Genomic DNA, 56,929 nt, shown 5'->3' with positions numbered 1-56,929 from the left:
GCCGCGCGGCATCACCGCCGAGCGCCGTTACGACGACGATTATTGGGCCAAGCTCGACGCGGCGCAGCGTGACCCGATGGTGGCGCTGAAGCACGGCTTCAAGACACAGCCTCACTTCGTCGCCTACCGGATCGACGACCTCCCCGCCCCGGCGCCATGGATTGCCCGCAATCTGTTCGGCTGCGCGCTGCTGGGCTGGACAGTGCGTACGCCCGAGCAGCGGGCGCGCGCCGACCGCTACGCCGACCAGATGATCTTCGAGGGCTTTGTTCCGCAATCGTGACCGAAGCCGGTCTTGAACGAGCCGCGACAAATGCCCAATCTCTACAAAATGACAGTCACGAGCGCTCTCTCGACCGGGCCGACGGCTTGACGACATCGTCCGACATCACGCTCGAAGCGGTGTCGTCGGTGGATGCAATTGCAGCCGCCGATTGGGACGCCTGCGCGGCATCCGGCGTCACCGTTTCCGATCACAGCCGCGACGCCGGTGGCGGCAGCGCCTGCACCGTCGCGAAGGCCGCCTACAATCCGTTTCTGAGCCACGCATTCTTCGCCGCACTCGAACAGTCGCGGTCCGCATGTCCCCGCACCGGCTGGGGGCCGCGGCATCTGATCGCCCGGCAGGATGGCGCGATCATCGGGATCGTGCCTTGCTATCTGAAATCGCATTCACAGGGCGAATACGTGTTCGACCGCGGCTGGGCCGATGCCTATGAGCGCGCCGGCGGCAGCTACTATCCCAAGCTGCAGGTCTCGGTGCCGTTCACGCCTGCGACCGGGCCGCGCCTGCTGATCCGCGATAGCGCGGATCCGGTGCGCATCGGCGGCGCGCTGACAAACGGGCTGATGGCGCTGTGCGATCTCAGCAAGGCGTCGTCGGTGCACATCACCTTTGCGCGCGAGAGCGAATGGCGCTTCCTGGCCGAGCGCGGCTTCCTGCAACGCACCGATCAACAGTTTCACTGGCACAATGCCGGCTATTCCAGCTTCGACGATTTCCTCGCGACGCTGAACTCGCGCCATCGCAAGGGCATCAAGCGCGAGCGGCGCGACGCGCTCGCGAACGGCATCACCATTCATCACCTCACCGGCACCGACATCACCGAGGATGCCTGGGACGCGTTCTTCGAATTCTACATCGAGACCGGCTCGCGCAAATGGGGACGGCCCTACCTGAACAGGGAATTCTATTCCCTGATCGGCCAGAGCATGAGCCGGGACGTTCTGCTGGTGATGGCGAAACGCGCCGGCCGCTGGATCGCCGGTGCGATCAATTTCATCGGCGGCGACACGCTGTTCGGCCGGCATTGGGGGGCGATCGAGCATCACCCGTTTCTGCATTTCGAGGTGTGCTACTATCAGGCGATCGAGTTTGCGATTGCCCGCGGCCTCGCCGTGGTCGAGGCCGGTGCTCAAGGCGAGCACAAGATCGCGCGTGGCTATCTGCCGCAGACCACCTACTCCGCACACTTCATCGCCGATCCGGCACTGCGCCGCGCAATCGCCGATTATCTGAAGCGCGAGCGAATGTATGTCGACGAGATGGGCCGCGAGCTGAGCGAAGCCGGCCCCTTCAAAAAAGGTAACATCGCCGATCCGGCTTGACCCGCCCTTGCACGGCGGGGACAATCGCGCCGCCAAGCCTGGAGCAGCCATGACCGCCTACGATCCCGAGAATATCTTCGCCAAGATACTGCGCGGCGAAATCCCGTGTCACAAAATCTATGAAGACGATCACGTCTTCGCCTTTCTCGACATCATGCCGCGTTCGACCGGCCACACGCTGGTGATCCCGAAAGCACCTGCGCGCAACATTCTCGACATCACGCCCGAGGATTTCGCCCATGTGGCGCGCGGCGCGCACAAGGTCGCGCACGCGGCGATGAAGGCGTTCAAGGCCGACGGCATCGTGGTGCAGCAGTTCAGCGAGCCGGCCGCCGGCCAAGTCGTCTACCATCTGCACATGCACGTCATGCCGCGCCACGACGGGGTGCCGCTGCTCCCGCCCGCGTCGCGCAAGGAAGAAACGAGCGTGCTGGAAGACCACGCCGCGAAACTGAAGGCGGCGCTGGCTCAGATCTGACGCCCGACCATCCGCCGGCGGCCATCGCTCGCTCCGTCGGCCGTCCCGCAACGATCGGTCATTCGCAGCGACTAAGCGCCAGCGGCCATCAGCATACGCGCCTGCCGGATGTCGCGGGCGGGCGGCGCCCCGAACATGCGGCCGTATTCGCGCGTGAACTGCGGCACGCTCTCATATCCGACGCCGTAGGCAGCATCGCTGATCGCCTCGCCCTGCGCGAGCATCCGTCGCCGCGCCTCGATGAGGCGCAGCTGCTTCTGAAATTGCAGCGGCGATAGCGACGTGATGCTGCGGAAGTGCACGTGGAAGGCCGACAGGCTCATGCCAGCAGCCTCCGCCAACGCCTCGACCTTGATCGGCTCGGCATAATGACGGCGAAGGATCGCGACGGCTCGTGCGACCCGCTGGGCATGGCTGTCGGTGACACCCAGCGCGCGAATGGCACCGCCATGTCGCCCGCTCAGCAACCAATAGTGCAACTCGCGACTGAGCTGCGGCCCCAGCACCGTCAGCGTCTCGGGGCGATCCGGCAACCGCAGCAGCCGCAACGCCGCATCGGCGACCTCCGCTTCGGTCGGATCGACACGGATCGGCTGATCCGCTTCGAACGGCACGGGGCCGATCTGGCCGACCAAGTCGGCGATGATGCTGGGCTCGAGTTCGAAAACCAGCGAATAATAAGGCAAGACCCTGCTGGCGGTCGTGATCTGGCTGACCGTGGGCACGTGGGTGGTGACGAGGAGGGATTCCCCGATGCCGAAGTCGAACGTGCGACTGCCCATGGTCACGCGCTTGCTGCCTTGCAGAACCAGCGCCACCAGCGGCTTCGACACGGCATATTGCAACGTCGTCGGTGCTGTTTCGCGCAGGATCGCCAAGCCGGCCACCGGCGTTGCCGCGACACCGGTGCGATCGACATGGGCGTCGGCATAGCGACGCGCATGGTCGAGAAGTTGATCGTTCATGCGATCATCATAGGGAAAGCGGGCGACCGCCACAACGCGCCGGGAGAATTAGGCAAGTTTCACGGACAATCGCGCAACCTCATCCGGTGGACGTGACGCATAAGGCGGCCACACCAACCCGGAGGCGTCCATGACCACCATCTCTCTCGTGACCGGCGGCAGCCGCGGCCTTGGCCGTAATACCGCGATCAGCATCGCCCGCCACGGCGGCGACGTGATCCTCACCTATCACAGCGGCAAGGACAACGCGGAGGCGACCGTTGCCGAGATCGCGGCGCTGGGTCGCAAAGCGGTCGCGTTGCAGCTCGACACAGGCGACGTCTCGGCCTTCCCCGCTTTCGTGGAAGCGCTGCTCGACGCTCTGGCCGCCACCTGGGGCCGGGATACGCTCGACCACCTCGTCAACAATGCCGGCCATGGCGAGATGGCGGATTTCGCCGCCACCACCGAGCAGCAGTTCGACAAGCTGTTCGCCGTCCACGTCAGGGGCGTGTTCTTCCTGACGCAGGCCCTGCTGCCGGTGCTGGCCGACGGCGGCCGCATCATCAACTTCTCGACGGGCCTGACCCGCGTGTCGTTCCCCGGCTTCTCGGCCTATTCCGCCGCGAAGGGTGCAGTGGAAATCCTCACTGTCTACATGGCGAAGGAGCTGGGTGCGCGCGGCATCACCGCCAACACCGTGGCGCCGGGAGCGATCGAGACCGACTTCCTGGGCGGCGCGGTCCGCGACACTCCCGATTACAACACGGCTTTCGCCGGCATGACCGCGCTCGGGCGCGTCGGCCTGCCCGACGATATCGGTCCGATGGTGGCAAGCCTGCTCGGCCCGGACAACCGCTGGGTCAATGGCCAGCGCATCGAGGTGTCCGGCGGCCAGACCCTTTAACTCACGGCGATGGCTGCGGTACCCTGACGGGACGCCGGTTTCTCCTGACGACGTCGCCGATGCGGCCCGCGGCGGCCACACCATCGCCCGCGCCGCACAACAGGCAATCACGCATGCCCGCGACCGGCGCGGGCATGCCGAGGTGTTACTTCACCATCGAGTGCACGCAGCGGTCCGGCTTCAGGTCGATCAGCGGCGTGCCGTCCAGGCAATCGAGGCCGCGCACCAGCACGGTCGCGCCCTCGATCCCGACCACGGACACCGCCGAGATACCAATCGGATTCGGCCGCAGCGGCGAGCGCAGCGCGAAGGTGCCGCGCGGTCCGTCGATCCCGTGGCCGCGCTGGATCACTAGATCGCGGCGCGACAGATGCAGCCAGTACACCACCTGCGCGTGAGCGAACTTGTCCAGCCCCTGCAGCGCCTGCGTCCACGGCTCGAAGATCTCGAGCCGGCAGACCGGGCCATCGGGATTGCCCTGTCGCGGCGTCTCGCCGCGCGAGGTCCAGGGCGTGCGGATGCGACCGATGAATACCAGACCGGCATCGGTCGGCGGCGGCGCCTCGACCACCACTTCGCCTTCGCGGATTTCACCTCTATCCATCGCCATTCGCCTTCTGCTGACAGCCCGGTGTAGCGCGAAACCAAGCCGGTTTCATCGCCACCAAAGTTGGCCGATCAGCAGCACCGCCTCGCCCGCGACCACACCGGCGAAGATCGAGCGGCGCGCGGCCAGAAACACCGCAAAGCCCGCCGCCACCGATCCGTAGCGCAGCAGCGGCGACACGCTTGCCAACGCGCCCGGCGGCAGGAACAGGATCTGGGCAATCACGCCAGCCAGGATCGCAGTCGCGACCGCGCGGACCCAAATCAAAAGCTCCGAGCCTTCGTCGATGCCGCCGCCGAGCCACAGCCCGAGCATCCGCCAGACTTCGTTCGGCAACACGCCGGCGAGCACCAGCACCATCAGCGCCTGCCAATTGCCGATGAAATCGCTCACGCCCGCCTCCGCCGCCGCATCCAGTGTACGCCGTAGGCGATCGTCCCGGCCGAGACGCCGCTGATCAGCACGTCGACGCCGGTATGCAACATCGCGACCAGCGGAAACAGCGCCAGCCCCAGCACCAGCGCGACGACGTCGGCGAGTTCGCGGCAGTTGCGCGCGGTCGACAGCAGAAACGCTAGCGGCGTCAGCAGCAGGATCGCGGCGCCGAACGATTGCGGCAGGTTCGCCGCGAGCAGAAAGCCGATCACGTTGGCAACGAGACACACCGCGATCAGTCCGGTGCCGAGCCCGTTGGCGAAGGCGATGCGCCGCTCGCGCGGCACCTGCGGCAGCAGTCGGAAGCACTCCACCCACATCGTCACGGCGACGAAATGCGCCGGCAGCACGAGGTGCCGCAGCTTCGTCGTCGGCGTCCTCAGCATCGGCAGCACCGACACCACCATCGGAAACAACCGGATTGCCGACACGGTGACGGCGATCGCCGCCTGCACTGGCGTCGCGCCGGAGCCGAGCGAGGAGATCAGGATGATCTGCGCCGGGCCGGCCCACACCAGCACCGTGCTCAGCAGCACCCAGCCGAGGCTGAAATGGCTGTCGTGGGCGAGTGCGCCGATACCGATGAAGGTCGCGAACAGCACCAGCGTCAGCACCGTCCGGCCGGCTGCCATCATGCCGCGGAGATAGGCACGCAACGGGGTTTGCCATTGCGGAGATTCGAGAGACGGCGGCACGGGAGATTCCGATCGGTCGATTGCGCTCGCATAACGGGCAGGAAATCGCAGGCGGTCAAGGCCGCGCACTGCGGCTCTGATCTGCTACACGCTATCCTGGCATCCCCCGATTGCGCAGCACCAGACAGGCCTGCCCGGTCCTGCGGATCTGCTTGCACAGGTCGTCGGCCTCGCCGCGTGTGTCGGCGCCGATCCGGACCTGATAGAACGGCCGCGTGCCGCGACTGCGGAACACTGCGCTCAGCAAGGTTGGATCGCGCTCGCCGATCACTGCGCTCAACCGTGACATCGCCCGCGCGTAGCTCGCCAGCGCCCGGTTGCGACTAAAGCCGGCGGCAAGCTGTACGCCCCACGGCCGATCGGCGCCGAGCTTCACGCGTTGTTCGAGCTCGGCAACGAACGGGTTCGGCGCCCGCTTCAGCAGCGCCATCAGGGTGCGGCAGTCGGTATCGGCCTTAGCCTCCGGCAGTTTCGCGGCGCGCCCCGCTTTGGCCCAGTCGTCGACCGAGCTGCCAGTGATCGCAAACACGTAGTCCCGCGTCTGCAGCGGCATGCCGCCGGTGCCGGCCAGCCATTCCTGCACCCGGCGCGGCCCGGCGTTGTAGGCCGCTGCCGCGAGGCCGAGATTGCCGAACTGCTCGCGCAGCTCCTTCAAGAACTCAGCCGACTTCGGCAGCGCCTGGACGGGATCGAACGGATCGAGCAGCCGGCGCTCGCTGGCGGTGCCGGGCATGAACTGCGCGATGCCTTGGGCACGCTTGCCGCTCCGCGTCACCGGCCCGACGGCATCGGGCTGAAACCTGCTCTCCTGCCAGATCACTCGGGCGAAAAACTCGAGTGGCAGATCGTGCGCCTTCGCGGCGGACTCGATCATCAGACAGATCGACTCGCGGGTATCGGCTTCTCCACCCTTCTCCGCAGCAACAGTCGGCTTGTCGCCGGGTTTGGCAGAACCGGGCGCAGCCGAAGGCTTGGCCGGTTCCGCGGCAGGCGGTGGCTTGGTGGTCTCGGTTGCGGCTGGCGGCGTCCCTTGTGGTTCTGGCGGGGGCGTCTCCTCCGCACGCGCCGTGGTGAACGCCAGCAAGGTGAACGCGACAGCGACTGCGCCGTGCCAACGCGGCCGGATCATGCGCGGTCCTCCTTCACAGCCGCATTCCTTGACTCGCTCGGACAATAAACCAGCAATTCCTGGCAACGATCGGGAGCGCATGATGGTCGAAACCGATCCGAATGCCAGGGGTGCGGCAGATCGCCCTCGGCGCTCCGCCGAACTGCCCAACATCGGCTGAAGACGGCGCAGCAATACCGCAAGCCTCGTTGTCGCCTCGTCTTTCCGGCAATTGCTTGCACGACCCATTGGACTACAACGTCGGTTCGAAACGCCACGCGCGGACCGCGGCAACGATACCGCTGGTTCGGACTCGCCAAGGGACGACGACCATCAAGCGCAAGCAACCCAAACAGCGCCGGCCGAAGAAGAAGCATCACGGCAGCCAGCCGCGCCCGTCCACCGTGGCGCAAGCGCTGCCGCCTGACGATCAGGCCTCCACTTCTCCGAGCGTCGATCCGGCTCCGCGGCCCGCCTCGCCAGCGTCAGTAAAGCCTCTGTCGGCGGCTGCAGAGCCGCGCCCGGCCTCGCCGCCTGCCAAACCGCAGCCGTCGCCCAAACCGCAGCCAGGCCCCAAACCGAAGCAGCCTCCGAGCAAGACCGCGAAGCCGATGCAGTCCGGGACTGCCGCCACGCCGGCCGCCGCGCCTGCTGCAGTCTCACAGCCGGCCCCGGCGCGCGCCGGCTTCCTCCCCCTCACTTTGTTGCTCGGCGCCTGCGACAGCCTTTTCGAGATGCTGCGCAGCCGTCCGCAGAGACTGCTGCTCTGGATCCTCGGCCTGTACGGCACGCTGTGGTTCGTCAGTGCCGTCAGCTTCCCTGGGCTGCCGGCGGTCGGCTACGAGATGGCGCTGTTCGGCAGCGAGTTCCAGGGCGGCTACTGGAAGTATCCGCCGCTGGCACCCTGGCTGACAGAGCTGGCCTCGCTCGCAACCGGACGGTGGACCGGCGCGCAGCTTCTGCTGGCGCTCGGCTCCGCGCTGACGACGCTGGCGCTGCTGTGGCGCCTCGGCGCCGCGATCGTCGGCGCCAGCGGCGCAACGCTGGCGGTGGCGCTGACGATCCTCATTGGCTGCTTCGGCCCGCAAGTCACCGCCTACGATCCGGCGATCGCCAGCCTGCCCTTCGCTGTCGCCGTCGTGCTGCTGTATCGCCGCGCCGTGCTCGGGGGCGCACGGTCGAGCTGGATCGGCCTCGGCATCGCCGCTGCGCTGCTGATCGCCACCAATCACGCCGGTGCCGCGCTCGTGCTCGTGCTGCTCGGACACCTCCTGCTGACCGCAGATGGCCGCCGCCGATTGGCGACCACCGGTCCGGCGGTCGCAGCGGTTGCCTGTTTCGTGGTGCTGTTGCCCCACCTGATGTGGCTCGCGCAGGCCCACGCCGCAGCGCTGGCGCCGGAAGACGGCACCACTGCGCTGTGGCCAAGGATCAGCACCGCATTCGCCTTCGTGTTCGGCCAAATCGGACTGAGCCTCGGATTGATCGTGGTCGCAGCGCTCGCCTTGATACCGCGCGTGCCGCTGCAGGGCGAAGCGGCGGAGCTCGCGCTCGGCGCCCCGACCGCGTTCGATCGCTCGCTGCTGGTCTCGGTCGCAGTGCTGCCGTCGATTCTCGTCGCGCTCGGAAGCGTATTCGACTGGTTCATGATCGGCGCCTACACCGGCAGTGCCCTGGTGGCGTTCTCCGGCTTGGCCCTGGTGGCACTTCTGCCGGCGCGGCTTTCGATCCGGGCGCCGCGTCTCGCGATCGCCGCGTGGCTGCTGGTGCTGTTCGGGGTGCCGATCGGCTACGCCACCTCGACCTATTCGCGCGCCTATGGCAGCGGCCCGGTGCCCACCGAACTGTATCCGGCCAAGGCGCTGTCGAATGCGATGCAGTCGGTGTGGAGAAGCCGGACAGCGCGCCCGCTCGACATCGTCACCGGAAGCGCCCGCGAGGCCGGGTTTGTGGCGGCCTACGCGTCGCCGCGACCATCGGTGTTCATCGATGCCGATTTCACCAAGAGCCCCTGGATCACGGCCGACCGGCTGAAGCGCTCCGGCACCCTGGTGGTGTGGAGCACCGACGAATTCAAACGCACCGGCGAGCTGCCGGCACCGTATCGAAGTGCACTTGGCACTGCGTCCCCGGTGTTCGGCACCATGGTGCTGCCGCTCGGCGGCGGCAAGCTGAAGGCCTACGGTTGGGCGATGATCCCGCCCGACGGCGTGGTCCTGCCGCCTCCGGCCTCGGCGGTGCCGCTGGCACCAACCGTGACACCAGCGCCGACACCACCCTCGCCTGCTCCAGCGCCAATCCCACCCGGCCCGCCTGTTGCCGCTCCGGAGGCATCGCAGCCAGCTCCGCCCGAGGCCGCAAAGCCTGCCGCACCGGCCGCAACCTCGCCTGCGCAGCAGCCTGCTCTGGCTCCGGTAGCCGAGCCAGAGCAGGAAGCTCCCGCCCCGGCGCCCGTGGAGGAGCAGCCGTCTCCGGCCGGACCGTCGCCGACCCGGTCGCCGGATTAGCGCTTGATAGCTCGCCAAACGAAGAGGCCGGCGATCGCTCGCCGGCCTCGCTAATTGAGATCGTTGGTTTCAGATCAGGCCTTCTCGACCTGATCCTTGACCTTGGCCTTGCGCGACGCACCGCGCTTCTTGGCTCCGCCGGGCAGGTTCTCCGGCTTCGGAGTCACGGGACCGTCGAGGAATTCGAAGCTGATCTTCTCCAGCTCGACGCCGGCGACCGCCTCGTCCTTGACCAGCACGACCTTGACGTGGCCGCCGCCCTTGAGCTGACCGAACAGCACCTCGTCGGCCAGCGGCTTCTTGATGTGCTCCTGGATGACGCGGGCCATCGGCCGGGCGCCCATCTGTTCGTCGTAGCCGTGCTGCACCAGCCAGGCCTTGGCCTCGTCGGTCAGCTCGATGGTGACGTCGCGATCCGCAAGCTGAGCTTCGAGCTGCAGCACGAATTTCTCCACTACCATTCCGATGACGTCGGCATTGAGATGCGCGAACGACACGATCGCGTCGAGGCGGTTGCGGAATTCCGGCGCGAACTGCCGGTTGATCGCCTCGTGGTCATCGCCTTCCCGCTTGCTGCGGGTGAACCCAAACGCCTGGCGGGCCAGATCCGCGGCACCGGCGTTGGTGGTCATGATCAGGATCACGTTGCGGAAGTTGACCTGCTTGCCGTTGTGATCGGTGAGCCGGCCATGATCCATGATCTGCAGCAGCACGTTGTACAGATCCGGGTGGGCCTTCTCGATTTCGTCGAGCAGCACGACGCAATGCGGATGCTGATCGACGCCGTCGGTGAGCAGACCGCCCTGATCGAAGCCGACATAGCCGGGAGGCGCGCCGATCAGTCGCGAGACGGTGTGGCGCTCCATGTATTCCGACATGTCGAAGCGCAGCAGCTCCACACCGAGCGACGACGCGAGTTGCTTGGCGACCTCGGTCTTGCCGACGCCGGTCGGACCGGAGAACAAATAGCAGCCGATCGGCTTCTCGGGTTCGCGCAGGCCGGCACGCGCCAGCTTGATCGACGCCGACAACGATTCGATCGCCTTGTCCTGTCCGAACACCACGCGCTTCAGGGTCTGCTCGAGATGCTTCAGCACCTCGGCATCGTCCTTGGACACGCTCTTCGGCGGGATCCGCGCCATGGTCGCGACCGTGGCTTCGATCTCCTTGATGCCGATCGTCTTCTTGCGCTTGTTCTCCGACAGCAGCATCTGCGCCGCGCCGGATTCATCGATCACGTCGATCGCCTTGTCCGGCAGTTTCCGGTCATGGATGTAGCGCGACGACAGTTGAACCGCCGACTCGATCGCCTCGTTGGTGTACTTCAGCTTGTGGTAGTCCTCGAAGTAAGGCTTCAGCCCCTTCAGGATCGCGATCGCATCTTCGACCGTCGGTTCGTTGACGTCGATCTTCTGGAAGCGACGCACAAGGGCGCGGTCCTTCTCGAAGTGCTGGCGGTATTCCTTATAGGTCGTAGACCCCATGCAGCGAATGGTGCCCGAAGCCAAGGCAGGCTTGAGCAAATTCGAGGCATCCATCGCGCCGCCGGAAGTCGCACCGGCACCGATCACGGTGTGGATCTCGTCGATGAACAGGATGGCATTCGGGTGGGCTTCGAGCTCCTTCAAGACCTGCTTGAGGCGCTCTTCGAAGTCGCCGCGATAGCGCGTGCCGGCGAGCAGCGTACCCATGTCGAGCGAGAACACGGTGGCTGCGGACAGCACCTCCGGAACCTCTCCATCGACGATGCGCTTGGCGAGCCCTTCGGCGATCGCCGTCTTGCCGACGCCGGCTTCGCCGACGAACAACGGGTTGTTCTTCTGCCGGCGGCACAGCACCTGAATTGCGCGATTGATCTCGGAATTACGCCCGATCACCGGGTCGATCTTACCGTCTCGCGCCTTCTTGTTCAGATTGACGCAATAGGTTTCCAGCGCGTCGCCCTTCTTCTTGGCGTCGTCGCCGCCCTTGGTCTCGGTCTCTTCGTCGACACCGCGCACCGGACGGGCCTCCGACACGCCGGGGCGCTTGGCGATTCCGTGGCTGATGTAGTTGACCGCGTCGTAGCGCGTCATGTCCTGCTCCTGCAGGAAGTACGCGGCATGACTCTCGCGCTCGGCGAAGATCGCGACCAGCACATTGGCGCCGGTCACTTCTTCACGACCTGAGGATTGTACGTGGATCACGGCGCGCTGAATCACGCGCTGGAAGCCGGCCGTGGGCTTGGCGTCTTCGGAGCCGTCGGTGACGAGATTCTCGAACTCGGTTTCAAGATAGTTGACCAGACTGGTGCGCAGTTTGTCGAGATCGACGCTGCAGGCGCGCATGACGGCCGCAGCGTCCGAATCGTCCACCAGCGACAGCAACAGATGTTCGAGGGTTGCGTATTGGTGGTGCCGCTCGTTGGCGATGGCAAGCGCGCGATGGAGGGATTGCTCAAGGCTTTGCGAAAATGTCGGCATTGCGTCCTCTGTGTCCCCCGCTGATCATGATCGCCGCTGCTCCGTGACGCAACAACAACCTTTCCAGATATAGTGTCCAAACCTGATCACGGAAGACTGGTTCCGTATCAGCCCGTGCACCCAGCAGGTCCGGGAAAACCCGCCTCCCTTCTCCGATGCAAGACCCATTCCGACTTCAGCAGCGCGCTGCTATTTTTTCTCCATCACACATTGCAGAGGATGCTGATGCTTCCGGGCGAAATCCATCACCTGCGTCACTTTGGTCTCGGCGATCTCGTAAGTGAAAACCCCACACTCCCCGATGCCGTGATGATGGACGTGGAGCATCACCTTGGTGGCCGCCTCGACGTCCATCTGGAAGAACTTCTCCAACACGTGGACCACGAATTCCATCGGCGTGTAATCGTCGTTCAAGATCAGCACGCGATACAGATTCGGCCGTTTGGTGCGCGGCTTGGTCTTGGTGATGACCGAGGTCGACGGCGTATTCGGGCCGGAGCGCCCGCCGTCCCCGGCCATCAGGATGGGCCGGGTCGTCGGATCGCCAGCAGCGCCGGCAAAATCGTGGCTCAGAGTCGGTTGCAGCATGGCTTTCGGTATTTGAACCCCCAGGGAACTTCCCAGACACCGGAACCGCGACCCGCGGTCAAGCCGCAAAGCGCCGGCGACGCGCACGGCGCAGCGGCTCCCGGCACGACGCGGCGGCGGAATACGGTAAATATGGGTCGAGTGCGGTTTTGCTGCAAGCAGGGAGATTCCGGAGGCTCTCCAGGGCCAGAAGCCCTGCAGAGACTTGCCGCCAGAGATTGAGGTTAACGGCAGGTTGTGCCGTTGCCGCAAATGCGGATGCCTTCGTTCAGGCGCCGTCAATCATGCGCACCGCTCCTCCGGCATTTGTGGCGCAGTTTAGCGAGTTTGGGCACATGATTTTACGGGCCGTTTATCCATAGCGACCGATCCTGCCGACAGAATCAGGATCGGTGACCGCCATGTCTATTGCTTCTCTCGTCTTGCCATTGATGCGCGAAGCCCGTCGCTTCCGACGGGACCGCGGCGGCAACATCGCGGTCATCTTCGCCATCGCCTTGCTGCCCCTGCTGGGATTCGTCGGCGCGGCGGTGGACTATTCGCGCGCCAGCCGAGCACGATCCGCCATGCAAACCGCCCTCGACTCCGCGGCCTTGATGGTCTCGAAAGATTACTCACAGGGCGCTATCAAGGAAACAGATATCACAACCACCGCTCAGAAGTATTTCGACTCGCTGTACAAGAACAGCGACGGAATTTCGGTGCAGGTGACAGCGACTTACACCCCCAACACCGGGAAGGGATCGACTATCAAGCTCGACGCATCGAGCGCCATCAAAGCAGAGTTCATGAAGGTGGCTGGCATATCCAAGATGCAGCTCGGCACATCCTCGACCACCACGTGGGGCAGCACGCGATTGCGCGTCGCGCTGGTCCTGGACACGACCGGCTCCATGAGCTCCGCTGGTAAAATAGACGCGCTCAAGACCGCCACCAAAAGCCTCCTCGGACAGTTGAGGGATGCCGCAAGCAAGCCTGAAGACGTTTATGTATCGATCATTCCGTTCGCAAAGAATGTGAATCTCGACAGTAGCAACTATAACGCCGACTGGATCGATTGGACGGATTGGCAGGCCGAACCGGCGATCCTTGATCCAACCAAGGGAGGCCGAAAACCCAGCAACTGGGCTAGCATTGGACCGGGCTCTAGTTGCCCTTTCACAGACGGCTATTGGGGCGAGCATGGCTTCACATGCACAAACATCGCAGCGACTCTGCCAGGGGCAAGATCGGCAAATCAGATTCCTTCGAGCGGCCTGATTTGTCCGAGCAAGGATAGCGGCAACAAGAACAGGCTCAAGAATGGCTTGTACTACAATGGCTGTTACAACAGCATTCCGACTGAGACCAAAGTCACCGTTGCGAGCTGTTGGGGTGTTCCGAACTGCACTTGCACGAGCGGCAGAAATCCCACCTGCACCAAGACAACAACCGGCGCTCCCTATACTCACGTTTGGCGCCCGACCGGCGTTGACGACGCAACCCCCGCCAAATCGACCTGGAACGGTTGCGTAGCCGACCGCGGCACCTATTCGTCGCCCAGCAATGACTACGACCGCAAGGTAATAGCGCCAATCGCAGGCGTGCCAGAAAGCCAATTTCCTGCGGAGCAAACGTCTTACTGCACCCCAGTCGTGACTGCGCTGAACTCCAACTGGGCGAACATGACCACTGCGGTAGACGGCCTTTACCCTCTAGGCGGCACCAACCAGCCCATCGGGTTGGTGTGGGGCTGGCAATCGCTGGTCGGCGGAGGGCCGTTCCCGACGCCCCCCACGAAAGACCCGAACTATACGTATCAGGACATCATCGTGCTGATGTCCGATGGACTGAACACCATTGATCGCTGGTACGGCGATGGTTCCACCCCTAGCCCGGACGTCGACCAGCGGATGTACAAGTCGGAAACTGTCGGCACCTGCGCAAACATCAAGGCTGCAGACGTCAAGATCTTCACCGTCCACGTCAATACCGATGGGGGCCCGGCATCGACGTTGCTAAGAAACTGCGCCAGCCCCTCGGACACCGGTGAGAAGGAGTTCCAGATTGTGACGTCAGCTTCGGGGATCCAGACCGCATTCGACAGCATCGGCACCAAACTCACCAAGCTGCGGCTTGCCTACTAAGGTCTTGCTTTTCTGCTCCGCGCGGCGTCGCAATCGCGGTTCCCGCCAGTGTGTTCAGCATGACACTCGCAAGATTTCCATTGCGAGATCGCACTTCTGACGCAAACCGATTGACCCAAATTGCCCGGTTTCGTGCAATCCTTGCTTAACCTTTTCGAAACCGCCCGCTCCTAACCTCATCTCCTAAACATTCGCGCTCGCCGAAGAAAAGCCGCGTCAATTCAGCCGCTTACCCAGTTCATCGGGCGCAGCCGCTGGTGCCGGGCAAGCGGGTGATTCCAACGCTGGACTGACATGTCGCCGGGGCGGACGGGCATAATTTTGCCTCACGGACCGGTGAATGATGACAAATCGGACGGGGACGTTCATGCACCGCAATACTTTATTCCGCTCGCGGGCCCTGCGAGTTTGCGTGCTCGGCTTGGCCACGATCTCCGCTGCGGTGATCTTCACGACCGATGCAGCCGATGCCCGGCGGCGCCACAAGCACCACTCCCGCCACCACGTCGAGCGGAACGCCTATAATCCCGCCTTTGCGTCGATCATCGTCGATGGCAATTCCGGCGCGGTTCTGACCGCGACCAATCCGGACAGCCTGCGCCACCCGGCCTCGCTCACCAAAATTATGACGCTCTACCTGCTGTTCGAGAAGCTCGAACAGGGCAAGCTCAGCCTCGACAGCGAGATGGAAGTGTCGGAGCACGCGTCCGAGCAGGCGCCGACCAAGCTGGGCCTGCGTCCCGGTTCGACGCTGCGGGTCGAGGACGCGATCAAGGGCCTGGTGACGCGTTCGGCCAACGACGCCGCCGTCGTGATCGCCGAGACGGTGGGCGGCAGCGAGAGCGACTTCGCCAAGATGATGACGCGCAAGGCGCGCGCGCTCGGCATGTCCCGCACCGTGTATCGTAACGCGTCCGGCCTGCCCAACGACGAACAGGTCACGACTGCCCGCGATCAGTCGATCCTCGGCCGCGCCATTCAGGATCGCTTCCCCCGCTATTATCGCTACTTCTCGACCAGCGTGTTCACCTATCGCGGTCAGGCCATCCGGAACCACAACCGACTGCTCGGCAACGTCGAAGGCGTCGACGGGATCAAGACCGGCTATACGCGCGCTTCGGGCTTCAACCTCGTCACCTCGATGCACCGCGGCAATCGCTTCCTGGTCGGCGTCGTGCTCGGTGGTCGCAGCGGCGGCTCGCGCGACGCCATCATGCGCAATCTGCTCGCGGAAAATCTGGAGAAGGGCGCGACGCGCCGCACCGTCGCAGCCATCACCGAGCGGTCGTCGGGTTCGGACGAGACCGAAGTGGCCGAAAACAGCCGCTCGGCTCCCGCGGTGCAGGTCCAGGGCGCCGTTCAGGTCGCATCCGCGGCTCCCGAAGCCGTGCTCCCGACGCCGCGCCCCGCGGTGCCGCTCACGCGATCGGCCGCTGCGCCGGAACCGAAGCCGGAGCCCGGCCCCTTCAACAGCGGTAGCATCGAAACCAAGCCGCTGGTGATCATCCCCGGCTCGGCCGAACCGATGAAGCCGGTGCGGGTCAAGACGGTGCAGGTCAAGTCCGCTCCGATCAAGCTCGCCTCTGCGGTCGCAGCTCCTCCGGTCACCAGCGCCATTCCGCCGGCCCGCCGCGATCCGGCCGAGACCTCGAACGCCGCGATCGCCCGGGTGGAAGCCCGGCAGGAAGCGATCCAGCAGCCCGCCGGGCACGGCACGGGGCAAGGATTGCTCGGCGTACTCCCCGCCTCCAGCATGCCGTCGAAGAACTCTCAGGCTCTGGCCTACGCCGCCGAGCCAGCGACCGCTCCCACCGTGCAGCAGCAAGGTGCGATCAAGACGGTGTCCCATACCGGCTGGATCATTCAGGTCGGCGCAATGGAAAGCGAGCCTGAAGCGCGCAAGCGGCTCGAGGCAGCGCGCGAACGCGCCAGCGGCTTGCTCGGCAAGGCCGATCCGTTCACCGAGACCGTGACGACCAGGGGTGATCGCAAGCTCTACCGCGCACGCTTCGCCGGGCTCGAGCGCGATGAAGCCGAAGCGGTGTGCCGCAAGCTGAAGCGCTCCGACATCTCCTGCTTCACCATCAAGAACTGACCGCATCCGCAGCGGCGTACAGACCGAACGCGACCGGGCCGTCCCGGTCGCGTTTTGCGTTTCTGGCTGCGGCTCGTTCGCCGCCGCGGCCACGCACACGCTGGGCGGGAAACCACTCGTCAATCATTAATCGATAAAAGTCGAGACAAGGGCCACGCCGAAATGGCGGGCATGGGGCGTCACGACGGATTTCAGGGCACTCGCGGTCTGTAGCGTTTAGTTGCGTTGCTGGAGTTTAGCTGCGATGCGTTCGAAGCAAGGTATCCTTGGCCGCGTTTACGCGGGCGGCAAGGTACGTCGACCCCCCTTGGTCGGGATGCAATTTCTTCATGAGGGTGCGGTGGGCGCGTCCGATCTCGTCCGGCCCCGCCCCCGGCTGCAGGCCAAGGATCTCATAGGCTTCCTCGGTCGTCATTTTGCTGCCCGACGCTTGGCTACGCTGCCCCCCTGCCGCATCTCCATGCGCGTTCTGACGCCAAGCGGGAAACCGGCGGTCCAGATAGCTTTCAAGTAGCGCACAGCTCTCGGCATCAAAGCCGGCCAGCATCGCGGCGAGCTGGCCGAGGTCGAATTCGTCGAGCGAACGGCCGGCATTCGGGCCCGCCAGGATCCGGCCGGTCATCGTGCCGCTGTCGTGATCCAGCACCATTTCCAGATAGTGCGAGCGCACCGTCGAGGCTTGCCCGCGCGACCTTGCGCCGCCGCCCCCGAACAGTCGGCCGAAATTGCCGAAGCCGGCATTCTGCAGCGGCGTCCAGCCCAACAGCCCAGCGCCGAACAGGCCGAGCGGGATCGCGACAGCCAGTTCGCCTTTGGCGCCGGTAAACAGCGCCGCCGCGAGGGTGACGATCCCGCCGGCAATCTTCAGAGCGCGCGCCAGCACCGCAGGGTTCGCCGAGCGGAACATCTGCAGCAGCGTGTAAATGACGAAAACGGCGATGGCGCCGGCAATCAACGTAGGCATGATCGGAATATAGGGCGATCATGCCAAAAAAGCACGACGCCGCACTCTTCTCGCTACCGCATCTGCCCGAGCAGCAGTGCCGCGCCGCCGCCGCTTGCGGCCAGCCGCTGCAGCGCCTCGCGCCCGCCTGCCGCATAAGCGGCGGCTGCACGTAAAAGCTCACGGAGCTGCGCCGCTGCCCCCGGATCGAACCGGCACCAGGCGCCGCCGCTGAGCCGTGCGATTTCGCGGAAGGCCTGCTCGGCGACGGGATCGACTCCCTCCTGGAACACGAACACAGGGACCTTGAGCATCCCGAGCTCGCCGGCCTTGGCGCAGAGATCGTCCGCAGCCTCTTCCATCGCATCGCCGACGAATACCACCGCACGCACCCCGGCGCTGACCGCTTCGCGGCGCGCATCGGACAGAACCCGGCCAATCTGGGTGTGACCACCGCGGCAGTCGATCTTGCCCATCAGCCGCGCCAATTCGGCGCCGGAGGAAATCCACCCCGACGCCCTGCATTCGTTGAACCCACGATAATAGACAAGCCGGATGTCCAAGCTGCCGATCGCCTCAGCTTCGCGAAACATATCGGCCTGGAGCGCACACGCCATATCCCAAGTCGGTTGCCGGCTCATGGTGGCGTCGAGCGCGAACACCAGACGGCCACGCGCCTGGGCGCCTCCTGGCGCCATCGCGCGCGCCTTGGCGACGAACGCTGCGATTTCATCCGACGACGACGAGGCCGCAGGCATGCGCTCAGTCGTCTGCGGCGTCTGCTGGGACGGATCGATTGAAGATCGGGTTGGATCGCGGGGCATCTCACTCGCTCGGCTCGGCGAGTCCTATGTGGCGATGGCCGGATCGGCGGTCAATGCGGCAGCAGCCCGTCCCGCACCACCCCGCTGCAGCGACGGTCGCGAAGACCTACTTCGCCGCGGCCACCCTGCTCGTTCGCTGAACAGACGAGCCCGGAGCTTTATCGTCGAGAAACCTGTCGAGCGACGCTGCGATCGCGTTCTTGACCACCTCGGGCCCGCGATCGCTCATCTCGGTATGCTGGAAGCCGGTTTTGACGACAGTGATACCGGCCTTGTCGCAAACGTCCTGTGCGGGAATGACGCCCGGATCGGTCTTGAAAACCGGATCCTGCGAGCGGAACGTCAGCGTCTTGAACCGGCCGTCGATCATGAACGGCACCCGCAGATTATCTAGCGTCACCACACGTCTGATCCGTTCGGGGTGAAGCTGCGCGTAGTACATCGAAATGTCGCCGCCGTTGGAATGACCGACCATCGTCAGATGCTGATAATCAGCGTTCGGGACGACGGCCTTCAACTGAGCGATTGCGAACTCGATGTTGGCGACTCCTTTCTCGTAAACCGGCAGCCGCCCGACATAGGGCTCGCCCACCTTGGTGACCAGCGGCGCGTCCGAGGGCAGATCGTGCTGGATGCTGACCGCGAGATAACCGCGCACCGCGAATAGATTGGCGAGGAACGAGTACTCCGTGAACTTCACGGTATTGCCGTGGTTGAGAACAGCGACCGGGAGCTCGGCCAGTCCGGCTTCGGCCTGCATCTCTTTGTCGCGACGAACCGCGATCGCGATCTCGACGGGCCGCTGCCGTGACGCATCGAAGAACGTCAACGTCTGGTGGCGGATCGCCCACTTCGAGGCGGTCAAGTATCCGACCGCCGATACGACGCACAGCACGAGCAGAACTGTGATTCCGCGAGTCATCATTCATCCCGCGTCGATCAGCGGCCCACGCCCAGGACGACCGACGACACGACTATAAATCACAGCCACATGACAGAAAGATCAAAGATTAGCAGATTACCGCCCCGTCATTGTGCAACTGCACAAGGCCCCATCAACGCGTGTCGGCAGCTATTCCGACCGATTGCAAACGCTCGCCATTTCTCCGGAATGTCCCCACCGCGCAACAGCGGGCTGTTGGCTGCGTTCCGATTGTGATCCTCGAGGCGGTCCGTGCGCGAGGTAGCAGAACGCCACTACGATACGCAGGACCACCGTCGTTTCTCGGAGGCATTTCTTGTCACCGAGCACGACGACGTCGCAGAGCCCCAGGCAGTTTGCGGCGAGATCGATCAGCACCGACTTGCCTCTCGGCCGAGGTTTGAAATCGGCAATCTCGGGGAAGAACAAATTGCGTCAGACGGACAGCGGAGAACCCAGCCGCTTCACGCTCCATGATGAATCCGCTGCATGCCGGGTAGCTGCAATCAGACTCAGCCGCCGCTGCCAAAGGCAGGTTCGCAGCCGACGGTCCATGTGGCGGTCAGAGACAGGGCTTGATAAGATCGGATTCCTTCCCGCCGCCGCCTGGTGCGGCTTGTCTCCGCTGACCGCGATCGAGCCTTCGATGTCCCGTCCTCCCGTTGTCGCCCGCACCCTCCCTGCCCTTCGCCGCGCGCTCGCAGAGCTGCGCCGGCGCAACGCCAGCGTGGCGCTGGTTCCGACCATGGGGGCGCTGCACGACGGCCATCTGTCGTTGGTCCGGCTGGCGAAGCGCCGCGCCGACAAGGTGGTGGTCTCGGTCTTCGTCAACCCGACCCAATTCGCGCCGCACGAGGACTTCGGCTCCTATCCGCGAACCTTCAAGGCCGACGCGTCCAAGCTCGCCGCGGAGGATGTCGACCTGATTTGGAATCCCGACGTCAAGGTGATGTACCCGGAAGGCTTCGCCTCCAAGATCTCGACCGAAGGCCCCGCCGTCGCCGGCCTCGAAGACCGTTTCCGCCCGCACTTCTTCGGCGGCGTCGCCACGGTGGTCGGCAAGCTGTTCATTCAGTGCCGGCCGGACGTCGCGATTTTCGGCTCGAAGGACTTCCAGCAGCTCCGCGTGGTGACGCGGATGGCCTCCGACCTCGATATGGGCGTGAAGGTGGTCGGCGCACCGACCGTGCGCGAGCGCGACGGCCTCGCGATGTCGTCGCGCAACGTCTATCTGTCGCCGGAAGAACGCGCGGTGGCGCCGACGCTGTACCGAGCGATGAAGGATGTCGCCAAACGGGCGCGAGCGGGCAAGAGCATCGCGTCCTCGCTTGCCGCGGGAGCCGAGCAGATTACTGCGGCGGGCTTCGTGCTCGATTATCTTGAAGCCCGTCACGCGGAATCGCTGGCGCCGATCAAGTCGCTCAAGGACGGCCCGGTCCGGCTGCTGGTCGCCGCCAAGCTCGGCAAGACACGGCTGATCGACAACATCGCGGTCTGAGCCGCCAAGCGTCCTCGCCAATCGTCCGGTGATTGCGCCTACAGCAGGCCAAGCTCGCGCAGCTCGCGGCGCATCGCCTCCGGCATCGCCGCGATCCCCTCGGCGGCTCTGCCGAGATCCGGCGGCGCGTCGGCTGCGTTGAGATAGCGCCAGCCCTGGAACGGCCGCATCGGCCGCGGGCTGACCGGGTGCACTTCCGGCTCAAGCACCAGCCGGCATCGGCTGATGCCCTCACCGTCGCGAAACGGCTCGATCGCAATCAGTTTCTCGCGCGCCGCGATCTCGCCGCGGATCACCCAATACAGCGAGCCGCCGTCGAGCAGCTCGGCGTCGCGCTTCGGCACCATGCGGGTGATGTGGATGTGCTGCCCAGTCCGCTTGACGCGCTCTGCAACGCGCTCGGTCAAATCCTTCACCGACTCGCAGCCGACCGCGAGCTTGATGAGATGCAGTGCCATCGCTTTGGAACACCCTGACGCGGCGAATGCCGCCTTTCAGTTATCCGGGTTGACGGCTTGTGGCGCAAGCTGCACCGGCGGCGCCGGCTTCGGCCTGGGAGGCGCTGGCGGTCGCTTGGCCGCCGCTGAAGGCGCTGCTTCATTGCTGCTGTGGGCTGCAGGCGAATGCGTGGCAGCTGGCGGCTTCTTGGCGCTGGCGGAGGGATTGGCCTTGGCGTTGGCCGCGCCGTTATGGGCTGCCGGAGCGGCCGGCTTTGCCGAAGCGGCGGCGCCCTGTCCCGGCTCAGGGGCCATGATGCTGACCGCAGGAATCGAGGCCGATGTCGGGAAGTCGATGTCGGTCGGCTTGCCGCTCGGCGCCTCGGTGACGCCCGCCACGCCCGGTGGCGGCGGCGTCTGCGTCGAAGCAGCGCTGCCGACGCCTGCCGCTGCCGGCGTGCCCCAGCTCGGGGCGTAGCGGGTCAAGGTATTTTCGTAGAGATGATCTGCCATGTTCGCCACGATCCGAGTGCTGTCGCTGAGCGAACGGAAGGCAGGGCATTCGCTGGCCTGACAACGGTCCTGCGACGCCAGCACATAGGCGATCAAGCCGTAGCGATCGCGCTCGACGGCGCGGCGCAGCCGGTTCAGCTCCGGCGCCGTCCGCCTGTCCGCAACGGCGGCGTCGCCGAGCGCGGTCAGCCGCGCCACCTGGGCCGAAGCGTAGGACACCGCCGCCGCGACCGCTTCCGGCGAACTGAAAAGCGCCCGCTCGCAGGCCGACAGCACCATGTCACCGGCGAGGTCATCGATGCACGCCAGCGCCGGCATTGCCGTCACATTCGGCATCTTCTCATCGGCCGCAACTGGAGCCGCACCGCCGAAGACGCTTCCAGGCGTCCGATACAGAACATAGCCGGTCAACCCGATCGCGCCGAGCGTGATGACCACTAGCGCGCCATTGGCGACCGACTTGTCGGCGCGAAGCAGCGCGATCACAATCAACAAAGCGACGAAAGCCGCGACGACCACGGTAGCCAGCATCGGAAAATTCGGTGAATGCAAAATACGGTCGAACGACGCCGACCAAGCAGCCCAATCCATGCGCGTTGTCCCCTAAACGCCTGTCCGGCGACTCAACACCGACTTTACGACCAAAATAGGCGCAAGGCTTGACGAAGCGCGTCCGAGATCGCTGTCCCGGCCCCGGAAGGGCGTCAGGACAGCGATGATGATCTCAGAGGCTGTTATGTCGTTGGAAGAAAGACGATGCGCGGCTCAGCAGACGCTGAGCTGGCTCTCCTTGGCGACTCGTTCGAACGCCTCGGAGATATTCTTGATACGGTACTGACAATCAGACCCGTCGGTCGGGAGCAGCCGGATGATTTCGTACATGCCGCTGGCTGCCGGACGGGCAACGTTGCTGGCGGTAAAATAGACGGATTCACCTACCACGAACTTGTGCTTCAACGCTCAACTCCTGCGCCATTTGAATACCGATCTATCCCTTGTGGCCGGGTGTGACCGGTTCCCCTAGCCCCGCGCGCTTATAGCACGGGAGGGGCTTCTCTGGCCAGTGCTTCACGCATGGCTGGCGCCCCAATTTTGCTGATTTTTCAGCGATCTAGGCGCAAATCACGAGGTGTTTGCAGAGATTGGGAATGAATCCCCTGCTGCGGCTCAGCCGACCTCGAACTTGTCGATGATCCAACTTTCGGCGAGCGCCGCCTGAGTCCACTCCTGGAACGCCGGCAGCGCCATCATCACCTGCATGTAGCCTTGGACGATCGGATCGACCTCGACCGCATAGGTACGAAACCGATGCACGACCGGAGCGAACATCGCGTCGACCGCGGTGAAGCGGCCAAACAGGTAGGGCCCGAACATGCCGTAGCGGTGGCGACAGTCGATCCAGATCTGCTGCACCCGGGCGATGTCGGCGCGCGCGGCATCCGAGAGCGGCTTGGCACCGACCGGCCGATGGATATTCATGCCGCACTCGCTGCGGAGCGCAGCGAAGCCCGAGTGCATCTCCGCCGACACCGACCGCGCATGAGCCCGTGCAGCGACGTCGTCTGGCCAGAGCTGGGCTTTGGGAAAGCGCTCGGCGGCGTATTCGATGATCGCCAGAGAATCCCAGATGGTGACGTCACCATCGACCAGCACAGGCACCTTGCCGGCTGCCGTGAAGGCGAGGATGCGCCGCTTGTCGGCATCGCCCGTATAGAGCGGGATCACGACTTCGTCGAACGCAATGCCGGCGGCCTTCAGCGCGATCCAGGGCCGCATCGACCACGACGAGTAGTTCTTGTTGCCGATCACCAGCGTCCGCGCCATAGCCGAAAACTCCTTCATCCCCGCAGTCCTGCGTCACGCGATAATCAATCCACCGCGGTTGCGGCTGTCAATCAGTCGAGGTTGCGGCGTACAGACCAATGCGGCACTGCATTGCGATGACCCCTCACGATTCGGCACCCGCCACCGCTTCGCCCGTCTCCGTCATGGAAGACGACATTCTCGCCGTGCTGAACAAAGCCGGGCATGGCACGCTCAGTGCGCCGGAGATCGCCCATCAGCTCCGCCCCGACGGCGATTGGCACGGCCTGCTGATGCCGATCCGCCGCGCCGCAGTCGCATTGGCGCTAGAGGGCCGGCTGGTCATCTATCGCAAAGGTAAACCGGCCGACCCGAACGACTTCCGCGGGGTCTACCGGCTCGGCCTGCCGCGCCACGACTGACCTCTGCACTAACGCGACGGCAGCAACGACGTGGTCTTGCCGCCGAGGCGATAGGCAAGCAGCCCCGCCCATTCGTGCACAGCGACGTCGGTGCGCGCCAACCCAGACGCCAACGTCGCGAACGGCAGCGCCATGTCTTCGGGCCCGCGCGTCCGCCAGTCCACCGGATAAGCAACGACGTCGAAGCCGGCATCACGAAACGCGATCATCGACCGCGGCATGTGGAACGACGACGTCACGAGCAGCCACAACTCGCCCGGCTTCGGCGATACCAGAGCGCGCGTGTAGGCGGCGTTCTCCGCTGTGGTCCGCGACTTGTCCTCCAGCACGACACGATCGGCGGCGATGCCGAAGCGTTTCAGCAGTTCGCCTGCGATCGGGGCTTCGGCTGCCGACCGCTGGATCAGATTGCCGCTACCTCCGCTGTAGACGATCCGCGCCTGCGGATAGCGTCGCGCCAGATCGAGCGCGGCAAAGACTCGTTCGGCCGACGCATCGAGCTCAAGCGCATTGCGCGCGGTACTGACCTCGGAGTTGATCGCTCCGCCGAGCACGATGATCCCGTCCGGCGCTCGGCCAGTGTCCTGCCACGGTGGAAACCGTTCCGACAGCGACAGCATCAGCAAATTGCCGAGCGGCGAATAGCCGACGATCAGAAGCAGGACGACGCCCGCGACCAGCAGGGCCCGCCCTGCCCGCCGCCATCGCGTCAACAACAGAACCACGCCCACCGCGCAAATCATCGCGATCGTGTTCGACGGATGAACAAAGAAGCCGAAGACCTTGGAAAGAAGGAAGAACATCGCTCACCACCGCACGGACGATCGTCTCCGGGACGTGCGGGATTTCGGTTGCGAGGTCAACGGCAACGGGAGGTTTCAGTCCCAGTCCGGCGCAGTCGCCGTGGTGGTCAGCCGCCCCTTGGGGCTGCCGAGTGTGAAGATCTCCTGCATCTCCGCCTCCGACAGCTCGAAATCGAAGACTGCGATGTTCTGCGCCAGCCGCTCCAGCCGCGAGCTGCGCGGGATCGCAGCGACATTCTGCTGGATCAACCAGCGCAGACACACCTGAGCGGCAGTCTTGTCGTGGGCCGTGCCGATCTTAGTCAGCACTTCGCTCTTCTTGGCATTGCCGCGGGCGATCGGACTGTAGGCGACCAGCGCCAGACCGTGCGACCGACAGGCGGCGAGCACCTTTTGCTGATCGAGAAACGGATGATACTCGACCTGATTGCACACCAGCGGCGCCGGGCAGACCGCAACGGCCTCAGCAAGCAAGGCGACCGTGAAGTTCGAGACCCCGATATGCCGCGTCAGTCCGAGCTCGCGCGCGCGCGCCATCGCACCGAGCGTCTCGGCCAATGGTACATGCGAATTCGGCCAGTGCAGCAGCAGCAGATCAACCTCGGACAGCCGCAACTTGACCAGGCTTTCCTTGGCCGAGCGGATCAGATCGTTCGGAGCGAAATGCGTCGTCCAGACCTTTGTGGTGACGAAGATCTGTTCACGGCGGATGTGGGAATTGCGGATGCCCTCGCCGACGTCGCGTTCGTTGGCGTAGATCTGCGCAGTGTCGATATGCCGATAGCCGAGCCGTAACGCCTGCTCGACGGTTCGCGAGCAGACGTGTCCGCTTAGTTCCCAGGTGCCGAGCCCAAGTGCAGGGATCCTGGCTCCATGCGCCTCGATGACATGCGCTTCGGCGGTTTCCATGGCGATCGTCTCGCATTTCGGTCACGCAGACTGATCTTTAGTATTATGAACCGATCGCGTTCCACTGCCAATCGTCGCAGGGCAACGAGCTTACCAATTTGTTCCGACCTGCAGTGAGCTCGCCGGCCTGACATCGCGATCACCAGCGTGCCTGGGCAATCGAGACTGGAGCCAGCCTCTGGACTATTCACGAACGATGGAACCGCCGGCCAGCCGGCAGCCGAGCAGCGACTACTTCAGTCCGAACCACAATGTCGCGATGCCGAGGAAGGAAAAAAAGCCGACCACGTCAGTCACGGTGGTGACGAAAGTGCCCGAAGCCACCGCCGGATCGGCGCGCATGCGCTCCAATGCCATCGGTATTAAAATGCCGCCAAGTGCACCGGCAATCAGGTTCGCAACCATCGCCAGTCCGATGACGAAACCAAGGCCAGGCACCTTGAACCAGGCGTAGGCGGCAATGCCGGTGATCAGCGCGAAGGCGACCCCGTTTACCAGTCCGACCAGCGCCTCGCGCATCACCACCCGGACCGCGTTCCAAGCGCCGAGTTCGCGGGTGGCCAGCGCCCGCACCGCCACCGTCATGGTTTGCGTCGCGGCATTTCCGCCCTGGCTGGCAACGATCGGCGCCAGCACCGCCAGCGCCACCATCTGCTGCAACTGATCCTCGAACAGCCCCAGCACCGAGGACGCAAGGAACGCCGTGGCGAGATTGACCAGCAGCCAGTTGAACCGGCCACGCGCGATCGTCCACACCCGGTCGGACAGCTCTTCATCGCTGGTGACGCCGCCGAGCGCTTTGAGGTCTTCGTCGGCTTCCTCTTCGATCACGTCGACGACGTCGTCGATGGTGATCACGCCGACCAGCCGGTTTTGGCCATCGATCACCGGCGCAGCGACGAGGTTGTACTTCCCGAACAGCCGCGCCACTTCCTCCTGATCGTCGTCGACCGAGACTTTGCGACGATCCTCATCGACCAGTTCGGTCAACGGCACATTCCGGTGCGAGCGGAGCAACCGGTCGAGCGACACCGCCCCCTGCCAATGATTGACGCCGTCGACGACGTAGATCTCGTAGAACCGCTCCGGCAGTTCCGCTGTTTCGCGCATGAAGTCGATCGCTTCGCCGACCGTCCAATCGCGCGGCACCGCGATGAAATCGGTCTGCATCCGCCGGCCGGCAGAATTCTCCGGATAGTCCAGGCTGCGTTCCAGCGCGTCGCGTTCGGACGGCGGCAGCTTGTCGAGGATCTCCTCCTGATCCTCCTCGTCGAGCACCTGCAGCAACTCGACGGCGTCGTCGGAGTCGAGTTCGCGAACGCCCTCGGCGACGGTCTCCGGTTCGAGCTCTTCGAGGATCTCCTCGCGGACGGTTTCATCGACTTCATTCAGCGCCGAGAAGTCGAAATCCGCCCCGGTCAGTTCCACCAGCCGGACGCGCTCGTCGGATTCCAGTGCCTCGATCAGATCGCCGAGGTCGGCCTCGTGCAGCTCCGACACCAGCCCGCGTAGCCAGACCGCATCCTCGGCGGCGATCGCTTGCGACACCGCCTCCACGAACCCGGCCCGCAAATTGCCATGGTCGTCCCGCATCGCCTCATGGTCGAGCGTAGCCAAATCGGGTCGCACGACCGCGTCCACGTCATCGGTCATGAGGGCCCCCTACGGGTTTTACTGGTTGCAGATGTCGGCAGCCGTCGGGCAAGATGCGCTGTCGAGCGGCGGCTCGAATGCTCGTGGCAATAACCAATCGGTGAAGCAAAGCGCAATGATAATCGTGACACCCTGCAACAATCCGCTGGTCCGGAGGGTGTCGTGATCATCGCGCGCACCGCTGCTGCAATGCTTGCCATCGTCGCGCTCGGTGGGACGGTTCAGGCGGCCGAATGTCCGCGTCCGGGAACGCTCGGAACATCCCGCGTGCTGACCATCGATGCGGCCACCTATCCGCAGGTCGGCCTGAAGAGCTTTCCGCAGACGTTGCCGCTCGCCGACCACGAAATCGTGCTCACTTTCGACGACGGTCCGGCAGCCACGACACCGGCCGTCCTCAAGGCCCTCGCCGACGAATGTGTCCGCGCCACCTTTTTCCTGGTCGGCAAGCCGGCTTCCAGCATGGGCGACATGGTCCGGCGGATCGCGGCCGGCGGGCACACCATCGGCCACCACACCTACACCCATCAGCACCTGTCGACGCTGAGCTATGCGGACGCACTGACCGAGATCGACCGCGGTATCGCCGCCGATGAAGCCGTGATGCGCGCCAAAGGCATTCCGGTGCCGACAACCCGGTTCTTCCGCTTCCCGTACTTCGAATCCACCCCGGCCCTGCTGGACAATCTGCAGGCGCGCGGCATTCCGGTGTTCGGGGCCGATCTGTGGGCCAGCGATTGGAAGCCGATGACGCCGGATGAACAGCTCGCGCTGATTACCGAGCGCCTCACCGCGGCCGGCCGCGGCATCATCCTGTTCCACGATCCGCGCAAGCAGACCGCCGAGATGATTCCGGCATTTCTGCGCTGGCTGCGCGAGAACCATTATCGCGTGGTGCATGTGGTGCCGGCGGGTGCCCCTGGGCACGCCGTCGCCTCGGATACGCATAGCCGCACTGCACGCTGAACCGGACTTCCGGTCCCAGAAATGCCATGGAACCTTGAACGGTTAAGCGGCCGTTCACGACGTTGAATCTAGTTTGGCCGAATGGGCCGAACGTCGTGATCCGTGCTGTCGGTCGCGTGAAGGCGGTGCACTGTTGATTGAACGTTCGTTGCGGATCTCCTCGTTGTTCGGCGCGGCTTGTGTCGCTGCTGCACTGGCTCTCTCCCTCGATCCGGCTCGCGCTGCCGGCTGCCCCGGTAATCCCGATGCGCTCGGGACCTCCCGCACGCTGGTCGTCGATCCGCTCGAGCATCCGCGGATCGGGACGATGCAATATCCCGAGACGCTGCCGCTGCGCGACCACGAGGTGGTACTCACCTTCGACGACGGGCCGTTGCCGCGGGAAAGCAATCAGGTCCTCGACATCCTGGCCAAGGACTGCGTCAAGGCGACGTTCTTCGTGGTCGGGCGGATGGCGAAAACGTTTCCCGAAGGCGTCCGCAAGCTGCGCGACGCAGGCCACACCATCGGCACCCACAGCCAGAATCACCCGCTGAGCTTCAACCGAATGACGGTGGAGCAGGCCCAGCAGGAGGTCGACCAAGGCATCGCTTCGACGCTCGCCGCACTCGGCGGCGACCGCGCGGCGCTTTCGCCGTTCTTCCGTATCCCCGGCCTGCTGCGCGCCGAAGCCGTAGAAGGCTACCTCGCCTCGCGTGGAATCCAGACGTGGAGTGCGGACTTCCCGGCCGACGACTGGCGCCATGTATCGCCTGACACAGTGTTTCATCTGGCCATGAGCCGGCTGGCCGCCAAGGGCAAAGGTATCTTGCTGCTGCACGATATCCAGCCCCGCACGGTGGCGGCGCTCCCGCGCATTCTGCAGGCGCTGAAGGCTGGCGGCTACAAGATCGTGCATGTGGTCGCGGCAACGCCGAACCTGCCGAAGACCCCGACCACGCCCCAGGAGTGGCGGCTGCACTCGGCACCGGAGGCCGTAGCGCGCGCGCGCTGGCCCAAGGTGCCGCGCTTCGTGTTTGCCAACGAACAGATGCTGCCCGTTCCCGAGATCGCGGATATCGGTCTCGATCGCGGTCGTTTGCTTCCGGGCAGCGCGCCGATCCGGTCGAATCGCCTGGCGCGGGACCAAGTGCCGACGCCGCAGCGCTCTCCCTGGCCACGCCAGACCTCGATCGAGTCGGCGGACAACCTGATCGCCCTGCCGGTGCCATCGGCGAGCCTGTTCGCGATTCCCGAGCGCAGTGCCCCGGCGATCCGCGCCATGGTACCGGTGAAGGCGGATCGCGCCGCGCGCCAAGCCCCGCGGCTCGTCCGAAACGTCAGCGACCGGTCGACCTCGATCGATATCGGAGCCGCCGCACGCCCGATCGCCGGCAGCGTCGGCATCGCTCCGGAAGGCCTGCAGCGCGGTCCGCTCGACACCGGCAGCCGCCCTCGCCCGCTCAATCACTGATTCTGATTACCCGCACCCAGCCCTTGCCGTCCGGCAATTCGCCAATAACTTGATGGCACATTGCCGACGCTCTGGGCGGAGCAGACGATGTCCATCATCGAGACGGTCGCGGATAAGCTCGGCGGCAAGCCGGTGCTCGGTACAACGGTTCGCTCCCAGGCTGAGCTGGCCATGGTGGTCCGCAACCGGCTCCCCCTCGCCGCACTCCAGGGATTGAGCCACGCCGGGCTGAGCGATCAGGAAATCGAACAGTTCGTCATCCCGAAGCGGACCCGCCGACACCGCGCCGAGCGCAATCAGCCGCTCACGATCGACGAATCCGACCGCGCCGTCCGCCTGCTGCGCATTCAGAGCCTCGCCGAGGACACCTTCGGTGCGGACAAGGCCAGCCTCTGGCTTCGCCGTCCTCTGGCTGAGCTGGCCGGCGAAACACCCCTGACCGTCGCGCAGACCGAGGCTGGCGCCCGGCTGATCGAGATTCTTCTCGGCAAGATCGCCTGGGGCGCAGCAGCCTGATGCGCCCGTGGCGACTGTCTGTCGCCCGTCACGCTCGGGCGTTCGACGGCGGTTATGGACTGCTCTTCGATGGCCGCTGGAATACCGCCGGCCGGCCCGTCACCTCCTGCGCGACATCGCCGGTTCTCTGTGTTCTGGAGAAGCTGGTGCACGTCGAAGCCCCGCTGCTGCGAGTGCCATCCGCGATCGTCCCAATCGAGGGATCACCGGATTTGAACGTTCTGATCAACCGCCGGCATCCTGGCGCCGAGCGGATCAAAATCGCAGCAATCGAGCCGTTTGCCCTCGATCCCCGCCTGTCCTGACGATCGAGCGTCAAGCGTCCGAATGCCGACGTCCTCGCAGTTCTTATGCGAGACACCGGTTCGTCAGATTCTTTGGGAGGTTGCGCCGAAAAACACTGGCCGGCGCGGAAGTGGTGCGCTCGGAGGGACTCGAACCCCCACGATTTTACTCACTGCCACCTCAAGGCAGCGCGTCTACCAATTCCGCCACGAGCGCTTGGGACCGGTGTCGGGCATCGCCGACCGGATCGACGGCGCCCATTTAACAAAACAATGAAGAGGCCACAAGGCCAGATCATCTGCGATCTGGGGATCGCGGCAACATCTGTTTGACCTCGACCGCAATTCGGTTGCGATCGACCAACACCATGCCGGATGCGATCGGCATGTTGTTGGCGAGGATCTTGACCTCGTCGGCTTCGGTGGCATCCAGTTCGATGATCGCGCCGCGGCTGAGCCGCAACACCTGATGAATCGGCATCGAGGTGGTCCCGAGAACCACCATCAGATCGACGGAAACTTTATCGAGTGTCGGCACTGGAACCCGGACTGACTTGCCTGAGGAACGAAGACGTGGTCGACCACACCACGTTATGGTTATCCAATGATTAACGCCGCCACTTCCCCCCGCCAGACGCTCGATTGGACCGCCTTGAAGCCCGCTGACGGCTCGCCGGCCGTGGAATGGCGCATTTCCGATTCGCCCGTGCCCTATCCCGAGGCGGTCGCGACCATGGAAGCGCGGGCCGCTGCGATCGCCGCAGGTGAAGCGCCCGAGCTGGTCTGGCTGCTGGAGCACCCGCCGCTCTACACTTCAGGCACCAGCGGTCACGCCACCGACCTGCTGGAAGAGCGATTCCCGCTGTTCACCACCGGCCGTGGCGGCCAGCTCACCTATCACGGCCCCGGCCAGCGGGTCGCCTATGTGATGCTCGACCTGAAGCGCCGGCGTCCGGACGTGCGCGCCTATGTGGCAGCGCTCGAGCAATGGATCATCGCCACCCTCGACGCCTTCAACGTCCGCGGCGAGCGGCGTGAGGATCGGGTCGGCGTCTGGGTCCGCCGCCCCGACAAAGGCGACGGCTACGAGGACAAGATCGCGGCGATCGGCGTTCGGCTGAAGCGCTGGGTGTCGCTGCACGGCATCGCCATCAACGTCGAACCCGATCTGTCGCATTTCAAGGCGATCGTGCCCTGCGGGATCAGCGATCCGCGCTATGGCGTCACCAGCCTGGTCGACCTCGGGCGACCGGTGGTGATGACCGACGTGGACCTCGCCCTACGGACCGCGTTTGCGCCCATCTTCGGCGCGACACGCCCTGCACCTCCGAACGACGACTGACGTCCCCCCGCGCTAATAAGCGTTGAATTGGTTCGCGCCTCGCGGCTCCTGTGGCCCCGAGCGGCCGGGACCGGCTCGACGACAGTCCGCGACAGTCGTCCTGCAGCTCATTCCAGCAACGGAATTGTAAGGATGAAACCGTCCTGCCCCACGACAACGATTTCGTCACGTTACCGTGGATAGATTAGTTCCTACATATAGTTCGCCAGCGGCACCTACCTCGTAGTTTCCACAGTGATCGATTTGGGCGATGCGACAACAAACCAGTTCCCGCGATGATCAGTCACTGTGGCGTGTCGCGTTGGATCACACGCGGGATGCGGCGGTGATCATCGATCACAATCATCGCATCTGCTTCTTCAACCAAGCGGCGGAACATATCTGGGGTGTTGCCAGTACAGAGATGATCGGCCGCTCCGCGGACCGCCTCGGCATCGATGCGATCGCATCGGAAACGGCTTCCGGGCCGGACCTCGATGTGTTTGCGTCCGAGCACGGCCTTGCGATCGACATCGCGCGACCTGACGGCACAGCGGTCAGTGCGGAGTTGACGCGATCGACAATCTGCGTCGACGGCCATGACTACGTGCTCGTCACAGCACGCGATCTGACGACCGAGCTGAAGCGGCGGAAGGGCATTCAGCTCCTCACCTCGATCGCGGATCGCACCAACCGTGCGGTGCTGGTAACTGATCCTGACCTGACGATCGTCTACACCAACGCGGCTTTCGAGGGACTGTTCGGCTACAGCGCCGATGACGCCAAAGGCCGCAACATCGTCGACTTGCTCGCCGGGCCGCATACCAAGCTTCGCACCATCGCAAGCCTCAAGAGATGGATCGGCGACTACCACGGCGGCGAGGAAGAGGTCCTGGTCTACGACAAGCATGGCGAAGAGATCTGGATCTCGGCCGACGTCAAGGCGCTCCGAAATACGCAGGGCAACATCACGCAAGTCTTCTCGCTCCTGACCGACATCTCGGAAACCCGCCAATTACGCACGCTGCAGCAATTGACGCTGGGCGCGCTCGCCGACGACATCCCGATCATCGACGTTGCGGAACGGATGTGCCGCTTCGTCGAGAAGATCGCGCCCGACGTGGTATGCTCGATCCTGCACGTCGACGCGCAGGGACTGGTGCATCCGCTCGGCGGCCCGAGCCTGCCCGACGATTACTCTCGTGCTCTCGACGGTCATTCGATCGGCCCGCAGATCGGCTCATGCGGCGCCGCGGCCTATTTCGGCAAGCCGGTGCTCGCGATCGATCTCGAGACGGATCCGCGCTGGGAATCTTTCAAGACGCGCCCGCTCGAGATCGGGTTGCGCGCTTGCTGGTCGTCACCGATCAAGGCCCAGGATGGCCGTGTGATCGGCACCTTCGCATTCTACTTCCGCGCGAGCCGGCCGCCGAGCCGTTGGCATCGGCGCATCGTCGACGCCTGTCTTCACCTCGGCGCGCTGGCGATCGAGCGGATGGAGGCGCGCGCGCAGATCAACCGGCTGGCGTATTTCGACATGCTGACGGGACTACCGAATCGTTCGCGGCTACGCGATCTGATCGCGGCGGCGACATCCGTCTGTCCGCATGGACGAACGATCGCGCTGGCGTTTCTCGACGTCGACAATTTCAAGGACATCAACGACACGCTCGGCCATGCCGCCGGCGACGCATTTCTGGTCGAGTTCGCGCGCAGGCTGCGTGATCAGGTCGAGCCCGGCGATGTCGTCGGCCGGCTCGGCGGCGACGAGTTCGTCGTCGTGCTGCCCGACCGCGAGCCCGCCGAGGTCGAACCGATCGTGGCGCGGATCACCGAAGCGCTGATGCGGCCGTTCGCGCTCTGCAACACACAGGTGCCGATGTCGGCCAGTGTCGGCATCAGCCTGTATCCCGACAACGCCTCCGATATCGATACCCTGATCAATCAGGCCGACACGGCGATGTATCGCGCCAAGCGCTCCGGGCGCTCGACCTACCGGCTGTTCAGCAACGACCTGGACGGTGTGGCTGAACAGCGGATGGCCTATGTGACGGCATTGCGCGCGGCGCTCGCGAACAACCGCCTCGCGCTGCATTACCAGCCGCAGATCCGAACCGCCGACGGCGAACTGCACGGTGTCGAAGCGATGGCCCGCTGGCACGACTCGGTGCTCGGTTTCGTGCCGCCGACGAAATTCATTCCGCTTGCCGAAGAATGTGGCCTGATCGATCAGATTGCATGCTGGTCGATACGAGAGGCCTGCCGGCAGATGGGCATCTGGCGCGACCAGAGGCTCGACGTCCCGAGCGTCTCCGTCAATCTGTCGCCGATCAACTTCGAGAACGCCGGGCTGCCGACGCTGGTTGCCGAAGCGCTCGCCACGCACCAGCTTCCGCCGCAAGCGCTGATGCTCGAGGTCACCGAAGGCGTCGCGCAAGACAACCGTTCGGTGGCCCATGAGACGATGATGGCGCTGCGCCGCATCGGGGTCGGGCTGTCGCTCGACGATTTCGGCACCGGCTATTCCAATCTCAATCGCCTGGCGCAATTGCCGATCCGGGAGCTGAAGATCGATCGCGGCTTTATGAGCGAACTCGAAACCAGCCCCACCGCACGCGCGGTCGTCACCACCGTGGTGCGTGTCGGCCAGAGCCTCGCCCTCAGTGTCGTCGCCGAAGGCGTCGAGACGGAAGCGCAATTCCAACTGCTGAGTGACCTGGGCTGCGACGTCGCCCAGGGCTTCCTGTATGCGCCCGCGCTGGCGCCCGACGCGTTCGAGCGCTGGCTGCTCGACTACAGCGCCTGCCGCGCCGGCACCATGATGGAGCGGATCGGCGTCGCCGCAAAGGACAGCCATGCGCCGTCCCGCATCGCCGGCAGACAACGCCCCTGATCTCCCGACCAGGGCGCACGGGCGGTCTCATCGCTGCGACGACAGGTTCGGGCGTCAGTGAATTGCGGCGTACATGATTTTCTCCTCGGTCGCATCAAGGGAGGAGAATTCCTCGACCACCTTGCCCTGGCGGCTCACCAGGATGCGGTCGGACAACGCCAGGATTTCCGGCAAGTAGGACGAGATCACCACCACCGCACGGCCCTCGTCCGCCAACCGGTTGATCAGTTCGTGGATCTCGACGATGGCGCCGACGTCGACGCCGCGGGTCGGCTCGTCGAAGATCACCACGCTCGGATCTTGCACCAGTGACTTGGCGATCACCACCTTCTGCTGATTGCCGCCGGACAGCTCCACCACCTTCGCCTTGGTGCTGATCGCCCGCACGTTGAGCTGCTTGATCCAGCTTTCGCCGCTCGACTGCGCCTCGCGCCGCGACAGCAGGAAGCGGCCGCGCGGAAACTTGGCGAGCAGCCCGAGATAGACGTTACGGGCGATCGACATCGTTTCGAAGAAGCCTTCGACCTTGCGATCCTCGGTGATGTAGGCGATGCCGTCCTTCACCGCCGGCGCCGGCACGCGGTAACGCACCGGCTCGCCGCGCAGCAGGATCTCGCCGCCGTGGAAGAAGTCGCGCTTCAGCACGCCCGCCGCGATCTTGAACGTCTCGGTGCGGCCGGCGCCGACCAGGCCGAAGACGCCGGTGATCTGACCGGCGAACACCGACAGCGAATTGTTCTTCACCATCGGCGCGAGCTTCAGATTCTGGATCGTCAGCATTCGCTCGCCGGCAGGACGCACGGTGGTCTTGCGCTTGCCGTAGAGCGTGTTCGACAGGTCGCGGCCGACCATCGCCTGAACGATGCGATCCCGGTCGAAGTTGCGGGCATCGTCTGTGACGACGTGCTTGGAGTCGCGCAGCACGGTGATGCGATCGGCCAGCGCCAGAGCCTCTTCCAGCGCATGCGAGATGAACACGATCGAGACGCCGCGCTTCTGCAGGTCGCGCACCAGGTCGAAGAAGTACTTCTTCTCCTCCGGCGTCAGCGTCGCGGTCGGCTCGTCGAAGATGATCACCTTGGCCTGATGCAGCACGGCGCGCGCGATCTCGACCATCTGTTTCTGCGCGGCGCCGAGCATGCCGACCGTCGCGGTCGGCGTCACGTCGAAATTCAGCGACTGCAGGAATTGCTGGGCGGCGATGTAGATGCCGCGCAGCCGGTTGTAGAACTTCTCCTGGCCGAGGAACAGATTCTGCGCCACCGTCATGGTCGGCACCAGGCTGTTCTCCTGAAACACCATGCCGATGCCGAGGTGCCGCGCTTCGAGCGGCGTCTTCGGTGCGACCTCCTTGCCGTCGACCAGCATCGTGCCCGAAGTCAGCGTCACCACCCCGGCCATCGCCTTGGTCAGAGTCGATTTGCCGGCGCCGTTTTCACCAACCAGCGCATGGATCTCGCCGCGGCGAAGCTGGAAGTCGACCGAGTCGATCGCCGGCACGCCGGAATACAGCTTGGTCGCCTTGCGGAATTCCAGAACGTTGTCCGTCATGCGCCGGCCTCGCCTTGGATGTCGGAGAGTTTCAGGCGCAGCAGCCGGCCCGGCCCTTTGGCCAGCACGTACAGGCTGTCCGCCACTTCCACCGCGGCGACGACGCCGTGGTTGCTGCCGTCGACCCGGCTGTGCAGCGAATACAGCGGCGCATAGTCGGGTCCGAGCCGCACCACCAGCCCGTAGGCGCGCGGCGGGGCCCACGGCTTGATGATGCCCATGGTCTTCAGATGTGCGCCCTGCATCGGTTCGCGGAACGAATGCCCGGCGCTCAGCCGCGGCACGATCCAGAACTCGGGATCGATCTCCGCCATCATGCGGCGGCGATAGGCCGACTCGCGCAGCACGAATTCGATGAGCTGCGTCCGGGCCGTGAAGGCAGTGAGCCAGAATCCGCCGCCGGCAGCCGGAGACAACCGCGACGGATAAACCGGCAGATGGTCGAACACTGGCCTAGTGGAGCCGTCAGCGCTCACCTCGATCAGCCGGTGGCGCCAGCTTTCGCTCACCAGCGTGGCATCGCCCGACGACGCCGCGCCGAAGGCGTAGCGCAGACCCGACGCGAGAACGTCCGCCTGGCGCGAGGCCGGATCGATCGACAGCAGGCGGCCGCTGCGGCCATGGCTGAGCAGATCGCGGCCCCACTCGGCATACGGCCGTTCGGTCGAACCGTCCGTCGCCAGGATCGCACCGCCCCGCCCCGGCACCAGCGCGTTGACGGCCGTCATCCCGGCACCACTGATCGCGATATCGCTGCCGGCGCCCGGCGCGAAAACCCGCACCTCCCGCCCCGCCAGCGCCACCGCGACCCGGCCATCCGGCAATACGCAAAGCGCGGTCAGCGGCTGATCGAACTGCCGCACCGGGACAAACGCGGCACCGTCCAGCCGCAACACGGCGTTGCCGTCCGCGACGTACAGCGACGTGCCGTCGGTCGCGAGATCTTCGGCGCCAGGAAGCCTCGCGACGATCTCGGCGTGTTCGAGCGTCTGGTTCGGTTTCAGCGCGCCGTCGAACGGCGGCACCGTGATGGCGCCCTCGCCGCGGCCGAGGAAACGATGCGCGAAATCGCGAAGCGCCGGGATCATACCTGCTTCCCCCATCGCTTGTCGTATTGCACGAAGTTCGGATCGGCGCCGTCGAGCTTGAAGCGGCCGATGCGATTGTTGGCGATGCCGCCAAGATACAGATGCCCGCGATGCTCGCGCATCGAGGTGATCATCGGATGATTGACCCCGCCGAGATCCCAGAAGGATTCGAGGATCTGGCCCTGCTCGTTGAACTTGACGACGCAGCCGGTGTTGATGTTCGGGAACAGCCACTCGTCGACCGGCAGCCGCTTGCCCATGCGGCGGCGGAAGTCCGGCATCCGCCAGGCGAGATCGAGCGCCGGCGAGCGCATGCCGACCAGCGCCAGCCAGTAGTTGCCGTCCGAGGCGAGATTGATGTTGTCCGGATAGCCCGGCAGATTGTCCATCACCACCTCAACCTTGCCGGACTTCGGTCCGTCGAACCAATAGCGCTTGATCGAGCAGCCGAAGGTCTCGGCGAACAGGATCGACTGCCGGTCGCTGGCGATGGCGATGCCGTTGGGGAATTTGAGACCGCGAAGCACGGTGCGGGTGGTGTTGCTGTTCGGGTCGTAGCAGATGATGCGGCCGTTGCCGCGCGCTTCGAGGCCGTCGACCGGCCATTCGTCCATCTCGTAGCGCACCGTCGCCTCCGAGAAGAAGATGCGGCCGTCATCGGCGATGTCGAGGTCGTCGGCGAGCCGCAACCGGCTGTCGTCATTGACCGACCACAGGCTGCGATTGGTTTCGTCGGTCGCCTTCTCGACCTTGCCGTCCGGCGCGATGCGATACAGCCCCATGCCGCCGATGCAGCAGTACAGGTTGTCGTTGCGGTCCAACGCCATGCCGAGCGGCTGGCCGCCGATATGGGCGAAGACTTCCATCCGCTCATAGTCCGGCGCGTAGAACTTCATGATGTCGCCGTGGCGCGAGCCGGCATAAAGGTTGTCGTGCCGATCGAGAATTACGTCCTCGGGCGCCTCGATCCTACCGAGGCCGATCAGCGACACGTCGCGCAGCTTGTCGTTCTGCTCGAACGGCCCACCCTTCCCGATCTCGGTCGAAGGTGGCGGCGGCAGATAATGATAGGCCGGCGCGACATAGACCTTGCTGATGATGCGGTTGCGGTTCTTCAGCCAGCGGATGTCGATCATCGCCGCGATCAGCAGGATCGACGCCAGCACCATGCGGTTGTAGCCGCCGCGCACCGACAGCGTGGTCAGGCCGTTGGTGATCAGGAGCACGATCAGGGTGCCGGCGAGCGCCTTGGCTACCGAGCCCTTGCCGCCGCCGAGCGTGATGCCCCCGAGCACAGTCGCGGTCAGCACCGTGACTTCGAGGCCGACGCCGACGTCACCGCCGACGGTGCCGAGCCGGGCCGCGAAGAACAGCGCGCCGATCGCGGTGAGCGAGCCGCTCGCCACGTAGCACAGCGCGATGGTGCGGCGGACCGGAATGCCCGAATTGTACGCCGAGCGGCGCGAGCCGCCGATCGCGGTGATGTGCCAGCCCGGCCGCAACCGCGTCAGGAAGATGTGGCCGAAGATCGCCACCATGACGTACAGCAGCGCGACGCTCGGAATGCCGAACACATCGCCGCCGCCAAGGAAGTCCCACAGCGGAAAGTCCGGCATCGAGGAAGCGATCTTGACCGAATTGCCGACCAGCAGCAGGTCGTAGGCCGAGCGGAAGATAATCAGCGTGATCAACGTGGTGATGAAGGCGCGGAGCCGCAGATAGCCGATCAGGATGCCGTTGATGCTGCCGAGCAGCGCGCCGCAGGCGATGGTGGCGACAATCACCGCCGGCACCGGCCAGTTCAACACGTTCAGGCAGTACAGCGCGCAGAAGTCGCACAGCGCGAACATCGAACCGACCGACAAATCGATGCCGCCGACGATCACAACGAGCGCAATGCCGAGCACGACGAAGCCGATCTCGCCGGCCTGGCGCGCGGTGTCGCCGAGCGACGCGGTCGACAGGAAACCCGGAATCGCATTGCTGAGCGCGATCGCCACGACGATCAGCACGATCATCGGGATCGCGGTTTCGGTCCAGCGTTTCGACAGGATCTCGCCGAGCAGATGATCCGGCCAGTAGCGCGACTTGAATTTGACGAGAGCTTCTTGCATGGGGCCCGCTGACAGGATGGTCGCCGATACGAGGTCGCGCGTCCGCGGGCGCCACCCGCTCGATGCAGGCGGCGCCTAGTTCGGAACGGAGCGTGCGCTACTTCTTCAGATCGCTGAGATTCCAGCAGGCGGTGTCGGAGTTCGCGTTCTCCTTGGTGATCGGGATCAGCGTGGTGTAGATCGAGCCCTTCACCTGGCCCGGCTTGACGCCGGACGACAGCAGCCACTTGATCATCGCCGCCATGTCGGCGGCCTGCGTCGGCACGTCGTAGCTGAGATCGAGATCGAACGCGCCCGACTTCACCAGCTCGCAGGCGCCCTTGCGCTCACCGCCGCCCGAGGTGGCGACGAATACCTTGCCGGTGAGACCGGCCTCCTTGACCGCCGCGGCGGTGCCGATGTCCATGCCGTCCCAGAAGCCGACGATGCCGCACAGATCCGGGTTCTGCTTCAGCACCGTCTGGGTGATCGCCTTGGCCTTGGCCGCGTCCCAGTCGGCCGCCTGCGACGACACCACCTTGATGTTGGGGTGCTTGGCCAGCACGTTCTCGACGCCCTTCAGCGTGTAGGCCGAGGTCGCCGCCGACAACGCGCCCTGCATGACGGCGATCTTGCCGGACTTGCCCTCGCAGGCCTTCACCACCGCCTCGGTGGCCCGCTCGCCGACCTCGATCCAGTTGGCGCCGACGAACGCCGAGCTGCGATACACCGAGCCCATGTTGATCTGGATGATGAAGATGCCTTCCTTCTCGGCGCGCTGCAGCAGCTTGGCGTAGGTCTGCACGTCGGGATTGTGCACGATGATCACCGCTGGCTTCTCCGAGATCAGCGTCGTCAGCGCCTGCGCGCCCGCGCTCGTGCTCCAGTTGGGATCACGCACGACCACCTTCATGCCGAACGGTTCGAGCTCGCGCTTGACGCCGGCAAACCAGCCTTCTGTGAGGTCGAAGTTCATCGCCACTGGAATGTAGGCGACGGTCTTGCCGGCGAGCGCCTCCTTGAACGGCCCTTGGAACGGCTCGTCGAGCCCCTGCTGCGCGCGCGCGGGCAGCACCATCGCCGCCACCGCCGACGCGGCCACGATCAGCCGCAATGCAGTGCGCTTCAGTTGAACCGACATGGTCACCTCCCTTGGTCGTTGGTTTTCGCCCGGCGTTATTCGCCGTGGCCTTTTTGGATTCGTCAGATGTCGCCCTGCTGGGCGGTCTCCTCGTTGCGCGGATTGACGAAGGAGTCGGCGATCACCGCGATCAGCAGCACGACTCCCTTCACCAGATTCTGCCCCGAATAGGAGACGTCCATGATCGTCATGCCGTTGAGCATGGTGCCGATCAGCAGCGTGCCGATCACCACATTGAGCACGCCGCCGCGGCCACCCGACAGACCGATGCCGCCGAGCACCACGACGAGAATGACGTCGTAGATCATCGTCGAGTTGAAGATGCGGGTCGGCATGCTGTTGACCGACGACGCCATCACCAGGCCGGCGAAGCAGCCGATCAGCGCCGCCAACACATATTGCAGCACGATGATCGGGCGGGTCGGAATGCCGGTGACGCGCGCGGTGTTGGGATTGTCGCCGACCGCATAAATGTAGGCGCCGGGTCGCGTGCTGCGCAGCAGGAAGGCGACCAACAGACAGGCGAGCGCGAACACGATGATCGGGAGCGGTACGCCGAGCAACCGTCCCTGCCCAAGCCACTCGAAGCCCTGCATGCCAGGGCTCCACTGCACCACATCGAGACTGAACAGCGCCGCCTGGCCGAAGCCGGCGAGAAACAATCCGCTCGCGAGCGTGGTGAACAGCGCCGGCACTTCGGCGTAAGCGATCAGCCAGCCGTTGAACACGCCGAATGCCACCGCCAGCAACAGCGCCACCGAGAGCGCTGCAGGCAGTGAACTGCCGTCCTGCACCATCTGCAGCACCAGCCCCGGCGGCACCGCGAGCACGGCAATGAGTGAGATGTCGATGCCGCGACCGATCACCACGATCGCCATCGCGAGGCCGAGAATGCCGAGAACGGACACGTTCTGCAGCAGCGTCAGCATATTCGCGGTGGTGAAGAAGCCCGGCAGAAACACGACGAAAGCGACAAACATGACGGCAAAGATGCCGAGCACGATGCCCTGCTGACTAACCCGACTGAGCGCCATCCCTAGCCTTACGTCTTTTTAGTTACGCGATCCTCCCCCGTCCTTTTACTAATTGCAAGACGAAATCCGGTGCACGAACAGCCAGCGCGTTTGTGCACCGCATCCACAACCGCCCGCTGACACAAACTAATCATTGCGCGACGATTTCCCGGACGGCAATCGGAGGTTGGCGACGTGCGCGGCGATGCGGAAATCAGTCATGCCGATCAAGGCATCCATGACGCTGCGGCTCCGGCCGCAATCACCATCACCAAATCGCCCGCCATTGCCAGGAGGCGTAGTCGACGAAGCAATCCAGCGCAGCGCACGACGCTGGATTGCTTCGCTTCGCTGGCAATGACGGAGAAGCGGAAGCTTCTCAAAAACAGATACTTGCAATACCGGCCGTCATGGCCGGACTTGCCCGGCCATCCACGCCTTTTCCGCGTTGCCGCCAGCACGGCGTGGATGCCCGGCACAAGGCCGGGCATGACGAGGAGAGGCATAACCGACAAAAAAGCTGACAACTCGACGCCGAGCCTGCGAGGCAGCAGCGGCGGAACTACACGGTCGGCAAAATCGAAAATCGTTCACCGGCTGCCCGCTGCGCCAACAGCGCGGCGCCCGCCTCTTCCACGACCACCGCGTCGACGCGCGCGGCCGAGGGGCCGCGGTGGCAGGCGGCGATCATGTCGGTGACCACAGTGTCGTCACCTGCGAACAGCGCTTCGACGCTGCCGTCGCGGCGGTTGCAGACCCAGCCTTCGAGCCCTTTCGTCTGCGCGGCCATCGCCACCCACGCGCGATAGCCGACGCCTTGGACACGGCCGGTGATCGTGACCTGCCGGATGATCTCACTCATCAGCGTTTCACACCGAGGAAGTGTTCGTTCCGATCAGCGACCACGTCGGCGCGCGTGACCTTGTCCATCAGGTCGGCCCCGGCGAGCCCGGTCAGTTGCTTCGGCGTGGCACCATCCTTGATCGCCGACAGCGTTTTGAATACGGCCTCGGTCGCAGCCGCGATCGGCGCATGGCCCTGCACGGCAATGCGGACTCGCCTACCCGCGAGATGATCGAAGTCGCCGAGTTCGGCCGGCGGACTGCCGAGCGCCAGCGGCAGCTTGGTCGCGGCACTGATCGCTTCGAGCTGCGCGCGGGTCTTCACGCCGGTGAAGAACAATGCGTCGACCCCGGCGGCCTCATAGGCCAGCGCGCGTTCGATCGCATCATCGAGCGACGTGATCGAACACGCGCCGGTCCGACCAATAATGACGAGGTTGGGATCACGGCGGGCATCGAGCGCGGCCTTGATCTTGCCGAGCCCCTCTTCGCGCGACACCAGCTGCGGCTTGGCTTCGCCGTAGGCCTGCGGCAGCAGCGTGTCTTCGATGGTGAGACCGGCGGCGCCCGCCGCCTCCAGTTCTTCGACGGTGCGGCGAACGCTGAGGGCATTGCCGTAACCGTGGTCCGCATCGACCACCACCGGTAGCGCCGCAGCGCGGCTCATCCGCCGCACCTGCTCGGCGAGTTCGGTGAGCGTGATCAGCGCGATGTCGGGATCGCCAAGGATCGCCAGTGACGCCACCGAGCCGCCGAACATCCCGAACGGAAAGCCGAGGTCGTCGGCGATCCGGATCGAGATGGCATCGTACACCGACGCCGGGCGCACGCAGGCGGATCCGGTGAGGATCGCCCGCAATGCGCTGCGGCGGTCGCGCCAAGCCACGGCTGTTTTACGCGAACTCGAGGATCATCGCATCGACCGCGAGCGTCGCTCCGGCAGAGGCGTGGATCTTCTTGACGGTGCCATCGCGCTCGGCGCGCAGCACGTTCTGCATCTTCATCGCCTCGACCACCGCCAGCGTCTCACCGGCCTTGACCTCCTGGCCTTCGGTGACGGCAATCGACACGATCAGCCCCGGCATCGGGCACAGCACCTTCTTGCCGGTGTCGGCCTTGTCGACTTCCTTCATCCAGCGCGCCGCGGCGGCTTCGCGTTCGGTGAAGACGTTGACCGACACCTCGTAGCCATGATGCGCCAGCTTGAAGCCATTCGGGATCGGTCGCACCTGCACCGCCACCGGACGGCCGTCGATGGTGCCTTCCCAGACCGGATCGCCCGGCATCCAGGACGACAGCAGCTGATGCGGCTGACCGAGCGAACCGTCTGGGTTGGCGAAACGAACGACGAACGCCTCGCCCTCGCGGATCACGTCGAGCGGCACTTCGCTGCGCTCCAGCCAGACGCAGCGGCGGCGCTCGCGGATCACCGCGCGGCCGATCATCTGACCCGAGATCTTGCGCTTGCGTTCGCCGATCACCCGGTCGATCGCCGCGCCGACCGCCGCGATGCGCCGGGCGACTTCGCCTTCCGGCACCCGCGGGTGGAAGCCCTGCGGAAACTCTTCGGCGATGAAGCCGGTCGACAGGTTGCCCTCGCGCCAGCGCGGATGCGTCATCAGCGCCGACAGGAACGGGATGTTGTGGCGAATGCCGTCGACGTAGAACGCGTCGAGCGCATGGGCCTGCGCCTCGATCGCCGCGGCGCGCGACGGCCCGTGAGTCACCAGCTTGGCGATCATCGGGTCGTAGAACATCGAGATCTCGCCACCCTCCTGCACGCCGGTGTCGTTGCGGACGGTGATGCCGGAAGCAGCGCTTTCGGCCGGCGGACGGTACTTCACGAGGCGGCCGATCGACGGCAGGAAGTTGCGGAACGGATCTTCCGCATAGACGCGTGACTCGACCGCCCAGCCCTTCAGCGTGACGTCCTTCTGCGCCAGCGCCAGCTTCTCGCCGGCCGCCACACGGATCATCTGCTCGACCAGGTCGATGCCGGTGACCATTTCGGTGACCGGATGTTCGACCTGCAGGCGGGTGTTCATCTCGAGGAAGTAGAAGCTCTTGTCCTGGCCGGCGACGAACTCGACGGTGCCGGCCGAGTCGTAATTCACGGCCTTGGCCAGCGCGACCGCCTGCTCGCCCATCTTGCGGCGGGTGACTTCGTCGAGCAGCGGCGACGGCGCCTCTTCGATCACCTTCTGATTGCGGCGCTGGATCGAGCATTCGCGCTCGCCGAGATAGATGACGTTGCCGTGCTTGTCGCCGAGCACCTGGATTTCGATATGGCGCGGATCGACGATGAACTTCTCGATGAAGACGCGGTCGTCACCGAACGACGCCTTGGCCTCGGCCTTGGCGAGGTTGAAGCCTTCGGCGACCTCGGCGGTCGAATGCGCGATGCGCATGCCCTTGCCGCCACCGCCGGCGGAGGCCTTGATCATCACCGGATAGCCGATCTCGTCGGCGATCTTCACCGCATGCTTGTCGTCCTCGATCACACCGAGGAAGCCGGGCACGGTGGAGACCTTGGCCTGCGCGGCGGCCTTCTTGGACTCGATCTTGTCACCCATCGCGGCAATCGCGCCGGGGTTCGGACCAATGAACACGATGCCGGCGTCGGCCAGCGCCTTGGCGAACGCCTCGCGCTCGGACAGGAAGCCGTAGCCGGGATGCACCGCCTCTGCGCCGGTCTTCTTGCAGGCCTCGACGATCTTCTCGATCACCAGATAGCTCTCGGCCGCCGCCGGGGGGCCGATCAGCACCGCCTCGTCGGCCATTTCGACGTGCAGCGCGTCGCGGTCTGCCTCCGAATAGACGGCGACCGTTTCGATACCCATACGACGTGCGGTCTTGATGACCCGGCAGGCGATCTCGCCGCGGTTGGCGATCACAATTCGTTTGAACATGCTCTTTTTCTTGCAACCTTGGGTGGTTCTGCTGTCCCGGGCAGGACGGCGACGGGGCATTGCAGGTGTGCTTGTAACAATTCTGACGCCGGGGAAAACTAGATATTGCGAAGGGGGCCCCGACGTGGACCCCAATCAACCCGGGTCCCTGTCATGCGCCGCACACTCGCTCTGCTGTCTGCGAGCCTTTGCCTACTGTCCGTCTCCACCGCTTTCGCTCAGAACACCCCGCCCCGCAACCTGATTCTGTTCATTCCGGACGGCCTGCGGTCGAAGTCCGTCACCGCCGAAACCGCGCCGGCAATGGCCGCGCTGCGCGATCAGGGCGTCAATTTCAAGAATCCGCACTCGCTGTTTCCGACCTTCACCATGGCGAACGGCTCGGCGATGGCGACGGGCCACTATCTTGGCGACACCGGCACTTTCAGCAACACCATCTACACCGGCTACAATGTGCCACCAGCCGGAAATACGGTGGTGCCGTTCATCGAGAACGACGATGTCCTGGGCGACATCGACAATCATTTCGGCGGCAATTACCTCAACGAGGACAGTCTGCTCAAGCTCGCCCGCGACAAGGGGCTGAGCACCGCCGCGATCGGCAAGGTCGGCCCGACCCTGCTGTTCGACCACACCGACCGCGCCGACAGACCGGGCCCGCATTCGATCCTGATCGACGATGCGACCGGCTCGCCGAAAGGCGTGCCGCTGCCCGACGACTTCAAAGCCGAGCTCGACAAGCTGGGGCTGCCGCTCAAGACGCCCGCTCGCGGCGAAAATGCCAAGGCCGGCGACGCCAAGACCCCCGGCACCCTGGTGGCGAACGTTGCCCAGCAAGCCTACTTCGCGGACGTCGCGACCAAAGCGGTGCTGCCGCTGTTCAAGCAGCGTGGCAAGCCGTTTGTGCTGGTGTTTTGGTCCCGCGATCCGGATGGGAGCCAGCACAATCAAGGCGATAGCCTCAACGAGCTGACACCCGGCATTAACGGACCGACCTCGCTGGCCGGAATTCGCAATGCCGACAACAACCTCGCGCAATTGCGCAAAGCTCTGGATGAGCTTGGACTCTCCGCCTCGACCAACATCATCGTGTCGGCCGACCACGGCTTCTCGACGATCTCCAAGCAAAGCAAGACCAGCCCATCAGCGAAGGCGAGCTATGGCGATGCCCCGGCGGGCTTCCTGCCAATGGGCTTCCTCGCTATCGATCTCGCCAAGGCGCTCAAGCTACCCCTGTTCGATCCCAACAACGGCAATGCGTCGGTCGGCGACAACGCCCACCCCAAGGCCGGCAACGGCGTGCTCGGCAAGGATCCGGCCAAGCCGGATCTGGTGGTGGCGACCAATGGCGGCTCCGACCTGATCTATCTGCCGACCGGCGACAAGAAGCTCGCCGGCCGCACCATCAAGGCCCTGCTCGAGCAGGATTACGTCAGCGGACTGTTCGTCGATGACTCGCTCGGCAGCTTCCCTGGCACGCTGCCGCTGTCGGCACTGAATCTGAAAGGTAAGGCGGCGACGCCGACGCCCGCGATCGTGGTCAACTTCCGGTCCTATGCGTCGGGATGCGCCGAGCCGACGCTGTGTTCGGTGCAGGTCGCCGACACCGTGCTGCGCCAGGGCCAGGGCATGCACGGCTCGTTCAGCCGCGGCGACACCATGAACTTCATGGCCGCCGCCGGCCCCGACTTCAAAACCGGCTTCGCTGATCCATTGCCGGTCAGCAACGCCGATGTCGGGTTCACCGCGGCGAAGCTGATGGGGCTCGATCCGACCACCAAGGGTCAGTTGATCGGCCGCGTGATGACCGAAGCGATGCCGAACGGCACCGAACCAAAGGCCACGCAGGAGACGATCCGCTCCAAATACGCTGCGAATAGTCTGCGCACCGTGCTGGCGACTCAGCGCGTGGGGGATCAGCGCTATTTCGACGTCGCCGGCTTCCCGGGCAGGACGCTCGGGCTCGACGGCGAGACCGCGAAACGAAAAGCGGCGGGGCACTGACCCCGCCGCCGAAAGATCGAGACCCGCTGCGAGCGGATCACACGCCGAGATCGAAGATCCGCGGCACCTGCGTCATCAGCGGCAGCGCGGCGACGCCGACCAGCGTGGCAACCAGTCGCATCAGCGTGTGGTTGCTGCGCCGGGTGCTGCGCATCTGGCGCGAGATCCACTCGAGCACCTCGGTATTGGCACCGACCGCCTGGGCGGGAGCCCACGACTCGATCGCAACGTCAGGCGACAGCGCAACGCTACGGGCGGGAACCTGCAGGCCCGAGGCGGATGCCGCAAGATGGGCGACCGCCTTTGCAAACAGATCATCGAACCGGCCACCATCGACCCGCTCGGCTGCGGCATCGTTGATCTCGAACAGCGCCTCGGCCTCGGCCCGGCTGATCGGTTGGCTGTCGACAGTTGCGTCCGTGAGGATGCGCATGCACCACGCGGTATCGGCGGCGTCGAGGGTGCGGGAGAAATGAACCCGACCTCCGGTGGTCGGGCCTTCGCCGGTGATGATCCCATCCCGAACGATCCCGAGCGCCTGCGCGGCGGTATAACGATTCGAAACCTTGAGAGGGTCGATGCCGATCAGTTCGGCTGTGGCGACGGCAGTCATTGCTTTCACTCGTTTTCTGGCTCTGAGCCAGCATTTCCACGCTGGCGTAAACGCTTGGTTAAGACTTCGCTCCCGCGCCCGAATCGATCGGAATTACCCACGAAGTTTCGGAACAGGGTTGCCGATTTGTCGCAGCAGCGGTCTCGTCGGCTCAATTCGCAGGACGCTCCGGCGGCGATTAGGCGCAGTGGCGGCGAAGTTGAGGCAAAGCGACTTTACCGGGCGGCCATTTGGCCGCACCGGTCGTTCAGCCGCCCTTCATTTCAAGCGTCGAGCCGTCCGCACTCGGTCAGCGCGGCGACCACCAGTCGGCGAGCAGCAGGCCGAGCGTGCCCGACACCGCCGTGACGAACGCCCCCCACGAGATGTCGACCGCAACCACCGGCCAGGTCCAGTGCTTCAGCAGTGCCAGCGAGGTCAGCTCGAAGGTGGCATAGCAGAACAAGCCGAACAGCGCCCCGTACACCAACGAGGATTGCCAGGTCGCCTGCGCCGACCCGTTGACGAAGACTATGATACCCACGACGTAGAGCAGGTAGAAAAGTACAGCCGGCAGCATCCGCACTTCGCCCAGCATCTCACCGACCTGCGACTGGAAGAAGCTTTTGGCGATCGTGCCGAGGAACAAAAAGTCGAGCGGGATCATGACAATGAATGTTGCCAGATAGAGCACACCGTATCGCTTCAAATCGTCCTCCTGAACAAAAGCAAAATCCATCCTGTCAAATACGCGGCGTCTCGTCGATGGTTGCAGACGCGGCGAAAAGTCGGTGCAGGATCGCCGCCCGGATCGAGGATGAGCCAACGTGCTGACCGCTGCCGCCCGCCCTGTCGTCGTCTGGTTTCGTGACGACCTCCGCCTCGCCGATCATCCCGCGCTGCACGCCGCGGCGCAATCCGGCGCGCCGCTGCTGTGCGTCTATGTGCTCGACGACGACAGCGACGGGCTGCGGCCGATCGGAGCGGCGGCGCGGTGGTGGCTGGCGCAGTCGCTTCGCGCGCTGAGCTCCGAGCTGCGCGCGCTCGGCGCGGCGTTGATCTTACGCAGCGGACCGGCGGCTGCGGTGCTCGCCGAGCTGGCTCAACAGAGCGATGCGGCGGCGGTGCATTGGAACGAGATCGAGATCGCCCCGCATCGCGCCGTTGCCGATGCGCTGGCCGACGCACTCACTTTGGCTGGCATCACGTATCACCGCCATCGCGGCGATACGCTGGTGGAGCCGAACGCGATCCGCAGCAAGGACGGCCGCGGCATGCGGGTGTTCACGCCGTTCTGGCGCAGGGTGCTCAGCCTCGGCGATCCACCGCAGCCGCTGCCCCGTCCGAACACCTTGCGGCCAGGACCGCCAGTGCCGAGCGAACAGCTCGCCGACTGGCAGCTCGAGCCGACGACGCCGGACTGGGCCGGCGGCCTGCGCGCCACCTGGACGCCGGGTGAAGCCGCCGCTGAAACGCGATTGTCGGAGTTCCTCGCCAAGCAGCCCGGCTATGCCGAGGGGCGCGACTATCCGGATCGGCACATCACCTCCGGCCTGTCGCCGCATTTGCGCTTCGGCGAAATCAGCCCGCGTCAGGTCTGGTACGCGGCGCGCTTTGCTGCCGCCGAGCGGCCGGCGATCGCGCCCGACATCGACAAATTCCTCAGCGAGCTCGGCTGGCGCGAGTTCTGCCGACACCTGCTGGCCGACCATCCCGACCTCGCCACCCGCAATCTGCAGCCGGCGTTCGATGACTTCCCATGGCATCGCGACGACGCCGCACTGACCGCCTGGCAGCACGGGCGCACCGGCTATCCGATCGTCGATGCCGGAATGCGCGAGCTGTGGCACGCCGGGGTGATGCACAATCGCGTCCGCATGGTGGTCGCCTCGTTCCTGGTCAAACATCTGCTGATCGACTGGCGGCTCGGCGAGCAGTGGTTCTGGGACACGCTGGTCGACGCTGACATCGGCAGCAATCCCGGCAATTGGCAGTGGGTCGCCGGCTGCGGCGCTGATGCGGCACCGTATTTCCGCGTGTTCAATCCGGTCCTGCAGGGCGAGAAGTTCGATGCGGATGCCGCTTACGTCCGGCGCTGGGTGCCCGAGCTGGCCGGACTGCCCGACAACCTGATCCACCAACCTTGGACCGCGACCCCGCTCGAGCTCGCCGCAGCGGGCGTCGAGCTCGGCGGCAACTACCCGCCGCCGATCGTAGACCACAAAGCCGGCCGGGCACGGGCACTTTCGGCCTATGCCGAGCTGCGTCAGCGTTGAACAACTCCGGTTAGCAGCGTTACTAATTTCGCGAATCGGCTATCGTCGGGGTTATCTGCAAACCCGTGGGGGATCAACATGGACGACGACAAGCCGATGATCGAACAGGTGAGCGAGGTGATCGCCGAGGTCACCGATGCCGCCAAGAAAACCGTCAAGAAGGCCCGCAAGGCGGCCAAGAAAGTCGCCAAGAAGGTGACCGCAGAGGCCAAGAAGGTCGCGAAGAAGGCCACCAAGAAGGCCAAGAAAGCGACCAAGAAGGCTCCCAAGAAAGCTGCGAAGAAGGCTGCCAAGAAAGCCAAGACCGCCGCCAAGAAGGCGCCGAAGAAAGCCAAGAAGGCCGCCAAGAAAACCGTGAAGAAGGCCAAGAAGGCGGCGCCGAAGAAGGCGAAGAAAGCCAAGAAATCGAAGCGCTGATCGCGTCATTCGCATCGGCCAGCGAAAGCCTCCGGAGCGTTGCGCCGGAGGCTTTTTGCTGTCCGCTTTGTTCGATCCTAAATCGCCCTCACACCTTGGCGCGGTTGACCAGGAACACTGCCGCCGCGCAGATCGCCATGCCGGCGATCGAGACCGCATCCAGCGTTTCGTCGAACAGCACATAGGCCATCAGGGCGGTGACGCCGGGGACGAGGTAGAACAGGCTGGCGACCGAAGTCGCAGCGGAATGCCGGATCAGCCAGTACAACAGCCCGATCGAGCCGATCGACAGCACCACCACCAGCCATCCCACCGCCAGCACGAACTCCGCGGTCCAGCTCACCACGCGAGTCTCGAACAGCACGGCGCCGACCGCGAACAGCGCGAGCGCGGCGAGGAACTGGATGATGTTCCCGGCGCGCCAGTCGATGCTGCTGCAGAACCGCTTCTGGTACAGCGTCCCGATAGTGATGCCGATCAGCGAACAGGCCGAGGCGAACCAGCCCCAGCCGATGTCGCCGGTCAGGCTGCGGCCGTGCAGGATCAGCAGCGTGCCGCCGAGGCCGAGCCCGAGCCCGAGCCATTGCAGCGGCGCAACGCGCTCGCCGAGCCAGCGGTTGGCCAGCGTCGAGGTCAGGATCGGCTGCAGCCCTGGGATCAGCGCCGACAGGCCTGCCGGCACCGAATGCGCGATCGCGATCGAGGTGCCGCCCAGATACACCCCGTGCACCAACAGCCCGGCGACAATGCTGTGGCCAACGCCGGCGAGGTTCGGCCAGCGCGGCCGGGCGATCGCCGCGATCACGGCCAGCAGGGATACCACCCCGATCATACGGATCGACAGGTAGGTCAGCGGCTCCGCACCGGCCAGCGCGTATTTGGTGCCGACGAAGCCGGTGCTCCACAGCACGACGAACACGGCGGGCGCGGCGCGGCCGGCAAGATGCTCTGCGTTACGGTTCATTGTCTCCCCGGGAGCCCGCTCATATGGTGACGGGCAAGCGCCCGATGGCGCTACGTCCATGCCATGCCGCAAGCGCCGCGACCAGCAGGGATCGTCATCGTCCGACGCATCGCTCTCCTGCCCCGCGCGGCGCGTTCGTCATCTTCGGAGCCGCCAATGCGCCTGCAGTTCGAAACCGTCGACGTGTTCACCTCCGAGCAGTTCAGCGGCAATCCGCTCGCCGTCGTGCTCAACGCCGAGGGGCTGTCGACCGCGCAGATGCAGGCGATCACCGCCGAGTTCAATCTGTCGGAAACGACCTTCGTGCTGCCGCCGCAAGACCCCACACACACCGCGCAGGTGAGGATCTTCACGCCCAATGGCGAGCTGCCGTTCGCGGGTCATCCGAATGTCGGCACCGCGTTCGTGCTGGCCCGTATCGGACAGAGCTACGGCCGCAGCATCGCCGGCGACCATGTGGTGTTCGAAGAGAAGGCCGGTCTTGTGCCGATCGAATTGCTCAAGGACGGCGGAGCGATTACCGGCGCACGCCTGACGTCGCCGCAACGCCTCTCGCTGGCCGACGAGGTCGCGCCCGATGTCGTGGCAACGGCTTGTTCGCTGAGCGCCGACGACATTAAAACGGCCAACCACCGGCCCTGCATCGCGTCCTGCGGCACCGGCTTTATCATCGCGGAGGTGACGACCCGAAGCGCCCTCGCCGCCGCCAGCCCGCGCGCCGAGGTCTTCGGCGACCGCATCGCCGGCTATTCGACGTCGAAGATCCTGCTCTATGTGCAGACCGACGAGGAGACGATCGACATCCGTGCACGGATGTTCGCGCCGCTGAACAAGATCCCCGAGGATCCCGCCACCGGAAGCGCCAACGTCGCGCTGGTCGGCCTGCTGGCAAAGCTGCGCCCGGAAGCCGATCTGACGCTGTCGAAGACCATCCTGCAGGGTGTCGAGATGGACCGGCCCAGCCTGCTGCTCGCCCGAGCCGATAAGCAAGATGGGACTGTCACCAAGACCTCGATCGGCGGACACTGCGTCGCTGTGATGTCGGGGACGATCAGCCTTAAGTGAGGCTCGCGCCGACACGTCCGGTTCAGGCGGCGGGCTCGCTCAATAGTCTTCCGGACACGGATCGACGATCTTCCACAAATCGACGCCGTTCTTGATCTTCTTCATCTCGGTGGTCAGGCCGCCGTGGCGGGCGATCCAATCCTTCACCGGCTGGGGATAATACGACATCAACTCCGAGGTGCCCTCGAGGCTGGTGACCTTGATGCCGAAGGTGAAGGCCTTGTCGTAATAGGCCTGATGGAACCCGACGCTGGCGCGCGGGGTGACACAGATCTTATTGAGCGGGACGATCCCGAACACCAGGGTACAGGCGGAATTGCAGATCCCGTCGATGATCACCCGCTCGTGGCGCTCGCGGATGCGCTGGTACTTGGCCTTGTATTCCTCGACATAGCCGCCGTGATCCCGCCTGATATGGAGATCGGCGCGTGCCGGCGACGCCAGCAACATCAGCGGCAGCAGCAGCGACGAGAACAGCTTACGCATGGTTCGGTCGAAACCCGTGGCGACAAGGGAAGCGGTCCGGCAGCGGCCGGCACCGGCACTTTGGCCGAGTTTGGTTTGCGCGACGTTAATGCGGATATTCCGGCGAAATCATGGGAGCCTTCTCCCCCTTGTAAGCGCCTGCAAAAATAAGGTATTCGAAAGTCCCCCGCCGGGGGCTCGCTCCCCCGGCCCCCGCGCTCGTAGCTCAGCTGGATAGAGCATCGGATTTCGATTCCGAGGGTCGGAGGTTCGAATCCTTCCGAGCGCGCCATCCCCTCTGTCTGACTGACGATGAGGTGACGATCGTTCCCAACGGTCACCACCCCCGCGAGGCCATCACTCCGATAGGTCGCATCTCGTCGCGTTGACGTCGCGTCGGCCGCCTTGGCATAAAAGTACCCGCGCTCGATGCGACAGAGCGATCGGCCGGGGCGCGGCTGGGGGGTGCAATGCGAAACGGGCTTTACTCGATCCACGTTGATTTGCTCGACGGCCGGTCCGGCAAGGGCAGCGGCGTGGCGCTGTTTCGGGACGGCAAGATCCTGGGCGGCGACGCGTATCTGTTCTACGTCGGCACCTATGCGAGCAGCGGCGGCAGCTTCAAAGGCGAGGTCACCGTGAGCCAGCACACCCCGAGCCCGGACGCCAATCCGCTGTTCGGTGGCCAGAAGGAGCCGGTCGGAATCGGCGTCAGCGGCACGTCGGACGGCGACGCCGCGGTGATGACCGGCACCGCGCTGGTCGGTAAATCCAGCCAGCTGTTTCGTGCCACGCTGCGGCGGCTGGCGGACGCAGACTGACGCAAAGATCTGCGCGACGACGCAGCTCTTCTGTGGCCGCCCTCTCCTATGACGCCGATGCGGCCGACAGCTCGGCGCGTTCCTGCGGCGCGGTCCGCGGCAGCGTCATCAGGATGCGGGTGCCGTTACCGGGCTCGGAATCGAGTTCGAGCCGACCGCCGAGCCGGTTGGTGACGATGTTGTAGACGATGTGCAGCCCGAGGCCGGTGCCGCCCTGATCACGCCGGGTGGTGAAGAACGGATCGAAGGCGCGGCGGCGGACGTCGAGGCTCATGCCGCAGCCGTCGTCGGAATACGCCACCACGACGTGATCATTGCCTGCCGCGCGAACCTTGATCTCGACCGTGCCGGCGCGACCGTTCGGAAACGCGTGCGCCACCGAATTCAGAAACAGGTTGGTCAGCACCTGGCCGTAAGGGCCCGGATAGGAGTTCATCATCAGCCCGGGCTGGCACTCGACGTTGAGCGTCAGATTGTGTTTGCGCAGGCCGGGCCGCAAACTCATCACCACCTGCTCGGTGAGATCGCCGAGATCGAACAGGCGCTGATCCGAGTAGTTGCGGTCGGCCGCGACCTGCTTGAACGACTGGATCAGCTCGGCGGCACGGTTGAGATTGGCGACGAGCTGCGACGAGGCATCGCGCGTCGTTTCGATGAATTCGTTGAGACGCGAACGCTTCAGCTCGCCGCGGGCGACCTCGGTGCCGAACACCGCGGCCTTGCGCTCCAGCGCCGACGCCACCGTCAGGCTGATCCCGACCGGATTGTTGACCTCGTGGGCGACGCCGGCGACCAGACGGCCAAGCGCGGCGAGCTTTTCCGCCTCGATCAACGACTGCTGCGTCTCGCGCAGGTTGCGCAGCGCCGCTTCCGCCGCGTCCTTGGCCTGCCGCATCTCGAGTTCGCCGCGTTTGCGTTCGCCGATATCCAGCGCCACCGTGACGATGCGCTCGATCTGGCCGTCGGCGTCCTTGAGCGGCATCTTGTTGACCAGCCACTGCCGCACCGCGCCGGTGGCGTCGCGATACTCCTCCTCGTAGAAGCCGAGCCCCTCGCCGGTTTCCAGCACACGCTTGTCGTTGGCGTCGGTCTTGTGCGATCCGAACCGCGACATCAGCTCGGCGGTGGTGCGGCCGATCGCCTCGCGCGGATCGATGCCGAACACGCCCGCCATGTAGCGGTTCATCAGCACGTAGCGCAGCTCGGTGTCCTTGACGTTGATCACCGCCGGAACGGTGTCGATCACCTGCTGCAGCAGCAGCCGGCTCTCGGCGACCGCCTCCTCGGCGCGCTTCTGATCGGTGATGTCGCGCACCGCGCCTTCGTAACGGATCACATTGCCTTGGTCGTCGCGGGCCGCGCCGGCGCTGTCCGACAGCCACAGCACCTCGCCGCTGCGCTTGCGCGCCTGATACTCGAATTCGCGGACCATGCCGTCGCGCTGCATCAGCTCGCGATATTGCTCACGCTTGTCCGGATCGAGATAGATCGTGGTGGTGACATCGGCGGTGGCGCGGATCAGTTCGGCCGGGCTGTCGTAGCCCATCATCCGTGCCAGTGCCGGATTGGCGTTGAGCAGCGCTCCTTCGGGCGTCGTGACATAGATGCCGTCGATCGAACCTTCGAACAACTTGCGGTAGCTTTCCTCGGCGAGCCGCTGCTCGGCGAGCGCCCGCACCGCTGCCTCCCGGGCGTTGTCGGCTTCGACCAGGGTGCGACGGAACACTTCGGCGGCGCGGGCGATGTCGCCGATCTCGTTCTTGACCTCGGTCGCCGGGATCGCGGTGTATTGCTGACCGGCCGCCAGCGACCGGATTGCCCGAGTGATCGCCGTCAGCGGTCCGACGGTGCGCCGGACCACGAACGCCGCCGCCATCCAGCCGACCAGCACGCCGGCGATGCCGAGCACGATGCTCTGCCATTTGTCCTCGGCGAGCGTGCGGGCGAGATCCCGCGACAGGACCCGGCCGCGCCGCGCGGCAGCGTCGCGAAGCAGCTCCGTCACCTTTCCGATCAGCCGGCCCTCGGTGCCGAGCACGTCGCGGTCGAGATCGGCGATCTCCTGCTCCACCGCAGCGGTCGATGCGATCACTTCAGCGTAGTCGCGAACCGATCTGGCCGCGCCGGCATCGCCGATCGTCAGCGCCCGCATCCGCCGGGCGGCATCGCTGGCGCCCATCAGATCGCGCGCCAGCAAAGCTGCCACGACCTTGGTCTGCGCCGCATGCAGATCGCCGGCGAGCTGGCGGTCGGACAGGCCGGCGACCGCCGCCTCGAAGGCTTCGCGCGACGCCGGGATCTTGGCCACCAGCTCACCACGGCGCTGCATCAGTTCGGTGATACGCTGCAGGCCGTCGCGATAATTGGTCAGGCGCTCGGTGACGCCGTCGAGCATCTCCTGCTGATCCGGCGCCAATTCCAGACGAGTCTTCTTCAGCAGTTCGGTGAGCGCGGACGCGGCGGCGAACACCTTGCCGGCGGGCTGCGCGGCAGGCTCGGTCACCGCCTGGCGGGCGGCGAAGCGCAGATCGCTCATCCGCCGTTCGATCTCCTCGGCGAGATCGCCGACGCTCTGCAGCCGCTGCAACTCGCCGAAGGTACGGTCGATATGCCGGATCGCCACCACACTGCCGATCGAGGTGGCGGCGATGATCGTCAGCAGCAACAGAAAGCTGCCGAACGTCATCTGTCCGATCGAGAGCGTGCGTGTCCTCACGCTCTGGATGAACGATGAAACAGCGTTTGGCATGCGGACGAGACCGGCGCTCCCTGTGCGGGCGAAATCGCCCCACACTTGCGCTGCCGAGAGTACAGCGTCGGTGCGCCGGCAACAATCTCCGACGACGTCCCGGCAGCGCGCGCTGCCGGGACCAGGCGTTCAAGCGGCCCTCTCCCGGCCGAAACCGGGCGGCGCGACCGCGATTTCTTCGGCCGGGTCGCGGCCGCAGTGCCGTGGGTGTAGGCCTGG

52 protein-coding genes and 2 tRNA genes (1 of these 54 cut by a window edge) are annotated in these 56,929 nt (G+C 65.0%); 21 read left to right on the top strand and 33 right to left on the bottom strand.

The genetic code is table 11. From position 1 onward, the window contains the following. From M9H71_RS21215 to M9H71_RS21205, 3 genes are all read left to right on the top strand, one after another. Nucleotides 1-283 carry the end of a glycerophosphodiester phosphodiesterase gene (locus M9H71_RS21215; RefSeq protein ID WP_455406889.1) on the top strand. The gene continues 470 nt to the left of window position 1, outside the view, so the window shows 283 of its 753 coding nt (coding positions 471-753); its start codon lies off the left edge, out of view; the stop codon is at nt 281-283. Nucleotides 284-369: 86 nt separating this feature from the next. Continuing rightward, nucleotides 370-1,608 carry a GNAT family N-acetyltransferase gene (locus M9H71_RS21210; protein ID WP_455406888.1) on the top strand — a complete coding sequence of 413 codons (1,239 nt, stop codon included), beginning with the start codon at nt 370-372 and terminating at the stop codon, nt 1,606-1,608. 49 nt (nt 1,609-1,657) lie between these two features. After that, nucleotides 1,658-2,086 carry an HIT family protein gene (locus M9H71_RS21205; protein ID WP_455406887.1) on the top strand — a complete coding sequence of 143 codons (429 nt, stop codon included), beginning with the start codon at nt 1,658-1,660 and terminating at the stop codon, nt 2,084-2,086. A gap of 71 nt (nt 2,087-2,157) precedes the next feature. Here the strand turns inward: M9H71_RS21205 and M9H71_RS21200 are convergent, their stop codons facing one another. Beyond that, nucleotides 2,158-3,051 (bottom strand): AraC family transcriptional regulator N-terminal domain-containing protein, encoded by an 894-nt coding sequence (locus M9H71_RS21200; protein ID WP_455406886.1) that lies wholly within the window; start codon nt 3,049-3,051, stop codon nt 2,158-2,160. Nucleotides 3,052-3,181: 130 nt separating this feature from the next. Here M9H71_RS21200 and M9H71_RS21195 point away from each other — a divergent pair, with 130 nt between their 5' ends. Continuing rightward, the gene (locus M9H71_RS21195) at nt 3,182-3,937 is read left to right on the top strand and encodes an SDR family oxidoreductase (RefSeq protein ID WP_455406885.1); all 756 of its coding nucleotides are present in this window, start codon (nt 3,182-3,184) and stop codon (nt 3,935-3,937) included. A 145-nt stretch (nt 3,938-4,082) separates the two neighbouring features. Here the strand turns inward: M9H71_RS21195 and tsaA are convergent, their stop codons facing one another. The 4 genes from tsaA to M9H71_RS21175 all read right to left on the bottom strand — a co-directional run bounded on the left by tsaA (nt 4,083) and on the right by M9H71_RS21175 (nt 6,803). Next, nucleotides 4,083-4,541, bottom strand: coding sequence for a tRNA (N6-threonylcarbamoyladenosine(37)-N6)-methyltransferase TrmO (gene tsaA, locus M9H71_RS21190; RefSeq protein ID WP_455406884.1), 459 nt, complete (start codon nt 4,539-4,541; stop codon nt 4,083-4,085). A gap of 51 nt (nt 4,542-4,592) precedes the next feature. Next, nucleotides 4,593-4,937, bottom strand: coding sequence for an AzlD domain-containing protein (locus tag M9H71_RS21185; protein ID WP_011158687.1), 345 nt, complete (start codon nt 4,935-4,937; stop codon nt 4,593-4,595). Then, entirely contained in the window at nt 4,934-5,614 is a 681-nt protein-coding gene (locus M9H71_RS21180) for an AzlC family ABC transporter permease (protein ID WP_455406900.1), read from the bottom strand. The genes M9H71_RS21185 and M9H71_RS21180 overlap by 4 nt, the downstream gene beginning before the upstream one ends. 151 nt (nt 5,615-5,765) lie before the next feature. Next, the gene (locus tag M9H71_RS21175; protein WP_455406883.1) at nt 5,766-6,803 is read right to left on the bottom strand and encodes a transglycosylase SLT domain-containing protein; all 1,038 of its coding nucleotides are present in this window, start codon (nt 6,801-6,803) and stop codon (nt 5,766-5,768) included. 590 nt (nt 6,804-7,393) lie between these two features. On the opposite strand from M9H71_RS21175, the gene M9H71_RS21170 reads away from it, so the two are divergent. Then, on the top strand, nt 7,394-9,289 hold the full coding sequence (locus M9H71_RS21170) for an ArnT family glycosyltransferase (protein WP_455406882.1): 1,896 nt from the start codon (nt 7,394-7,396) through the stop codon (nt 9,287-9,289). A gap of 74 nt (nt 9,290-9,363) precedes the next feature. On the opposite strand, the gene clpA is transcribed toward M9H71_RS21170, so the two are convergent. Both clpA and clpS read right to left on the bottom strand, forming a co-directional pair. Next, nucleotides 9,364-11,751 (bottom strand): ATP-dependent Clp protease ATP-binding subunit ClpA, encoded by a 2,388-nt coding sequence (clpA, locus tag M9H71_RS21165; protein WP_455406881.1) that lies wholly within the window; start codon nt 11,749-11,751, stop codon nt 9,364-9,366. A gap of 189 nt (nt 11,752-11,940) precedes the next feature. Continuing rightward, complete coding sequence (gene clpS, locus M9H71_RS21160) at nt 11,941-12,270, bottom strand: ATP-dependent Clp protease adapter ClpS (protein WP_455406899.1); 330 nt, start codon at nt 12,268-12,270, stop codon at nt 11,941-11,943. Between the two features lie 470 nt (nt 12,271-12,740). On the opposite strand from clpS, the gene M9H71_RS21155 reads away from it, so the two are divergent. Then, nucleotides 12,741-14,465, top strand: coding sequence for a pilus assembly protein TadG-related protein (locus tag M9H71_RS21155; protein ID WP_455406898.1), 1,725 nt, complete (start codon nt 12,741-12,743; stop codon nt 14,463-14,465). A 367-nt stretch (nt 14,466-14,832) separates the two neighbouring features. Then, complete coding sequence (locus tag M9H71_RS21150; RefSeq protein ID WP_455406897.1) at nt 14,833-16,560, top strand: serine hydrolase; 1,728 nt, start codon at nt 14,833-14,835, stop codon at nt 16,558-16,560. Nucleotides 16,561-16,795: 235 nt separating this feature from the next. Here M9H71_RS21150 and M9H71_RS21145 read toward each other — a convergent pair whose 3' ends face one another. The 3 genes from M9H71_RS21145 to M9H71_RS21135 form a co-directional block, all read right to left on the bottom strand. Then, nucleotides 16,796-17,524: a DnaJ domain-containing protein gene (locus tag M9H71_RS21145; protein WP_455406880.1), complete on the bottom strand. Its 729-nt coding sequence runs from the start codon at nt 17,522-17,524 to the stop codon at nt 16,796-16,798. 53 nt (nt 17,525-17,577) lie between these two features. Continuing rightward, nucleotides 17,578-18,327 (bottom strand): VWA domain-containing protein, encoded by a 750-nt coding sequence (locus tag M9H71_RS21140; RefSeq protein WP_455406879.1) that lies wholly within the window; start codon nt 18,325-18,327, stop codon nt 17,578-17,580. A 106-nt stretch (nt 18,328-18,433) separates the two neighbouring features. Beyond that, complete coding sequence (locus M9H71_RS21135; protein WP_455406878.1) at nt 18,434-19,249, bottom strand: alpha/beta fold hydrolase; 816 nt, start codon at nt 19,247-19,249, stop codon at nt 18,434-18,436. 646 nt (nt 19,250-19,895) lie between these two features. On the opposite strand from M9H71_RS21135, the gene panC reads away from it, so the two are divergent. Then, complete coding sequence (gene panC / locus M9H71_RS21130) at nt 19,896-20,747, top strand: pantoate--beta-alanine ligase (RefSeq protein WP_455406877.1); 852 nt, start codon at nt 19,896-19,898, stop codon at nt 20,745-20,747. 38 nt (nt 20,748-20,785) lie between these two features. Here the strand turns inward: panC and M9H71_RS21125 are convergent, their stop codons facing one another. The 4 genes from M9H71_RS21125 to M9H71_RS21110 form a co-directional block, all read right to left on the bottom strand. Further along, on the bottom strand, nt 20,786-21,205 hold the full coding sequence (locus tag M9H71_RS21125) for a DUF1489 family protein (RefSeq protein ID WP_455406876.1): 420 nt from the start codon (nt 21,203-21,205) through the stop codon (nt 20,786-20,788). Nucleotides 21,206-21,241: 36 nt separating this feature from the next. Beyond that, nucleotides 21,242-22,288, bottom strand: coding sequence for a hypothetical protein (locus M9H71_RS21120; protein ID WP_455406875.1), 1,047 nt, complete (start codon nt 22,286-22,288; stop codon nt 21,242-21,244). Between the two features lie 174 nt (nt 22,289-22,462). Further along, a complete protein-coding gene (locus tag M9H71_RS21115; protein WP_164606007.1) occupies nt 22,463-22,654 on the bottom strand; it encodes a hypothetical protein in 192 nt (63 codons plus the stop codon). A 210-nt stretch (nt 22,655-22,864) separates the two neighbouring features. Further along, nucleotides 22,865-23,521 carry a glutathione S-transferase family protein gene (locus tag M9H71_RS21110; protein ID WP_455406896.1) on the bottom strand — a complete coding sequence of 219 codons (657 nt, stop codon included), beginning with the start codon at nt 23,519-23,521 and terminating at the stop codon, nt 22,865-22,867. Between the two features lie 116 nt (nt 23,522-23,637). Between M9H71_RS21110 and M9H71_RS21105 the strand changes: the two genes are divergently transcribed. Next, nucleotides 23,638-23,922, top strand: coding sequence for a DUF3253 domain-containing protein (locus tag M9H71_RS21105; protein WP_455406874.1), 285 nt, complete (start codon nt 23,638-23,640; stop codon nt 23,920-23,922). A gap of 8 nt (nt 23,923-23,930) precedes the next feature. Here M9H71_RS21105 and M9H71_RS21100 read toward each other — a convergent pair whose 3' ends face one another. The 3 genes from M9H71_RS21100 to mgtE all read right to left on the bottom strand — a co-directional run bounded on the left by M9H71_RS21100 (nt 23,931) and on the right by mgtE (nt 27,287). Beyond that, nucleotides 23,931-24,725 carry a YdcF family protein gene (locus tag M9H71_RS21100; RefSeq protein ID WP_455406873.1) on the bottom strand — a complete coding sequence of 265 codons (795 nt, stop codon included), beginning with the start codon at nt 24,723-24,725 and terminating at the stop codon, nt 23,931-23,933. A gap of 75 nt (nt 24,726-24,800) precedes the next feature. Beyond that, nucleotides 24,801-25,634 (bottom strand): aldo/keto reductase, encoded by an 834-nt coding sequence (locus tag M9H71_RS21095; protein ID WP_455406872.1) that lies wholly within the window; start codon nt 25,632-25,634, stop codon nt 24,801-24,803. Nucleotides 25,635-25,865: 231 nt separating this feature from the next. Beyond that, the gene (mgtE, locus tag M9H71_RS21090; RefSeq protein ID WP_455406871.1) at nt 25,866-27,287 is read right to left on the bottom strand and encodes a magnesium transporter; all 1,422 of its coding nucleotides are present in this window, start codon (nt 27,285-27,287) and stop codon (nt 25,866-25,868) included. A 162-nt stretch (nt 27,288-27,449) separates the two neighbouring features. Here mgtE and M9H71_RS21085 point away from each other — a divergent pair, with 162 nt between their 5' ends. From M9H71_RS21085 to M9H71_RS21070, 4 genes are all read left to right on the top strand, one after another. Then, the gene (locus M9H71_RS21085; protein ID WP_455406870.1) at nt 27,450-28,253 is read left to right on the top strand and encodes a polysaccharide deacetylase family protein; all 804 of its coding nucleotides are present in this window, start codon (nt 27,450-27,452) and stop codon (nt 28,251-28,253) included. A 133-nt stretch (nt 28,254-28,386) separates the two neighbouring features. Beyond that, nucleotides 28,387-29,706 carry a polysaccharide deacetylase family protein gene (locus M9H71_RS21080; protein ID WP_455406869.1) on the top strand — a complete coding sequence of 440 codons (1,320 nt, stop codon included), beginning with the start codon at nt 28,387-28,389 and terminating at the stop codon, nt 29,704-29,706. An 87-nt stretch (nt 29,707-29,793) separates the two neighbouring features. Continuing rightward, entirely contained in the window at nt 29,794-30,222 is a 429-nt protein-coding gene (locus M9H71_RS21075; RefSeq protein ID WP_455406868.1) for an antitoxin Xre-like helix-turn-helix domain-containing protein, read from the top strand. Beyond that, nucleotides 30,222-30,527, top strand: a complete 306-nt coding sequence (locus tag M9H71_RS21070) for an RES family NAD+ phosphorylase (protein WP_455406867.1) — start codon at nt 30,222-30,224, stop codon at nt 30,525-30,527. Before M9H71_RS21075 ends, M9H71_RS21070 begins: the two co-directional genes overlap by 1 nt. A 111-nt stretch (nt 30,528-30,638) precedes the next feature. Here M9H71_RS21070 and M9H71_RS21065 read toward each other — a convergent pair. Together M9H71_RS21065 and M9H71_RS21060 are read right to left on the bottom strand one after the other, a co-directional pair. Then, a tRNA-Leu gene (locus tag M9H71_RS21065) sits at nt 30,639-30,723 on the bottom strand. Nucleotides 30,724-30,801: 78 nt separating this feature from the next. Continuing rightward, nucleotides 30,802-31,044 (bottom strand): FliM/FliN family flagellar motor switch protein, encoded by a 243-nt coding sequence (locus M9H71_RS21060; RefSeq protein WP_011158713.1) that lies wholly within the window; start codon nt 31,042-31,044, stop codon nt 30,802-30,804. A gap of 66 nt (nt 31,045-31,110) precedes the next feature. On the opposite strand from M9H71_RS21060, the gene lipB reads away from it, so the two are divergent. Next, complete coding sequence (lipB, locus tag M9H71_RS21055; RefSeq protein ID WP_455406866.1) at nt 31,111-31,848, top strand: lipoyl(octanoyl) transferase LipB; 738 nt, start codon at nt 31,111-31,113, stop codon at nt 31,846-31,848. A 250-nt stretch (nt 31,849-32,098) separates the two neighbouring features. After that, nucleotides 32,099-34,720: an EAL domain-containing protein gene (locus M9H71_RS21050; protein ID WP_455406865.1), complete on the top strand. Its 2,622-nt coding sequence runs from the start codon at nt 32,099-32,101 to the stop codon at nt 34,718-34,720. A 54-nt stretch (nt 34,721-34,774) separates the two neighbouring features. Here M9H71_RS21050 and M9H71_RS21045 read toward each other — a convergent pair whose 3' ends face one another. The 9 genes from M9H71_RS21045 to M9H71_RS21005 form a co-directional block, all read right to left on the bottom strand. After that, nucleotides 34,775-36,271, bottom strand: a complete 1,497-nt coding sequence (locus tag M9H71_RS21045; RefSeq protein ID WP_455406864.1) for a sugar ABC transporter ATP-binding protein — start codon at nt 36,269-36,271, stop codon at nt 34,775-34,777. Further along, entirely contained in the window at nt 36,268-37,359 is a 1,092-nt protein-coding gene (locus M9H71_RS21040; RefSeq protein ID WP_455406863.1) for a hypothetical protein, read from the bottom strand. The genes M9H71_RS21045 and M9H71_RS21040 overlap by 4 nt, the downstream gene beginning before the upstream one ends. Beyond that, nucleotides 37,356-39,473, bottom strand: coding sequence for an ABC transporter permease (locus M9H71_RS21035; RefSeq protein ID WP_455406862.1), 2,118 nt, complete (start codon nt 39,471-39,473; stop codon nt 37,356-37,358). The genes M9H71_RS21040 and M9H71_RS21035 overlap by 4 nt, the downstream gene beginning before the upstream one ends. 97 nt (nt 39,474-39,570) lie before the next feature. Next, on the bottom strand, nt 39,571-40,593 hold the full coding sequence (locus M9H71_RS21030; protein WP_455406861.1) for a sugar ABC transporter substrate-binding protein: 1,023 nt from the start codon (nt 40,591-40,593) through the stop codon (nt 39,571-39,573). Nucleotides 40,594-40,655: 62 nt separating this feature from the next. After that, nucleotides 40,656-41,627, bottom strand: coding sequence for an ABC transporter permease (locus M9H71_RS21025; protein WP_164604911.1), 972 nt, complete (start codon nt 41,625-41,627; stop codon nt 40,656-40,658). 206 nt (nt 41,628-41,833) lie between these two features. Continuing rightward, on the bottom strand, nt 41,834-42,133 hold the full coding sequence (locus tag M9H71_RS21020) for a hypothetical protein (RefSeq protein WP_455406860.1): 300 nt from the start codon (nt 42,131-42,133) through the stop codon (nt 41,834-41,836). A gap of 35 nt (nt 42,134-42,168) precedes the next feature. After that, nucleotides 42,169-42,468 (bottom strand): acylphosphatase, encoded by a 300-nt coding sequence (locus M9H71_RS21015; protein ID WP_455406859.1) that lies wholly within the window; start codon nt 42,466-42,468, stop codon nt 42,169-42,171. Beyond that, nucleotides 42,468-43,334 (bottom strand): isocitrate lyase/PEP mutase family protein, encoded by an 867-nt coding sequence (locus M9H71_RS21010; RefSeq protein WP_455406858.1) that lies wholly within the window; start codon nt 43,332-43,334, stop codon nt 42,468-42,470. Before M9H71_RS21010 ends, M9H71_RS21015 begins: the two co-directional genes overlap by 1 nt. A 7-nt stretch (nt 43,335-43,341) precedes the next feature. After that, entirely contained in the window at nt 43,342-45,357 is a 2,016-nt protein-coding gene (locus tag M9H71_RS21005; protein WP_455406857.1) for an acetyl-CoA carboxylase biotin carboxylase subunit, read from the bottom strand. Nucleotides 45,358-45,510: 153 nt separating this feature from the next. Here M9H71_RS21005 and M9H71_RS21000 point away from each other — a divergent pair, with 153 nt between their 5' ends. Further along, a complete protein-coding gene (locus M9H71_RS21000; protein ID WP_455406856.1) occupies nt 45,511-47,361 on the top strand; it encodes an alkaline phosphatase family protein in 1,851 nt (616 codons plus the stop codon). A 37-nt stretch (nt 47,362-47,398) separates the two neighbouring features. On the opposite strand, the gene M9H71_RS20995 is transcribed toward M9H71_RS21000, so the two are convergent. Next, a complete protein-coding gene (locus M9H71_RS20995) occupies nt 47,399-47,974 on the bottom strand; it encodes a hypothetical protein (protein WP_455406855.1) in 576 nt (191 codons plus the stop codon). Nucleotides 47,975-48,263: 289 nt separating this feature from the next. Beyond that, nucleotides 48,264-48,662, bottom strand: coding sequence for a DUF2177 family protein (locus tag M9H71_RS20990; protein WP_455406895.1), 399 nt, complete (start codon nt 48,660-48,662; stop codon nt 48,264-48,266). 118 nt (nt 48,663-48,780) lie between these two features. On the opposite strand from M9H71_RS20990, the gene M9H71_RS20985 reads away from it, so the two are divergent. Beyond that, nucleotides 48,781-50,229, top strand: a complete 1,449-nt coding sequence (locus M9H71_RS20985; protein ID WP_455406854.1) for a cryptochrome/photolyase family protein — start codon at nt 48,781-48,783, stop codon at nt 50,227-50,229. A 78-nt stretch (nt 50,230-50,307) separates the two neighbouring features. Beyond that, entirely contained in the window at nt 50,308-50,646 is a 339-nt protein-coding gene (locus M9H71_RS20980) for a histone (protein WP_455406853.1), read from the top strand. Nucleotides 50,647-50,734: 88 nt separating this feature from the next. On the opposite strand, the gene M9H71_RS20975 is transcribed toward M9H71_RS20980, so the two are convergent. Further along, nucleotides 50,735-51,610 carry a DMT family transporter gene (locus M9H71_RS20975; protein WP_455406852.1) on the bottom strand — a complete coding sequence of 292 codons (876 nt, stop codon included), beginning with the start codon at nt 51,608-51,610 and terminating at the stop codon, nt 50,735-50,737. Nucleotides 51,611-51,766: 156 nt separating this feature from the next. Here M9H71_RS20975 and M9H71_RS20970 point away from each other — a divergent pair, with 156 nt between their 5' ends. Then, nucleotides 51,767-52,675 (top strand): PhzF family phenazine biosynthesis protein, encoded by a 909-nt coding sequence (locus M9H71_RS20970; RefSeq protein WP_455406851.1) that lies wholly within the window; start codon nt 51,767-51,769, stop codon nt 52,673-52,675. Between the two features lie 39 nt (nt 52,676-52,714). Here M9H71_RS20970 and M9H71_RS20965 read toward each other — a convergent pair whose 3' ends face one another. Beyond that, on the bottom strand, nt 52,715-53,161 hold the full coding sequence (locus tag M9H71_RS20965; protein ID WP_455406850.1) for a hypothetical protein: 447 nt from the start codon (nt 53,159-53,161) through the stop codon (nt 52,715-52,717). Between the two features lie 194 nt (nt 53,162-53,355). On the opposite strand from M9H71_RS20965, the gene M9H71_RS20960 reads away from it, so the two are divergent. After that, nucleotides 53,356-53,432: transfer RNA gene (locus M9H71_RS20960), tRNA-Arg, on the top strand. 178 nt (nt 53,433-53,610) lie between these two features. Next, on the top strand, nt 53,611-53,961 hold the full coding sequence (locus M9H71_RS20955; RefSeq protein WP_455406849.1) for a GrlR family regulatory protein: 351 nt from the start codon (nt 53,611-53,613) through the stop codon (nt 53,959-53,961). Nucleotides 53,962-54,007: 46 nt separating this feature from the next. On the opposite strand, the gene M9H71_RS20950 is transcribed toward M9H71_RS20955, so the two are convergent. Then, nucleotides 54,008-56,710, bottom strand: a complete 2,703-nt coding sequence (locus tag M9H71_RS20950) for a PAS domain S-box protein (protein WP_455406848.1) — start codon at nt 56,708-56,710, stop codon at nt 54,008-54,010. Nucleotides 56,711-56,929: the final 219 nt, after the last annotated feature.

It is taken from the genome of Rhodopseudomonas parapalustris (genome assembly GCF_053772255.1).
The sequence above is the reverse complement of the archived record's forward strand: the minus strand, read 5'-3'. Positions and strand labels throughout refer to the sequence as shown.

Coding starts and splice junctions, on each gene's coding strand:
- mgtE (WP_455406871.1), bottom strand. CDS start 27,287: ATGACCGATGACGTGGACGCGGTCGTGCGACCCGATTTGGCTACGCTC.
- M9H71_RS21075 (WP_455406868.1), top strand. CDS start 29,794: ATGTCCATCATCGAGACGGTCGCGGATAAGCTCGGCGGCAAGCCGGTG.
- M9H71_RS21140 (WP_455406879.1), bottom strand. CDS start 18,327: ATGCCCCGCGATCCAACCCGATCTTCAATCGATCCGTCCCAGCAGACG.
- M9H71_RS20955 (WP_455406849.1), top strand. CDS start 53,611: ATGCGAAACGGGCTTTACTCGATCCACGTTGATTTGCTCGACGGCCGG.
- M9H71_RS21200 (WP_455406886.1), bottom strand. CDS start 3,051: ATGAACGATCAACTTCTCGACCATGCGCGTCGCTATGCCGACGCCCAT.
- M9H71_RS21125 (WP_455406876.1), bottom strand. CDS start 21,205: ATGGCACTGCATCTCATCAAGCTCGCGGTCGGCTGCGAGTCGGTGAAG.
- M9H71_RS21120 (WP_455406875.1), bottom strand. CDS start 22,288: ATGGATTGGGCTGCTTGGTCGGCGTCGTTCGACCGTATTTTGCATTCA.
- M9H71_RS21180 (WP_455406900.1), bottom strand. CDS start 5,614: ATGATGGCAGCCGGCCGGACGGTGCTGACGCTGGTGCTGTTCGCGACC.
- panC (WP_455406877.1), top strand. CDS start 19,896: ATGTCCCGTCCTCCCGTTGTCGCCCGCACCCTCCCTGCCCTTCGCCGC.
- tsaA (WP_455406884.1), bottom strand. CDS start 4,541: ATGGATAGAGGTGAAATCCGCGAAGGCGAAGTGGTGGTCGAGGCGCCG.
- M9H71_RS21155 (WP_455406898.1), top strand. CDS start 12,741: ATGTCTATTGCTTCTCTCGTCTTGCCATTGATGCGCGAAGCCCGTCGC.
- clpA (WP_455406881.1), bottom strand. CDS start 11,751: ATGCCGACATTTTCGCAAAGCCTTGAGCAATCCCTCCATCGCGCGCTT.
- M9H71_RS20970 (WP_455406851.1), top strand. CDS start 51,767: ATGCGCCTGCAGTTCGAAACCGTCGACGTGTTCACCTCCGAGCAGTTC.
- M9H71_RS21070 (WP_455406867.1), top strand. CDS start 30,222: ATGCGCCCGTGGCGACTGTCTGTCGCCCGTCACGCTCGGGCGTTCGAC.
- M9H71_RS21100 (WP_455406873.1), bottom strand. CDS start 24,725: ATGTTCTTCCTTCTTTCCAAGGTCTTCGGCTTCTTTGTTCATCCGTCG.
- M9H71_RS21145 (WP_455406880.1), bottom strand. CDS start 17,524: ATGCCTACGTTGATTGCCGGCGCCATCGCCGTTTTCGTCATTTACACG.
- M9H71_RS21025 (WP_164604911.1), bottom strand. CDS start 41,627: ATGGCGCTCAGTCGGGTTAGTCAGCAGGGCATCGTGCTCGGCATCTTT.
- M9H71_RS21135 (WP_455406878.1), bottom strand. CDS start 19,249: ATGACTCGCGGAATCACAGTTCTGCTCGTGCTGTGCGTCGTATCGGCG.
- M9H71_RS21005 (WP_455406857.1), bottom strand. CDS start 45,357: ATGTTCAAACGAATTGTGATCGCCAACCGCGGCGAGATCGCCTGCCGG.
- M9H71_RS20975 (WP_455406852.1), bottom strand. CDS start 51,610: ATGAACCGTAACGCAGAGCATCTTGCCGGCCGCGCCGCGCCCGCCGTG.
- M9H71_RS21030 (WP_455406861.1), bottom strand. CDS start 40,593: ATGTCGGTTCAACTGAAGCGCACTGCATTGCGGCTGATCGTGGCCGCG.
- M9H71_RS21110 (WP_455406896.1), bottom strand. CDS start 23,521: ATGGCGCGGACGCTGGTGATCGGCAACAAGAACTACTCGTCGTGGTCG.
- M9H71_RS21175 (WP_455406883.1), bottom strand. CDS start 6,803: ATGATCCGGCCGCGTTGGCACGGCGCAGTCGCTGTCGCGTTCACCTTG.
- M9H71_RS21150 (WP_455406897.1), top strand. CDS start 14,833: ATGCACCGCAATACTTTATTCCGCTCGCGGGCCCTGCGAGTTTGCGTG.
- M9H71_RS21195 (WP_455406885.1), top strand. CDS start 3,182: ATGACCACCATCTCTCTCGTGACCGGCGGCAGCCGCGGCCTTGGCCGT.
- M9H71_RS20950 (WP_455406848.1), bottom strand. CDS start 56,710: ATGCCAAACGCTGTTTCATCGTTCATCCAGAGCGTGAGGACACGCACG.
- M9H71_RS21095 (WP_455406872.1), bottom strand. CDS start 25,634: ATGGAAACCGCCGAAGCGCATGTCATCGAGGCGCATGGAGCCAGGATC.
- M9H71_RS21035 (WP_455406862.1), bottom strand. CDS start 39,473: ATGCAAGAAGCTCTCGTCAAATTCAAGTCGCGCTACTGGCCGGATCAT.
- M9H71_RS21205 (WP_455406887.1), top strand. CDS start 1,658: ATGACCGCCTACGATCCCGAGAATATCTTCGCCAAGATACTGCGCGGC.
- M9H71_RS21105 (WP_455406874.1), top strand. CDS start 23,638: ATGACCCCTCACGATTCGGCACCCGCCACCGCTTCGCCCGTCTCCGTC.
- M9H71_RS21050 (WP_455406865.1), top strand. CDS start 32,099: ATGCGACAACAAACCAGTTCCCGCGATGATCAGTCACTGTGGCGTGTC.
- lipB (WP_455406866.1), top strand. CDS start 31,111: ATGATTAACGCCGCCACTTCCCCCCGCCAGACGCTCGATTGGACCGCC.
- clpS (WP_455406899.1), bottom strand. CDS start 12,270: ATGGCCGGGGACGGCGGGCGCTCCGGCCCGAATACGCCGTCGACCTCG.
- M9H71_RS21015 (WP_455406859.1), bottom strand. CDS start 42,468: ATGAGTGAGATCATCCGGCAGGTCACGATCACCGGCCGTGTCCAAGGC.
- M9H71_RS21045 (WP_455406864.1), bottom strand. CDS start 36,271: ATGACGGACAACGTTCTGGAATTCCGCAAGGCGACCAAGCTGTATTCC.
- M9H71_RS20965 (WP_455406850.1), bottom strand. CDS start 53,161: ATGCGTAAGCTGTTCTCGTCGCTGCTGCTGCCGCTGATGTTGCTGGCG.
- M9H71_RS20980 (WP_455406853.1), top strand. CDS start 50,308: ATGGACGACGACAAGCCGATGATCGAACAGGTGAGCGAGGTGATCGCC.
- M9H71_RS21000 (WP_455406856.1), top strand. CDS start 45,511: ATGCGCCGCACACTCGCTCTGCTGTCTGCGAGCCTTTGCCTACTGTCC.
- M9H71_RS20995 (WP_455406855.1), bottom strand. CDS start 47,974: ATGACTGCCGTCGCCACAGCCGAACTGATCGGCATCGACCCTCTCAAG.
- M9H71_RS21170 (WP_455406882.1), top strand. CDS start 7,394: ATGCAGTCCGGGACTGCCGCCACGCCGGCCGCCGCGCCTGCTGCAGTC.
- M9H71_RS21040 (WP_455406863.1), bottom strand. CDS start 37,359: ATGATCCCGGCGCTTCGCGATTTCGCGCATCGTTTCCTCGGCCGCGGC.